This window comes from Kurthia massiliensis (assembly GCF_000285555.1).
GTDB lineage: Bacteria > Bacillota > Bacilli > Bacillales_A > Planococcaceae > Kurthia > Kurthia massiliensis.
The window spans coordinates 124,657-182,327 of the sequence record NZ_HE610998.1 but is presented as its reverse complement, the minus strand read 5'-3'; the positions used below and the strand labels follow the sequence as shown (position 1 = coordinate 182,327).

General features: G+C 38.9%; 59 protein-coding genes. 34 read left to right on the top strand and 25 right to left on the bottom strand.

Features of this window, described 5'->3' with window-relative positions:
- The first annotated feature begins 145 nt into the window (after positions 1-145).
- Positions 146-1,261, top strand: coding sequence for a YcjF family protein (locus tag KMHG_RS08525; protein ID WP_010288707.1), 1,116 nt, complete (start codon positions 146-148; stop codon positions 1,259-1,261).
- Positions 1,262-1,442: 181 nt separating this feature from the next.
- Here KMHG_RS08525 and KMHG_RS08520 read toward each other — a convergent pair whose 3' ends face one another.
- A complete protein-coding gene (locus tag KMHG_RS08520) occupies positions 1,443-1,982 on the bottom strand; it encodes a PadR family transcriptional regulator (RefSeq protein ID WP_010288706.1) in 540 nt (179 codons plus the stop codon).
- An 84-nt stretch (positions 1,983-2,066) separates the two neighbouring features.
- On the opposite strand from KMHG_RS08520, the gene KMHG_RS08515 reads away from it, so the two are divergent.
- Together KMHG_RS08515 and KMHG_RS08510 are read left to right on the top strand one after the other, a co-directional pair.
- Positions 2,067-3,011 (top strand): GNAT family N-acetyltransferase, encoded by a 945-nt coding sequence (locus KMHG_RS08515; protein ID WP_010288705.1) that lies wholly within the window; start codon positions 2,067-2,069, stop codon positions 3,009-3,011.
- A 144-nt stretch (positions 3,012-3,155) separates the two neighbouring features.
- Complete coding sequence (locus tag KMHG_RS08510) at positions 3,156-3,578, top strand: hypothetical protein (RefSeq protein ID WP_010288704.1); 423 nt, start codon at positions 3,156-3,158, stop codon at positions 3,576-3,578.
- Between the two features lie 35 nt (positions 3,579-3,613).
- Here the strand turns inward: KMHG_RS08510 and KMHG_RS08505 are convergent, their stop codons facing one another.
- The 6 genes from KMHG_RS08505 to KMHG_RS08480 all read right to left on the bottom strand — a co-directional run bounded on the left by KMHG_RS08505 (position 3,614) and on the right by KMHG_RS08480 (position 8,650).
- Positions 3,614-4,327: an SDR family NAD(P)-dependent oxidoreductase gene (locus tag KMHG_RS08505; RefSeq protein ID WP_010288698.1), complete on the bottom strand. Its 714-nt coding sequence runs from the start codon at positions 4,325-4,327 to the stop codon at positions 3,614-3,616.
- 80 nt (positions 4,328-4,407) lie between these two features.
- Entirely contained in the window at positions 4,408-5,637 is a 1,230-nt protein-coding gene (locus KMHG_RS08500) for an ABC transporter permease (RefSeq protein ID WP_010288697.1), read from the bottom strand.
- Complete coding sequence (locus KMHG_RS08495) at positions 5,612-6,529, bottom strand: ABC transporter ATP-binding protein (protein WP_010288695.1); 918 nt, start codon at positions 6,527-6,529, stop codon at positions 5,612-5,614. Before KMHG_RS08495 ends, KMHG_RS08500 begins: the two co-directional genes overlap by 26 nt.
- 91 nt (positions 6,530-6,620) lie before the next feature.
- Positions 6,621-7,235 (bottom strand): stage II sporulation protein M, encoded by a 615-nt coding sequence (locus KMHG_RS08490; RefSeq protein WP_010288693.1) that lies wholly within the window; start codon positions 7,233-7,235, stop codon positions 6,621-6,623.
- A gap of 37 nt (positions 7,236-7,272) precedes the next feature.
- Positions 7,273-7,914 carry an HAD family hydrolase gene (locus KMHG_RS08485; protein ID WP_010288691.1) on the bottom strand — a complete coding sequence of 214 codons (642 nt, stop codon included), beginning with the start codon at positions 7,912-7,914 and terminating at the stop codon, positions 7,273-7,275.
- A gap of 79 nt (positions 7,915-7,993) precedes the next feature.
- Positions 7,994-8,650 (bottom strand): acetate uptake transporter, encoded by a 657-nt coding sequence (locus tag KMHG_RS08480; RefSeq protein ID WP_010288689.1) that lies wholly within the window; start codon positions 8,648-8,650, stop codon positions 7,994-7,996.
- Positions 8,651-9,146: 496 nt separating this feature from the next.
- Here KMHG_RS08480 and KMHG_RS08475 point away from each other — a divergent pair, with 496 nt between their 5' ends.
- Positions 9,147-10,058 (top strand): ABC transporter ATP-binding protein, encoded by a 912-nt coding sequence (locus KMHG_RS08475; protein WP_010288688.1) that lies wholly within the window; start codon positions 9,147-9,149, stop codon positions 10,056-10,058.
- The gene (locus KMHG_RS08470) at positions 10,036-10,962 is read left to right on the top strand and encodes a DUF2705 family protein (RefSeq protein ID WP_010288687.1); all 927 of its coding nucleotides are present in this window, start codon (positions 10,036-10,038) and stop codon (positions 10,960-10,962) included. Before KMHG_RS08475 ends, KMHG_RS08470 begins: the two co-directional genes overlap by 23 nt.
- Positions 10,963-11,124: 162 nt before the next feature.
- On the opposite strand, the gene KMHG_RS08465 is transcribed toward KMHG_RS08470, so the two are convergent.
- Positions 11,125-12,969 carry a hypothetical protein gene (locus tag KMHG_RS08465; protein WP_010288686.1) on the bottom strand — a complete coding sequence of 615 codons (1,845 nt, stop codon included), beginning with the start codon at positions 12,967-12,969 and terminating at the stop codon, positions 11,125-11,127.
- Between the two features lie 763 nt (positions 12,970-13,732).
- Between KMHG_RS08465 and KMHG_RS17565 the strand changes: the two genes are divergently transcribed.
- From KMHG_RS17565 to KMHG_RS17555, 5 genes are all read left to right on the top strand, one after another.
- On the top strand, positions 13,733-13,915 hold the full coding sequence (locus KMHG_RS17565; protein WP_010288685.1) for a hypothetical protein: 183 nt from the start codon (positions 13,733-13,735) through the stop codon (positions 13,913-13,915).
- Between the two features lie 5 nt (positions 13,916-13,920).
- Positions 13,921-15,258, top strand: a complete 1,338-nt coding sequence (locus KMHG_RS17560) for a primase C-terminal domain-containing protein (protein ID WP_010288683.1) — start codon at positions 13,921-13,923, stop codon at positions 15,256-15,258.
- 188 nt (positions 15,259-15,446) lie between these two features.
- Complete coding sequence (locus tag KMHG_RS08455) at positions 15,447-16,637, top strand: ParA family protein (protein ID WP_010288682.1); 1,191 nt, start codon at positions 15,447-15,449, stop codon at positions 16,635-16,637.
- 15 nt (positions 16,638-16,652) lie between these two features.
- Positions 16,653-17,177 carry a hypothetical protein gene (locus KMHG_RS08450; RefSeq protein WP_010288680.1) on the top strand — a complete coding sequence of 175 codons (525 nt, stop codon included), beginning with the start codon at positions 16,653-16,655 and terminating at the stop codon, positions 17,175-17,177.
- A gap of 192 nt (positions 17,178-17,369) precedes the next feature.
- On the top strand, positions 17,370-17,915 hold the full coding sequence (locus KMHG_RS17555) for a GNAT family N-acetyltransferase (protein WP_010288679.1): 546 nt from the start codon (positions 17,370-17,372) through the stop codon (positions 17,913-17,915).
- Positions 17,916-18,107: 192 nt separating this feature from the next.
- Here KMHG_RS17555 and KMHG_RS08440 read toward each other — a convergent pair whose 3' ends face one another.
- The 6 genes from KMHG_RS08440 to KMHG_RS08415 form a co-directional block, all read right to left on the bottom strand.
- Entirely contained in the window at positions 18,108-18,896 is a 789-nt protein-coding gene (locus KMHG_RS08440; RefSeq protein WP_010288678.1) for a hypothetical protein, read from the bottom strand.
- Between the two features lie 88 nt (positions 18,897-18,984).
- Positions 18,985-19,725 carry a GNAT family N-acetyltransferase gene (locus KMHG_RS17550; RefSeq protein WP_010288676.1) on the bottom strand — a complete coding sequence of 247 codons (741 nt, stop codon included), beginning with the start codon at positions 19,723-19,725 and terminating at the stop codon, positions 18,985-18,987.
- 89 nt (positions 19,726-19,814) lie between these two features.
- Entirely contained in the window at positions 19,815-20,186 is a 372-nt protein-coding gene (locus KMHG_RS08430) for a GNAT family N-acetyltransferase (RefSeq protein ID WP_010288673.1), read from the bottom strand.
- A 227-nt stretch (positions 20,187-20,413) separates the two neighbouring features.
- A complete protein-coding gene (locus KMHG_RS08425; protein ID WP_010288671.1) occupies positions 20,414-21,292 on the bottom strand; it encodes a hypothetical protein in 879 nt (292 codons plus the stop codon).
- A 221-nt stretch (positions 21,293-21,513) separates the two neighbouring features.
- Positions 21,514-22,368 (bottom strand): hypothetical protein, encoded by an 855-nt coding sequence (locus KMHG_RS08420; RefSeq protein WP_010288664.1) that lies wholly within the window; start codon positions 22,366-22,368, stop codon positions 21,514-21,516.
- 83 nt (positions 22,369-22,451) lie between these two features.
- On the bottom strand, positions 22,452-23,219 hold the full coding sequence (locus KMHG_RS08415) for an SH3 domain-containing protein (protein ID WP_010288663.1): 768 nt from the start codon (positions 23,217-23,219) through the stop codon (positions 22,452-22,454).
- Between the two features lie 234 nt (positions 23,220-23,453).
- On the opposite strand from KMHG_RS08415, the gene KMHG_RS08410 reads away from it, so the two are divergent.
- The 3 genes from KMHG_RS08410 (at position 23,454) to KMHG_RS08400 (ending at position 24,400) form a co-directional block, all read left to right on the top strand.
- Positions 23,454-23,732, top strand: coding sequence for a GNAT family N-acetyltransferase (locus KMHG_RS08410; RefSeq protein WP_010288662.1), 279 nt, complete (start codon positions 23,454-23,456; stop codon positions 23,730-23,732).
- A gap of 49 nt (positions 23,733-23,781) precedes the next feature.
- The gene (locus KMHG_RS08405; protein ID WP_010288656.1) at positions 23,782-24,054 is read left to right on the top strand and encodes a GNAT family N-acetyltransferase; all 273 of its coding nucleotides are present in this window, start codon (positions 23,782-23,784) and stop codon (positions 24,052-24,054) included.
- Positions 24,055-24,166: 112 nt separating this feature from the next.
- Positions 24,167-24,400 (top strand): (4Fe-4S)-binding protein, encoded by a 234-nt coding sequence (locus KMHG_RS08400; RefSeq protein WP_010288655.1) that lies wholly within the window; start codon positions 24,167-24,169, stop codon positions 24,398-24,400.
- A gap of 91 nt (positions 24,401-24,491) precedes the next feature.
- On the opposite strand, the gene KMHG_RS08395 is transcribed toward KMHG_RS08400, so the two are convergent.
- The 3 genes from KMHG_RS08395 to KMHG_RS08385 all read right to left on the bottom strand — a co-directional run bounded on the left by KMHG_RS08395 (position 24,492) and on the right by KMHG_RS08385 (position 27,654).
- Complete coding sequence (locus KMHG_RS08395; protein ID WP_010288654.1) at positions 24,492-26,036, bottom strand: solute symporter family protein; 1,545 nt, start codon at positions 26,034-26,036, stop codon at positions 24,492-24,494.
- Positions 26,033-26,416, bottom strand: coding sequence for a DUF485 domain-containing protein (locus KMHG_RS08390; protein WP_010288653.1), 384 nt, complete (start codon positions 26,414-26,416; stop codon positions 26,033-26,035). The genes KMHG_RS08395 and KMHG_RS08390 overlap by 4 nt, the downstream gene beginning before the upstream one ends.
- A 422-nt stretch (positions 26,417-26,838) precedes the next feature.
- Positions 26,839-27,654, bottom strand: a complete 816-nt coding sequence (locus KMHG_RS08385) for a hypothetical protein (protein ID WP_010288652.1) — start codon at positions 27,652-27,654, stop codon at positions 26,839-26,841.
- A 196-nt stretch (positions 27,655-27,850) separates the two neighbouring features.
- Between KMHG_RS08385 and KMHG_RS08380 the strand changes: the two genes are divergently transcribed.
- On the top strand, positions 27,851-28,624 hold the full coding sequence (locus KMHG_RS08380) for a sporulation protein (protein WP_010288651.1): 774 nt from the start codon (positions 27,851-27,853) through the stop codon (positions 28,622-28,624).
- A gap of 66 nt (positions 28,625-28,690) precedes the next feature.
- Here KMHG_RS08380 and KMHG_RS08375 read toward each other — a convergent pair whose 3' ends face one another.
- Positions 28,691-28,873 carry a hypothetical protein gene (locus tag KMHG_RS08375; RefSeq protein WP_010288647.1) on the bottom strand — a complete coding sequence of 61 codons (183 nt, stop codon included), beginning with the start codon at positions 28,871-28,873 and terminating at the stop codon, positions 28,691-28,693.
- Positions 28,874-29,106: 233 nt separating this feature from the next.
- On the opposite strand from KMHG_RS08375, the gene KMHG_RS08370 reads away from it, so the two are divergent.
- Positions 29,107-29,826, top strand: a complete 720-nt coding sequence (locus KMHG_RS08370; RefSeq protein ID WP_010288646.1) for a Fe-S oxidoreductase — start codon at positions 29,107-29,109, stop codon at positions 29,824-29,826.
- A gap of 346 nt (positions 29,827-30,172) precedes the next feature.
- Here KMHG_RS08370 and KMHG_RS08360 read toward each other — a convergent pair whose 3' ends face one another.
- Positions 30,173-31,039 carry a LysR family transcriptional regulator gene (locus KMHG_RS08360; RefSeq protein ID WP_010288645.1) on the bottom strand — a complete coding sequence of 289 codons (867 nt, stop codon included), beginning with the start codon at positions 31,037-31,039 and terminating at the stop codon, positions 30,173-30,175.
- A 115-nt stretch (positions 31,040-31,154) separates the two neighbouring features.
- Here KMHG_RS08360 and KMHG_RS08355 point away from each other — a divergent pair, with 115 nt between their 5' ends.
- On the top strand, positions 31,155-32,036 hold the full coding sequence (locus KMHG_RS08355) for a DMT family transporter (RefSeq protein WP_010288644.1): 882 nt from the start codon (positions 31,155-31,157) through the stop codon (positions 32,034-32,036).
- Positions 32,037-32,126: 90 nt separating this feature from the next.
- On the top strand, positions 32,127-32,594 hold the full coding sequence (locus KMHG_RS08350; RefSeq protein ID WP_010288642.1) for a hypothetical protein: 468 nt from the start codon (positions 32,127-32,129) through the stop codon (positions 32,592-32,594).
- A gap of 139 nt (positions 32,595-32,733) precedes the next feature.
- Here KMHG_RS08350 and KMHG_RS08345 read toward each other — a convergent pair whose 3' ends face one another.
- The 3 genes from KMHG_RS08345 to KMHG_RS08335 are packed head-to-tail and all read right to left on the bottom strand — an operon-like array spanning position 32,734 to position 35,153.
- Positions 32,734-33,762: an LLM class flavin-dependent oxidoreductase gene (locus KMHG_RS08345; protein WP_390618959.1), complete on the bottom strand. Its 1,029-nt coding sequence runs from the start codon at positions 33,760-33,762 to the stop codon at positions 32,734-32,736.
- Positions 33,763-33,797: 35 nt separating this feature from the next.
- Entirely contained in the window at positions 33,798-34,706 is a 909-nt protein-coding gene (locus KMHG_RS08340; RefSeq protein WP_010288639.1) for a VOC family protein, read from the bottom strand.
- Between the two features lie 12 nt (positions 34,707-34,718).
- Positions 34,719-35,153 carry a MarR family winged helix-turn-helix transcriptional regulator gene (locus KMHG_RS08335; RefSeq protein WP_010288635.1) on the bottom strand — a complete coding sequence of 145 codons (435 nt, stop codon included), beginning with the start codon at positions 35,151-35,153 and terminating at the stop codon, positions 34,719-34,721.
- 132 nt (positions 35,154-35,285) lie between these two features.
- Between KMHG_RS08335 and KMHG_RS08330 the strand changes: the two genes are divergently transcribed.
- From KMHG_RS08330 to KMHG_RS08300, 7 genes are all read left to right on the top strand, one after another.
- On the top strand, positions 35,286-35,873 hold the full coding sequence (locus KMHG_RS08330) for an AbiV family abortive infection protein (protein WP_010288634.1): 588 nt from the start codon (positions 35,286-35,288) through the stop codon (positions 35,871-35,873).
- Positions 35,874-36,014: 141 nt separating this feature from the next.
- The gene (locus KMHG_RS08325; protein WP_010288633.1) at positions 36,015-37,160 is read left to right on the top strand and encodes an acyl-CoA dehydrogenase family protein; all 1,146 of its coding nucleotides are present in this window, start codon (positions 36,015-36,017) and stop codon (positions 37,158-37,160) included.
- Positions 37,157-38,149, top strand: a complete 993-nt coding sequence (locus tag KMHG_RS08320) for an acyl-CoA dehydrogenase family protein (RefSeq protein WP_010288632.1) — start codon at positions 37,157-37,159, stop codon at positions 38,147-38,149. Before KMHG_RS08325 ends, KMHG_RS08320 begins: the two co-directional genes overlap by 4 nt.
- An 11-nt stretch (positions 38,150-38,160) precedes the next feature.
- Positions 38,161-38,967 carry an enoyl-CoA hydratase/isomerase family protein gene (locus tag KMHG_RS08315; RefSeq protein WP_010288631.1) on the top strand — a complete coding sequence of 269 codons (807 nt, stop codon included), beginning with the start codon at positions 38,161-38,163 and terminating at the stop codon, positions 38,965-38,967.
- Positions 38,968-39,118: 151 nt separating this feature from the next.
- Positions 39,119-39,682 carry an NUDIX hydrolase gene (locus KMHG_RS08310; RefSeq protein ID WP_010288627.1) on the top strand — a complete coding sequence of 188 codons (564 nt, stop codon included), beginning with the start codon at positions 39,119-39,121 and terminating at the stop codon, positions 39,680-39,682.
- 130 nt (positions 39,683-39,812) lie between these two features.
- Positions 39,813-41,378, top strand: coding sequence for a methyl-accepting chemotaxis protein (locus KMHG_RS08305; RefSeq protein WP_010288626.1), 1,566 nt, complete (start codon positions 39,813-39,815; stop codon positions 41,376-41,378).
- Between the two features lie 227 nt (positions 41,379-41,605).
- Positions 41,606-42,691, top strand: coding sequence for an iron-containing alcohol dehydrogenase family protein (locus tag KMHG_RS08300; protein WP_010288622.1), 1,086 nt, complete (start codon positions 41,606-41,608; stop codon positions 42,689-42,691).
- A gap of 129 nt (positions 42,692-42,820) precedes the next feature.
- On the opposite strand, the gene KMHG_RS08295 is transcribed toward KMHG_RS08300, so the two are convergent.
- A complete protein-coding gene (locus KMHG_RS08295) occupies positions 42,821-43,753 on the bottom strand; it encodes a LysR family transcriptional regulator (protein ID WP_010288618.1) in 933 nt (310 codons plus the stop codon).
- Positions 43,754-43,931: 178 nt separating this feature from the next.
- Between KMHG_RS08295 and KMHG_RS08290 the strand changes: the two genes are divergently transcribed.
- The 4 genes from KMHG_RS08290 (at position 43,932) to KMHG_RS08275 (ending at position 47,993) form a co-directional block, all read left to right on the top strand.
- Positions 43,932-44,198 (top strand): YhdT family protein, encoded by a 267-nt coding sequence (locus tag KMHG_RS08290; RefSeq protein ID WP_010288617.1) that lies wholly within the window; start codon positions 43,932-43,934, stop codon positions 44,196-44,198.
- Entirely contained in the window at positions 44,198-45,655 is a 1,458-nt protein-coding gene (panF, locus tag KMHG_RS08285) for a sodium/pantothenate symporter (RefSeq protein ID WP_010288615.1), read from the top strand. Before KMHG_RS08290 ends, panF begins: the two co-directional genes overlap by 1 nt.
- Before the next feature lie 133 nt (positions 45,656-45,788).
- Positions 45,789-47,093 (top strand): SH3 domain-containing protein, encoded by a 1,305-nt coding sequence (locus KMHG_RS08280; protein WP_010288614.1) that lies wholly within the window; start codon positions 45,789-45,791, stop codon positions 47,091-47,093.
- A complete protein-coding gene (locus tag KMHG_RS08275) occupies positions 47,094-47,993 on the top strand; it encodes a hypothetical protein (protein ID WP_010288611.1) in 900 nt (299 codons plus the stop codon).
- A gap of 35 nt (positions 47,994-48,028) precedes the next feature.
- Here the strand turns inward: KMHG_RS08275 and KMHG_RS08270 are convergent, their stop codons facing one another.
- Positions 48,029-49,195, bottom strand: a complete 1,167-nt coding sequence (locus KMHG_RS08270; RefSeq protein WP_010288606.1) for an amidohydrolase — start codon at positions 49,193-49,195, stop codon at positions 48,029-48,031.
- A gap of 125 nt (positions 49,196-49,320) precedes the next feature.
- Here KMHG_RS08270 and KMHG_RS17545 point away from each other — a divergent pair, with 125 nt between their 5' ends.
- Together KMHG_RS17545 and KMHG_RS08260 are read left to right on the top strand one after the other, a co-directional pair.
- The gene (locus KMHG_RS17545; RefSeq protein WP_010288605.1) at positions 49,321-49,803 is read left to right on the top strand and encodes a GNAT family N-acetyltransferase; all 483 of its coding nucleotides are present in this window, start codon (positions 49,321-49,323) and stop codon (positions 49,801-49,803) included.
- A 20-nt stretch (positions 49,804-49,823) separates the two neighbouring features.
- Positions 49,824-50,654: a protein-ADP-ribose hydrolase gene (locus tag KMHG_RS08260; RefSeq protein ID WP_010288604.1), complete on the top strand. Its 831-nt coding sequence runs from the start codon at positions 49,824-49,826 to the stop codon at positions 50,652-50,654.
- Between the two features lie 42 nt (positions 50,655-50,696).
- Here KMHG_RS08260 and KMHG_RS08255 read toward each other — a convergent pair whose 3' ends face one another.
- Entirely contained in the window at positions 50,697-51,428 is a 732-nt protein-coding gene (locus KMHG_RS08255) for a hypothetical protein (protein WP_010288602.1), read from the bottom strand.
- A gap of 182 nt (positions 51,429-51,610) precedes the next feature.
- Between KMHG_RS08255 and KMHG_RS08250 the strand changes: the two genes are divergently transcribed.
- From KMHG_RS08250 to ahpF, 4 genes are all read left to right on the top strand, one after another.
- A complete protein-coding gene (locus KMHG_RS08250; RefSeq protein WP_010288600.1) occupies positions 51,611-52,012 on the top strand; it encodes a (deoxy)nucleoside triphosphate pyrophosphohydrolase in 402 nt (133 codons plus the stop codon).
- 1 nt (position 52,013) lies between these two features.
- Positions 52,014-54,872, top strand: coding sequence for a DEAD/DEAH box helicase (locus KMHG_RS08245; RefSeq protein ID WP_010288599.1), 2,859 nt, complete (start codon positions 52,014-52,016; stop codon positions 54,870-54,872).
- 365 nt (positions 54,873-55,237) lie between these two features.
- The gene (gene ahpC, locus KMHG_RS08240) at positions 55,238-55,801 is read left to right on the top strand and encodes an alkyl hydroperoxide reductase subunit C (protein ID WP_010288598.1); all 564 of its coding nucleotides are present in this window, start codon (positions 55,238-55,240) and stop codon (positions 55,799-55,801) included.
- A gap of 217 nt (positions 55,802-56,018) precedes the next feature.
- A complete protein-coding gene (ahpF, locus tag KMHG_RS08235) occupies positions 56,019-57,578 on the top strand; it encodes an alkyl hydroperoxide reductase subunit F (protein ID WP_010288596.1) in 1,560 nt (519 codons plus the stop codon).
- The last annotated feature ends 93 nt before the right edge of the window (positions 57,579-57,671 follow it).

The window sequence follows — 57,671 nt, the reverse complement described above, 5'->3', positions numbered from 1 at the left end:
TAGTACGGTGGGCTACATCGGAATTGAAGCCTGTGGAGAATGACACCAAACGTTAGTAGGGAGTACGTGCCGAGAACGCATTCTAAGAAGCAGGAAAAAGCTAGATGTATACTTTTGTATATGTTTTTAGTAGCAGGCACAATAAATGTCTAAAGAAGAAACACAAATGGTCGCTCAAATCGAAAAAGCGATGGAGACCTTTTTAAAAGAAGATGGCAATGCCAATATTTTAGTCGTCGGTGCAACAGGTGTCGGTAAATCGGCACTCGTAAATAAAGTATTCGGCGTCGACTTTTCAAAAGTCGGTACAGGAAAACCGGTTACCCAAGAAACGACACGTTATACGGTTAAAGATATGCCAATTACGTTATTTGATACGAAAGGGTATGAATTAGCGAGCGAAGAACATAGTCGTTTCCTGAAAGAAATGCAGTTGTATATGAACGACAGCGCTAAAAAAATAAATGACCAAGTACACATCGTCTGGTATTGCATCGCTGCGCCGAACAGTCGCGTAACGGATATGGATATCGCGATGATCGAACAGTTTATGAAAACTGGAAAACCCGTTGCAGTCATCTTTACGAAATCAGACATGTCGACGATGGAAGATATTGAAGCAATGGCTGCTACGTTAGCACCAACAGGCGTGCAAAGCTTTTATGTATCGACACAATTTGACCAAGGCGGTAACTTCCAACTTGGAGAATTGATGACATGGACATACGAACAAATGGAGCCTTCTGTGAAATATGCGTTTTTACGTGCGCAACGTGCAAATGTCGACTTAGTGAAAAAAGAAGTCAACAAAGCGATTCGTCAACACGCAGCGGCGTCATTCGCAGTTGGATTTACACCGATTCCATTCGCAGATGGACCATTGCTGTTAGCAAACCAAAGCGCGATGATTGGCCGTATTATGAAACAATATCGTTTAGATAGCGATTTTGAAAATATTTCGATGATTGTGAGCGCGCTAGGAGCAGGCACGATCGTCAGCAATCTCGGTCGTTACTTAGTTGCGCAACTGACAAAATTTATTCCAGGTGCTGGTTCTGTCATTAACGGTTCTGTGGCGACAGCTATTACTGTTTCACTCGGCTTTACGATTTCTGAAATTTGCTATCGTATTGCGAAGAAAAATTTAAGTGGCGAAGACGTGACAGCATTCGTTTCGGATTTATTGAAAAGCGATGAAGTGAAACAACTATTCGACGAATTTTTCAAAAAAGAAATGGACGACCAGAAAAAGAAAAAATAACACAAGAGGCTGAGACATAAGTGTAAAAACACCCTCTCAAATGAGCATAAGAAAAACCGGAATCGCGCTGTGGCGCGGTTCCGGTTTTTTGTTGCGAACACTAAAAAAAGAAGATGAAATGTTTCGTCCTAGCCTCTTTATAACAAAAGATTATACAATTATATTTTTATAAAATTATGCATTAACGGAGTTTATTAATCGTGTCGTCACACCATCCAACGACGGTATTCGCCATTCTCTTTCCAAAATCAATCGCTAGTAATCCACGATGTTGCTCTTCACTAGAAGCTTTTTTCAATAAATTATCTTCGATTAAATGATACATTTGGAGGCGATGAAGTTGCGCTTCTCGATATTTTTCGAGTTGCTGAATCGTTACATGATTATCTACATCTGCACTTAAAAATAAACGTAGCAATACTTCATTTTTTTCGCCAGGAAATTTTTCAACTGGTTGATATAGCCAATCATTTAGTAGTCGTTCCCCTTCAGCTGTTAAATAATATTCGACACGCTCTGGTTTCTTTGTTTCTAGCTTTTGCTTGCGAATAACAAGCTCATCTTCTACTAACTTTTTCAACGTTGGATAAATTTGACCGTAGCTAATTTTCCAAAAATGAGCTAAACTCGTATCAATCATTCGTTTCATGTCATAACCTGTTCGGCACCCGATCGTCAATAATCCGAGAATCGCATATGTTGTTGGATTGTAATGTGACAACGACATCCCTCCAATCTATTTCATACATATCTATCAAAATGATACCCGTTATCCATAAAAATATGCCAATAGGAGCTGATTTTCATGAAATTGATTCAATATGATGAGTCGTTCGTACAATTAATTGATAATGATATGTGCCGTGAGAAGTCTACCCCATTCCCAATGTTAGCGCATCATTCAGAAGATGTTGTTACCGTTTTAGGTATTGAAAATCAAACGTGCGTCGCTTATTTCATATTAGAAAAATTAACCGATTGTACAACTCGATTGCATGCGATTACAATTGTTCCTCAGTCCGACTATGACGCATACATGACCAAAACGCTGCAGCAATTGCCGGCATTTTTACGAACGCTTTGGCCTAAAACCCAACATATCGAAACGGCGATTGATAAAAAGCGACACGACACGATTCAACGTTATCGACAATACGGATTTATTGATACGTTTATAGACGTAATAGATGGAGAGACCGAACAAACAATTCTTCACTACGATTTACGCGAATTGACGATTCAATATTTTACGACATCAGATTTCTCAACTATAACGCAATGGCTCACAAATGAAACAGACATTACGTTATGGGGAGGCGATTCATTCACATACCCACTCACGACTGAACAACTAACAAAATACATTCGAAATGCGAATCATTATCTTGCAGAGCGATACATTTTTAAAGTACTTTATCAAGGAGACGTCATTGGGCATATTTCAATTACTCAAATTGATCGTAAAAATGACAGTGCACGAATCGAGCATGTATTAATTGGTGACCCAGCACTTCGAGGGCAACGTCTCGGTGAACGCATGATGCGACAAACGCTGAACTTTTGTTTTAAGCAGTTGAAGCTACATCGTGTAACACTCGGCGTCTACGATTTTAATGAAGCGGCGATTCAATGTTATGAAAAAGTAGGTTTCCGAAAAGAAGGCCACTTGCGCGATACATTGAAAGTAAACGGTACATTTTGGAGTATGTATGAAATGAGTATGATCGATCATGAATGGATAATTGTATAATTCTATAAAAATATAAATGACTTATTTCACAATGAAATTTGAATAACCTTTTTCTTTAGCATTGTTAGTTTGTAAACATATAGAAGCAAATTGTGAAAATATGGTATGCTATAGTCATCTTATCAAAGAAAGAGTGAACGCAATATGCCACAAATTACAGCCTTTGATTTTATTTTAAAAACGAATGAACGTCTTCATTTCGATGCAGATGATTTTCGTATGATTCATTTCGGAACGATTACAGATGCTGAAGATGAACAAATCGCAGAAGATATTAGCGTCTTTTTATATCGTAATGCCAATCAACTATCTTCTTACGTCACACGTTTAGATGCGAGTGAACCTATTTTGCCATTCGAACGCATTCAACAAACGGCCGATATCGCACATATTCAACTAACATATGATGACGATACAAATGCACAATATCGTATTGGTTGGCACGCTGATGCACAGTCTAATCAATATCAAACGAGTATCGTTCATCCACGCAGCGGTGATTTATTATTAACGATTAGTGCAAAACAAACCGTTACACAACAATTTAGAGAAGTATTAATGCCTTAAATCAACAAAGGACTTGCCGCAGCAAGTCCTTTTTATTACGGCTCGTAAATCATTTTCTTCGTCATACCGCCATCTATCGTCATATTTTCACCGGTAATGAAATTGTTAGCAAGGTCAGTTAAAAATAAACAAGCGCGTGCAATATCAGCAGGCTTCCCAACACGGTTTGATAAATGTTGTGCATGGTCAATATCACGCAAACCTTCGTAATCCATCGTTTCAATCCAACCAGGTGAAATACTATTGACCGTAATATTGTACGGCGCAAGTGAACGAGCAAATGCATGCGTTAATGCAATAATACCACCTTTTGATGCCGCATATGATTCCGTATGTGGCTCTGACATGAACGCACGTGTCGATGCTAAATTGACAACGCTCCCACCAGTTGCTTTCATGTAATGCACTGCTTCTTTCGTGCATAAAAAGACGCTACGTAAATTCGTATCCAACACGTCATCAAACTGTTCAATCGTTAACTCAAGTGGATCGATAAAAACGACTTTCCCTGCATTGTTAATTAAAATATCAATCGCACCGAATTGTTCATACGTTTTTTGCATACATGCGCGTACATCTGCTTCGATTCGAACATCGGTTTTGATAAACGTTGCACCGATCGTCGTCGCAATGTCCTGTCCATTTTGCGCAATATCAGCAATGACAACTTGATTACCTGCTTCGATAAAATGTTCAGCGATGGCACGACCAATGCCTTGCGCGCCGCCTGTAACAATGACTGTTTTCATTTACAACACTCCTTTTTATACTATTATCAAATTATACATTTATAAAAATAGCCTCTATAATGTATATAGAGGCTGATATTTTACGTTGTAAACTTCCAAACGTTTTTTAATTTTTGCCACAAGCTTCCTGTGCTATACGTTAAAACACTGCGACGATATAGCGAAACCGTAAATACGAAAATAACTGCGAGCGTCACTGCTAATATCGCCAATGCGATAATTGCCGACGTCGTACTTAAATCAGTTGCACTATAGCGAAGTGGCATCAGCATACCAGACGTAAATGGCACGAACGATAAAATACGTACGAGCGCAATGTCTGGATTTGACATGCCATATACTAAACTAAAGAACCCAGCCATCATTAACATCATAACAGGCATATTCGCTTGTCCTGCTTCTTCGACTTTTGATACGAGTGAGCCCATTAAAGCACCTAATGTTAAATATAGTAGCAACGTCAAAATGAAAAATAGCGCGACAATCCAAATGTAAGCACTGCTTAAATCAGATGTCATATCGGTAATCGTTTTCCATAAGTCTCGATTCGTCACGTTAAATGCGATCAGCGCCGTCGCGATTAAAATCACAATTTGCGTAAACCCAACAGCAAACACCGAAACGATTTTTGCCATTAAATGTTGGTTTGGACGAACGGACGCCATCAATACTTCTAACACACGCGAGCCTTTTTCAGAAGCGATATCTGTCGTAATCATCGATGAATACGTAAGGACAAATAAATAAATTAAAAATCCAATGACGTACGATACACCGATACCGACCATTTTCGCTTGTGAACTTTTTCCACTATCTGCTTCTTTTAATGACACTTCTTTTATATTCGCTTGTGCGTTTAATAGCGTTTCAGCTTCTTTCGCTGATAAATTTAATTGTTGAATACCATAAATTTTGCTCGCACTATCGACATGCGTTTCAACAGATTGTTGTAATGTGAGCGTCGGTGACTCATATGTAACGAATGTCGTTTGAAGTTGTCCCTTTTGATCTTGTAAATAAAGCGCCCCGTCATAATCACCATCTTTTACTTGCTGGTCTAACGTTTTTCGTGATGCGTCTACTTTTTTATATGCGATTTCCCCAGAAGCCGGGAAATTTGCAGCTAATTGTTTCGTCTCATCTACGAGCGCAACCGTTACTTGATCATCACCTGAGAAAATATCTTTAATCGAAGACCAATTGACCGCAATTAAAATGACAGCCATATATAAGAGCGTGATCAATAAAAATGATTTTGCTTTAATTTTTTGTAAGTAATTTTGTTTAATGAGTAGGAGCGTTTTGTTCATCAGAAGCACCTACTTTCAATTTGAAAATTTCATCGAGGGATAAATAATCCATACTAAATTTCTCGATATATCGACCTTGACTGATTTTTTCAAACAACATTGGCCCATACGTTTCATCTTTCAATCGCAACGTATAACCGTCATTTGTTTCTTTTACACTTATCACACCATCTAAAGCACTTAAATCTGCTTTTGTCATCGGCGTGCGCACACGCAAATTCACTTTACCGTACTGTGCTTTTAATGCTTGTAAGTCACCTGAAAATAAAGATTTGCCACGTTTTAAAATACATAAACGGTCACAAAGTTCTTCAACGTTATCCATTTGATGACTTGAAAATAAAATCGTTGTACCTGCTTCTTTTAATGATAAAATAGCAGCCATTAATAAATCACGGTTCACCGGATCTAATCCACTAAATGGCTCGTCTAAAATAAGAAACTGTGGTTCATGAATAAAGCTCGCAATTAATTGCACTTTTTGTTGATTCCCTTTTGATAATGTCTCCGCTTTATCTTTTCGTTTTTCGACTAATTCAAAACGTTCTAGCCAATAATCAATTTTCGGCTTTAATTGTTTTTTCGTTTTACCGCGCAATTCACCGAAAAAATATAACTGCTCTTCAACGCGCATTTGCGGATAAATCCCACGTTCCTCTGGTAAATAACCGAGTAAATCACGATTTAATTTATTCACCGATTCTCCGTCCCATAAAATATCGCCCGACGTCGTTTCTTGTAAATTTAAAATCATGCGAAATGTCGTCGTCTTTCCCGCACCATTTTGTCCAATTAAACCGAAAATTTCTCCACGATCAATCGTAAAATCAATTTGGTCAACTGCTACAAAATCACGATACTTTTTCGTGACATTTGATAATGTAAGTGTCATGTCATTCCTCCAATCTCCTGTCTTATATCCACTATACACTGAATTCAATAACAAAAAAAGGAAACCTCTTTTAAAAAGTTTCCTCGTCTCGTTAGCGATATCCCCACTGTAAAAGAATGGGGGTAATATAACTTTCAATCACACCCGCCAATAACATTCCTGGCGTGAGCACGCAAATAAGTTGTAACAACGCTTTTTTCGCTTCTATCGTAATTTGGTGATTTTTCCCGCCTGAGAAAATCCATTTGTAAACCGCATTATTCACTTTCATCGCAATCGCAATCGCTAAAAAAATCATCGGCAATTCAATGATGCCATGTGGCAAAATACCAAGTACGAAGCTTTTGAAAATGCCTTGCCCGGTCTCTCCCATAATGTAAGCGACCATTCCTAACACAGCACTATTCATCGCAAAGGTTGCTAAATAAAGTGGTAGTGGTAAAAAAGCAAACACAATTACTTGTGCACAGACAAGCCAGTTATTAGAGAAAATATCAATGAATGTTTGGTGTTCGGATTGTGTTGCCATTTCATTCACTTTCTCTTTACCGCCTAGCATATCTAATAATCTTTCCATAATGCCCGACACATCAACTTTACCGACTTTTAATCCGACATACGTAGCGATACCGATAATAATACCGATGATAAGAAATTGAAGCCAAGCGTGACCGTAATGACGTTTCGTCTCTTTGAAAACATCCATAAATATTTGTTTAAACACCTTTTATACAATTATAGTTTTATAAAATTATATCTTTTAACGCCGCTAATGTATGCACAATATGGTTAGCTTGCGCCGATGCTAATTCTTCATGCGAACCATAACCAAACGTTACGCCGATACTTTCAACGTGATTTTCTGCTGCACCTAGCATATCATGTTTTCGGTCCCCAACCATGTAGCAGTCTTCTGGTGAAACGTCTAACAATCGAAGCGCTTCAGCGATGACTTCCGATTTTGCAGAACGCGTGCCATCTAATTCACTACCTACGATATATTCAAAGTAATGGGCAAATTGGAAGTGGTTCGCAATTTCAATCGCAAAGACAGTCGGTTTAGACGTCGCAATCGCTAAGCGTACCCCTTTTCGTTGCAGCGCCTCTAACATATCAATAACACCATCAAACAAATGATTTTCGTAAAGGCCAACTGTTTGAAAACGTTCGCGGTAATAAAAAATAGCACGCTCTGCTTGTGCTTCACTAAAATGATAATCTTCCATAAATGATGTTTTTAATGGTGGTCCGATAAATGGTATGAGTACATCTAAATCTGGAATATGTATATCAAATTTTGAAAGTGCATATTGTACACTTTTCGTAATCCCTTCCTTTGGGTCTGTAAGCGTTCCGTCTAAATCAAATAACACAACATGTTTCATGTTCATTCCCCCTTACAATAATTATACACAAAATGATATAAAAAAAGACTGCAACGTCATCGTTACAGTCTTTCTGTTATTAGTGTGAAGACATTTCTTCTTGTTCACCATGTTTGGCAACATAGCGCTCACGTGTAATGATGCCAAATGGTTTGCCTAGCGGCACAAAGTTGAAACCGAAGTGACGGTTTAAAACGTTACCACCTGCACCGTATAAGCTGAATAAAGCAACTAGAAGCTCTGACCAAGCAGCTACTTCATGCATGAAGTGTTCTGCAACACCGAATGAACTTAATGATAAACCTAAGAATAGGAAGTTGATTAAGAAGAAAATAAAGAATAATACTTTATTCGTTTCTAACGCACCAATTGTCATAAAGATCGTGAATACTAAAAATCCTAAGTAAGCCATGCCAAGTTGTGCTGGATCCACTGCTGCGAACGATTCACCTAGTAAACCTGCTTGCGCCATCCAACAACCACCTACTGCTAACCAGAAAAATCCGTATGCACCGAACGCTGTTGCCCCGAATGTATTGTTTAATTTAGCATCTAAAATTGATGCATATAATTGCATAAAGCCTCCTAAGAAAATGGCCCATGGAAGCACGTAACCTAAACCTTCAGTCCACCCTAGTTTTTGCGATGATGCGACAATTGTGACAATCGCAAGACCAAATAAACCGATACCTGATGGATCCGCCACTGATTGGCGAACTGTTGTTACATTTTTCATTTAAATCCCCCTTACTGCTATTTCGTGTTGTGTTTTTTCTTTCTTAAACAAATATTAACCGTTTACAGTAACGAATAGATCATTTTGGCAGAAATAAGAGATTTTTCGTCATTTTTAAGGGATTACATTACCTTAAAAAGAATATTTTGTTTTTAAACAGAAAAAAATAATTTATTCGAGCATAAATGTGTACTAGAACAGATGGTCATAAAATTATTATTTTTTAATAGAATTGACGTTTTTCACGATATTATACTAATACAGTTTACATATATCACTCATACAACATTTTTACTTATATATTTTATTCTTCTTATTATAAGGAACATTTTTACATTTATAATAGTCTACATGAACAACACGAAAATCGTACACCTCTTGTCATACACAAAATATCGTATTAAAGATTCCATATTTTGTGTATGATGGAATAAAGAGTTGCTATTTCTTCGTGAAAAAGGCATCTTCCTATACGAAAGATGAAAGGGTGAAGCAAATGGAACCTATTGTACGCGTGAAAAATTTGTCAAAAACGATTCGTTCAAAACAAATCATTCGCAACATTGATTTCGAACTATTCCCAGGGCAAATCACAGGCTTTATCGGTCCAAATGGTGCGGGTAAAACGACAACGATTCGTATGATGACCGGCTTGATGGAACCGACAAACGGTATCGTAGAAATTAACGGTATTTCAATGCAACAACATTTTAGTGAGGCGATTCGACCTGTCGGCGTGATCGTAGAAAATCCTGAACTGTACGGCTATATGTCCGGGTATAAAAACTTATTGCACTTTGCACGCATGCACGGTCCTGTTGATGAAACGTTATTAAAAGACGTTATTTTACAAGTTGGTTTAGCAGAGCGCATTAATGAAAAAGTATCGACGTATTCATTAGGAATGCGTCAACGTCTCGGTTTAGCTCAAGCGCTATTACACAAGCCGAAGTTTTTAATTTTAGATGAACCTACAAATGGCTTAGACCCAGCAGGGATTAAAGAGTTACGTCAGTTATTACGGAAATTAGCAGATGAAGAAGGCGTTGCTGTCCTCGTTTCTAGTCATTTACTCGCTGAAATTGAATTAATGTGCGACCGCATTATTATTATTCAACGCGGCGAAATTATTGAAACACGTGATATTCACCAAACAGAAGCAGCTCGTTACGTATTAGAATCCGATTCAAAAGCGATAGAAATATTGAATTTATACAATTATCGTTTTACACAATTAGAAAATACTACAATTATAAATATTGAACGCCAAGATGTACCGTTGTTAATTCAGCGTCTGGCAGAAGCAAAAGTGCTAGTTTACAGTATTTATCCATACAATGAAACGTTAGAAGAGCAATTTTTAGAAGTGACGGGAGGTAGTAATCATGTTCCGACTCATACAAAATGAACGCATGAAACTATGGTCTAAAAAAGGTACCTGGATCATGATGATTCTTCTCATCCTCGCGACCGTTTGTTACGCACTTCTGACAAAATCTATAGCGTACGATGACGTAAGCTGGCAAACTGCTGAAAAAGAAAATATTACGTATTCAAAATCGTATTTAGAAGATACGACGATGACCGCTACTGAAAGACAGCAGACGGAAGATTCAATTGCGATTTCACAATATCGTCTCGCTGAAAATATACCACCTATTGATGGTGTGAGCACAGAAGGCTATTTATTAGGCACACCATCGTTCATGTTGTTAATTATGCTCGTCGGCGTGATCGTTGCCAGCACGATTGTTTCAAGTGAATATCAAAAAGGGACGATTAAAATGTTATTAACGCGCCCGGTATCTCGCGCAAAAATTTTGACGTCAAAATTGCTTACAACTTTTGAATATGCATTATTAATGGCTTTACTCACCTTCGTATTAAATGTCATTTTCGCTTATGTACTGTTTGATCAATTAGGTGGCGTCAATCTCACAATGGAAAATGGTCAAATCGTCCATGAAAATTTATGGACAGCCATTAGCCGTAGTTTTGCTTTTGAACTCGTTATGGTCATCATGAGCATTTTATTCTCATTCATGATTAGCACCGTAACACGTTCAAGCAGTTTAGCAATTGGCTTAACGATTTTCCTTTCAATGGCTTCTTCAATTATTACCGTATTCTTTTATAAATTTGCTTTCATTAAATACATCTGGTTATCAGTAATGGACCTTGAAAGCATTTACGAACACAATCATATGCTCAATGTAACAGTCGGATTTGCTTGTGCCGTCCATGCAGTTTACGCAATTATTTTCTTAACGATTGCGTATTGGCGTTTCACAAAATCAGACGTTACCGCTTAAATAGAGAAAAGCTGCCTCATAAATAGGCAGCTTTTTCTTTAAAAATATAGAATTATACAATTATAAATTTTGAGTTTCTTCCTATTATATAAACTTTATTTAATGTCGTTCTATTTGGATAATTGTATAATTCTATAATAGTAGAAAATCGTTTAACAAACGTTAAACGATTTCTCCCTCTAGCGCTGGTTCATTTTCTTGTGATAACACATACCATTCATTAATCCACTGTTCTAAGTTTTGAATTGTTTCGACTTTCTTCGGCATCTTACCTGTTTTCAAATAACGCTGTACGGCACTATAAGAGACATTCGCTTCTTCAGCGATAACCGATAATGGAATATTACGTGATGTTTTAATTTCTTTTAAAATATCTGGCGATAATTCAATTCTTGTTTTTTCTTGTTTCGTTTCGACATACACTTCATTCGAAATCGTTTGCGGACTGAGCAATTTACGATTTTCTTCAACTACGACATCTGGTGGTAAAATGACGACCTTCACTTGTGACCATTCATTTTTATACCAATAACGTTGCTCAGCGATTTCTTCATCAGTGAAAGGCGTTTCATAATACCAAGATTTGAGAACGGAATCGTGCATTAATTCATCTAGCACCGTTTCCATTTTCTCGCGATGTTTTGATCCTGTATAACGTGGATTTAAATCCATCGCCTTCGTTAATTCTTGAACCGTAAACGGACGTAGTAAATCTTCGTTTCGCACTTTCCATTCATAATTCAAATAACGGACGAGTCGCTTATGTGGGCGTTTTTGATAATAGTTGTATTGAAATACTTTGTAATCTAAATAACCAAATGATTGGGTACTATCCGTTAAATAATAAGCGAGTAATGATGATGGTTTAATCGTTAATGAATAAATCCCTTTCGCTTGCCCTGTTTTTTTATCGTACGCCATTTCAAGCGAACCAATTTGGAACATCGGTTGGAAGTTCGTTAAGTCATACTCTGTACGGTCTTCTAAGTTCGCTTCATTGACGATAATAAAATCATCATTTTCCACCGCAATCCATACACTTGATAAGGCAGCGACACGTTGCATAATCGCAAAGCGTTCACGTTCACGTGTTTTAAAGTTTTGTCGATATGGATCGGCATATTTTAATTTCAATGCTTCATCACTCTCAAAATGAATATAGCCTTCTGAATTTTTCGAGCTTACCATCCATAAGTATGAAATCAAATCGAATAAATCCGCTGATAATTCATCTAACGACGTAATTGCTGATTCCATTAATGAAAACCATACTTTTTTCTTCTCCACTGTATCAGCTGGTAAACGTTGAATTTCTTCATTCGTTCGAATTTCCGCCTGCCCTTGCAAGCTGCCGTCCATGCCAATAATGTCTTTTGAATACGTCCCATTTTCATTTTTCGTAAAATCAGGTTTCGTCACTAAATCACGTAAAATTTGAAAAGTTGAACTAGAATTTGCATATAAGTGTTCTTTTTCAATAATGCGATCAATCGGTTGCTCTAATTCAATATGCACGAGATCCGCAGATATGTCCTCTTTTTGAATCATTTCTTTTACGAGTGGCTCTGCCAATTCTTTTAATTCTTTCATTTTTGATTCAACGAGCGACTTTTGTGGTGGCTTTTTGATTTTTTGAGGGATTTCTGACTTTTTCGGTGCTGGTTCAACCGTTTTGAATGACTTTTGTGGTTCAACATTCGGTTGTTTTAGCAACGGTTCAATTTTCATGCGCACATATTCAATATTTTTTTCAACACGTTCAATTAATGTCGCCTTATTGTAAGGCTGCAATTCAAAAAAGTCCTCATTAATGACTTTTAATAGTTTAATAAAGCTCGCTGACGATTCATAATTTTCATCAACACTGAGCATAAAAGCATCTTCTGACCATTGAATGACTTGATCGGGATATTCAGCAACAAAATATGGCTGCACAATCTCACAAATCGCCAATGGTTTCCATTCTTTTTTGATTAATAACGTTGGAGGTAACTGTTCATAGTTCATGATGTACCGCCTTTCTAGATCATTGATTAGTAGTAGTATAGCAAAATTATTCATATTCATGTAATTATTCATAAATGCGCCATGAATGTCGCTCGCATCTCACAAAATTTGGCAATTCAGTTATTCAAATAAGTGCCACAAGTGTCGGTCGTAAAATAAGTGTCATTCGAATGCCAGCCACAAATGTCCCTCATATATTAAGAATTATTCATTTTTGGACCACAAGTGTCGCTCGATTCACCTTCCTATCACTAATTATTCATTTTTGGACCACAAGTGTCGCTCGAACACATTCAATTATTCAAATTATGACCACAAGTGTCGCTCGATTAGCGCGAGCGTCATTCATTTTTGGACCACAAGTGTCGCTCAAAATTTTTTTTTGGACCACAAGTGTCGCTCGATTGAATTGTTCAAAATCAAGAATCGCGTCAAATCAATTATTCAAAAGCTTTTCTATTATTCATTTTTGGACCACAAGTGTCGCTCGCCACAAGTGTCGCTCGCCACAAGTGTCGCTCGATTTTCTGTGGATAACTTCAAAACCCTTTCGTATCAGTGGTTCAAGCACTATGAGTTATCCACAGAAATTATTCAATTCACTCAAAAAGTGGACCACAAGTGTCGGATAACGCCGTTTTTGACACTAAAAAAAACCCCTTCAAACCGTTGGGGCTGTAAGGCTCAAGCCATTATTCAAAAAACCATTATTCATAATTCACGCCGATTTTTTTTACTATACTAAAAATCGGAGGTGAAAACTATGAACATGTCAGCAGTTTACGAACAATTATTTAAATCATCCATTCATCGTTATAAACAAAAATATTCATCTGCTTCGAAGGAGGCGCAAACGAAAGCACAAGCAACGGAAGCGCAACATATTCAAGGCGGTATTTTTGTTGTGCGTCAAAAAGTAAGATTTTTGCTTCAACACTTGGCGTAAAGGGTATGATTGTAACATCGATCGAAGCGCTGCTTGCTCATCGTCATTCACTTTCACACTTTACACCGAATCCTTATGTGTCTTATACATATAGTGACATTGCGCGAAAACACATTACAGGATTCAGCGAAGAAAACTTATTGCAACTGAATACATTTGTCGTAGATATTGATACGAAGCGTTATTCAGTGCAAGAGCTCGTCTTAACAGCGATGGATGAGAGTATCGGTGTTCCAACGTTAGTCGTTGAATCAACACGTGGCTATCAAATGTATTTTATGCTAGAAACACCGTTTTACTTATCCACAGATCGTAAATCTCATAGTTTGCACATTGCAAAACGCATTGCGCAAAATTTAAAACATAGCTTATCAAGTGTAGAAACCGACATTTATTGCAATGACTTCGGATTTTTCCGCTTGCCTACAGAAGCAAATATTCGTTTTTGCCAATTAGAACAGCAATACGACGTTGCTTCACTTATTGATTGGTCAATGCGTATCGATGGCGACGAAAATCGTTTACTGTACGCACCAAAAAAGGCGGCAAAATCATTAAAAGCGACGGAGCAGCCTTGGTTCCAAGCAATCATTAAAGCAAAACATTTACGCGGTCAAAAAGGGCAAATTGGGCGTAATAATGCGATTTTTACGTTGGCTCTCGCATGCTATCAAGATCAATTGCCTTTTGAACAGACGTATAACTTAATGGATGAATGGAATTCTATGTTGACATATCCACTAAAAGATAACGAAGTGCGTACAATTTGTCGTTCTGCTTATTCTGGAAAATATCATGGCCCACAAAAAGCGTACATCGAGCAATTACTCGTACAATATGTCGATGAATCTATTGCATTGCCACAGTTATCGACAGGTGGCTGGTATAAACATAAAAAAGAACGCAAAGATCGTGTGCGCTCTCATCTTTCAGAGTGGGAACAAGATCTTGTCACGTTCATTGAAAATCGTGTTACACCAGCGTCACCTTACGTACAAATGTCTCAAAGCACATTATGCAAATCATTAGGCATTCCGAAAAGTACGTTAAATAAATTGCTGAACGCAACAACGAAAATTGTGCGCAAAACGACTGGTGCAGGTCGTAATGCCGTCACAACATTTTCTACAACTGCTGTTTTAACAAAACATTTTATTCAAACATTTTTACAAGCAAAACAAACAGAACCATCGTTTATTGCATTTATGCTTCCGCAAATTGAATGCATTACGACGGTCGCTTCAAGACGCACATTAATCGCATCTTGCTATGATATCGCCTACACAATAGACAATTACAGGCGAAGGCGTCCTTCAATCCCTTTATTGGTCCACAGTGCCTAAACATATTTATATACCTGTGTTCCACGTGAAACAATTTATAAATTAAACCTGACCCCACATTGAATTTATAAAACATGATATACTAGATAAGACATTCAACTAAGCTGATATACTCGTATTTATTGGTATTTATACAGTTTAGTGTAGTAAATAAAAAATTATACAAATGTACATAGGAAGGTGCAAATATGGCGATTAAACTCTTTTTTGGTAATGTGAAAGGTGGCGTTGGTAAAACAACGATCACAGATATGACTGCTTACATTTTAGCAACGCAGTATGAACAGCGTGTACTCGTTATAGATTGTGACCATCAAGGAGACTCAACTGATTTCTTCTGTGACTATTTCAATATTGATTTAGGTATGGAGCAAGGTCAGCATGGTTCTATGTTTACCATTTATGATGCTATTCAAGACTATGCGAAAAATAATCATGCAGATGCGATTAAACGTGCCATCGTTCCTGTAACAGATTCGTTAAGTTTCATTCCAGCAAATTCATTGTTAGAAGAATTCTCAACATTTTTATCACGTATGAAAACGACAGAATCTATTCAAGGTACAACATACATTCGCAATGTATTAGCTGCAATTGAAGATGATTATGATTTCATTTTATTTGATATTCCACCGAGTGCAGGTCATTTAGTAACGAACGTAATTATTGCGTCTGACTTCTACGTAGGTATTATGTCTACAGAGAAAAAAGCATTCCGTAAATTACAACCGTTCTTCGATATGTGTAATGAGCATAGCCTACGTGCACAAAATTTTTTACCAGACTATGACCTGGCTAAAAATTTGGGTGTTGTCATGTATTTTGTCACTCAAAACTTACAAGAAGAAAAATATGTCGCTGATGCAGCACAAGATTTCTTCGGTGAATTGATTTTTGACTCTAAGATTCGACGTGCAGATGTTGTTCGTGAACATGAACGTATGCCAGCGCTATTCTTTGAAGATACAACGGAAAATCGTGAATTTATGCAAATGTTTGAAGAAGTCACACAGGAATTATTGATTCGTATGAATGCATTACCAACAGATACAATTCGTGTGGCAACACAAGAAATTTTACTGCCGTTACAAGAGTACTTCACAGATGAACAATTGTTCCGTTTGAAAGAAGCAATCGAAACATATCGCTTACAAAATATTGAATCACTACGTTTACGTGGATATAAATCAACAAATCCACGTAAAACATTACAAACACATTTAATTCGTCTTTTCATCGCTTGTAAGGATAATGATGCATTATTTGAACAACAGTTTAAACAACTGGTAAAATGGCTTAAAAAAGACCCTACACCTTACAGCATTAGCGCGATGCAACGTCTCATTCGTAAGCATCGTAAAGCATTAGAAATCGTCTAGGAGGTTGATTGTTGTATGTCTGACTGGCTAAAGCCTAAAACATCGTTAACGATTAACAAGGTAAAACCACCGAAAGAAGAAAAAAAAGTGGCACCTGTTCAAAATGCGCTCACGAAAAAAATGACAAAGCGCGAAATTCCAAATTTAAATTATCATGCAGAACGTCCACGCTATACATCTGATGTGCGTCGTCCGATCGGTGTGTCACCTGATACGAAAGATGATATTGCGGAAATTGCCGAAGAACATGACGTGAAATTCAATATGATGATCGCAGTGATGACTTTATTTTTCGAAGATCAAAAGTCAGAAGCATTAGTAGAACAATATCGTCCGCGTGCTTCTGAAGTTGCAAAAGCAACGACAGTCTCACGTGCGATTCATATTTATCCAAATATTTATCGCATGATTCGTCACAACGCGCGTGTACACAAACTAACAATTCGTGAGTTAGCGCAAATGATGGTAGACGTTTATCGCGACCGTAATGGGCAAGAACAATTTATGGAATATGTAGATCGTTTTATGATGATGGATTAATGATATAAAGTAAGGAATGCGCACAAATTGTTCGCATTCCTTACTTTTTTATTAATGAATACCTATCAATAGTGAGTACAAAGTAGAGAAAAGACCCATATGTCAGGTAGTATATTTATACCAATTGGTTTATACTGTAAGTAGTTAGCTTAACAATTTATATATGTGTAAAAAAGGGGGCATTGCACAAGAATGACGATTACGTCTATGCAAATACCTAATCTCAAAACCGAACGTTTAACATTAAGACCGATCACATTGGATGATCAACATGATATTTTCGAATATGCTTCTAATCCAAAATTTTCTCAACGCGTTCAATGGCAAACACATGAGACATTACAAGATACAGAAAACTATATTCAACATACATTAACGCAGCAACAACAAAATAAAGATTTTGTATGGGGTATTACGTTAGTTGATACCGACCGCGTCATCGGAACGATTCATTTAACGAACTACACAACGATACATAAAAGAGCACAGTTGAGTTTTTTATTGTCTGAAGATTATTGGGCACGTGGCATTATGCCAGAAGCTGGGCGTGCTATCGTAGAATATGCGTTCGAAGTATTAGACATTCAAAAGATTATTGCTGAATGTTTTATTGAGAATCATCGTACACATCGCGTGCTACAAAAAATTGGTATGGGTTTAGAAGGCATCGCGAAAAAACATATTTGTTTAAATGGCAGTTTTCATGATGTAATCTTATATGCGTTATTTCGCGAATAAGGCTATTTAAATGCAATATAAGGCTTTTTTTGTGAAAAATGATATAAAATATTAAAACACCATTTAAAACGTCTCTTAGGCGCTTTAAATGGTGTTTTAATAAATTTTAACGTTATTTGGCTAATCAGTTTAATATTAACACGGAAATGTTAATATTATGATTTTATCAAATTATACAATTATCAATTTATACTATAAATATTGTGCAAATACGTTTGAAAGTTCATTTAAAATTCGACGGCTTACATTTGTTGAGACGAGTGTCATTGCTTCTTCGTAAAGTGCATTCGACATCTGATAGTCATTGCGAAGTGCGTACAAAATTGAATTTAAAATTAAAAAGGTGCCTTTATATTTATCGTTATCTTCAATTTCTGGAAGCGACAAGCAATCTTCGACAATCATTTCTGCCGTAATCAGTTGATTTTGTTCTATATAATGTTGGGCCAAAATGCTATGAATTGAGAAATAAATCGTTGCGTCGAGATGAAGAAGCTTGTGCACATAAATGCGATCAATTCGATTATAGTGTGCAACAATTTCATCGCCTTCTTCTAAATGTATGAAGCATTCCATTAAATTCGCATAAATTGAAATATAAATGTTCGGATAATCCATAACGAATTGTTGGTCTTCCATATTTTTTAACAACTGAAATAATATTTGTTTCGCTTCGTCGTATTGATGATGTTGTATCAACTGCACAACAGCAAGCATATGTTTAAATTTTAATTGCTCTAATGGCGATATACTATGATGAATCAATTTTTCGTAATGTTCAAACAATTTTTGAACTTCCATTTCATTTGCCATATTCACATGAATTTGTGTTGCAATGTAATATAAGTAGCACTGCGCATCAATTTGTTTTTCCTCAGATGCAATCTCAAAGTAGCGTCTAATTAAGACGAGTGTTTCCTCATAACGAACAGCTCGAAATTTTTGCGAGACTTCCTTTAACATTTCCTCAGTTAATTTCATTATTAACACCTTCAAACGTAATTTGTCAAAAAACTTTGAATTCGTTTCCATTATACGGATAGTGAAAAGAAAAGCAAAGGCATATTACTTATTTTGTCAAAACAATTTCATAACGAGCGCTACAAAATTGATAACCTTGTCGTTGATACATTTCTTTCGGTGTGTCTTCGCCTTCTGCTACGAGTAGGATTGTGTGCGCTGTAAACTGTTGCATAATAAACAGCTGCATCGTACTACCGATACCTTGTCGTTGATATTTATCAGCAACGACAAAACTATCTAATTCAATCGTTTCAGGTGTCATAAAAATCGTCAGCGTGCCGACGATTTGATGATCCAATAAAGCTGCTACAAAACGAATTGTTTGGTCATCAAATTGCTGTTTTAGCAAATGTTGTTTTTCGCGTGCAAAATCTTCTCCGTACGCGATGTCAACGTTGTACTGAAATGATAAATAATTTTTTAATAAGGACGTATCGACGAATTGAACCGTCACAGTTTCATTCGTACGACTATGAAAATCAATTGGTAACATTGCATATAACTCTAAAGTGCCGATGTCATACTGTCGATTTTCTATATAAGTTTGTAATTCTGGTGAAAATGTTTCGCCTTGCGGAAATAAAAAACGTAAATGTGTCATATGCCGATGCTCATGAAAATCATGTTGTCGTGCTTCGTATTGACGAAACGTTGAAAGCGACGGCATTTGTTTAAAACTCATGAAGTTGCTGCCATATCGCGACGGTAATTGAGGATCATAATAATGCCACACGACATCATCTTCATCATATAATGGGGCATCAACATACGTATTTGAAAAATCCATATTCCACTCACTCCTTTAAAATCGATACAGTTTAACTGAAGTATAACAAAAAAACCGAAGCCGCAACTAATTGGCTTCGATTTTTATCGTTATAATGCGTCAGCGAGTTGAATTGGATCGTTGACGATTGGATAAATGTCTTTCATTAATGAATCGTATAGCATCTCGCGGTCGTGTGGTTTCGTATACTCAGGTAATACGACAGCGTCAGCAACAAGCCATTGCTCACTGTCAGCTGGCTGATGCGCTAAAATAAAACCAATAATAATACGGTCTTCTAATACGAGGACGCGATAATTATCGTCTTGTAAATAAATTTTCCATAATGCAATATCATATTCAAAACGGATCGGACTATTTTGACTCGTAATCGGCTTATTCAATTCGGCTTTGCAAACCGTATGAATTGCTGCGATTTGATCTGCGTCTTGAAGGGTTGCATGTCGAATAATACGTTTCAAAAAAATCGCCTCTTTCTACAATATATATATTTTACCATTTCACAAAAAAATTAAACATCGAAATCAAAAAGTTCCATAATTTAGATTCATTATGGTCTAACGTATTTGAGAAAAAATACCTTTAAAACAAATGATAGAGTATAACATTACAAAAGTATATTTTTATAAGTGTATAATTTAATAAAAATATAAAAAGCACCTTATTTTATAAAGGTGCTTCGTTTTGATTAATAATGTTGATTTAGTTTTGTCAGAATGGCATTGCGTAAATGAACCATACCATCATAGTTATAGAAAAAATCAATTTTTTGTTGGGCTCTCGTTTGAACGGTCGTTGGTCGTTCACTGAAGACGAAGTACATAAAGCTTTCTGCAAAGTCTTCTTCCGGTGAAGCTGCCGCATATTGATCCACAAACGATGAAGGATACTTCATATACAATGAGTTCGCTTGTTTACCATATTTTAACCAATCTTGATGAATCGGTCCTTGCCAAAATTTTTGGTAGAAGCGATTTAAGTGAGAATTTTTGTTCATGCATGTGCCATTTGAAACATAGTTCGTACAGCTTTGTGTTTTTGTCCATTGTGTCGTTTTAAAAGATACTAAATGGGCTGTTTCATGAACGAGTGTTGCATAAAAATTATTTGGTTGATCAAGCGCGTCTTTGTAGTCAATCGCAAGTGTCCAAGTTTTCCACGATGAATCATTCGGTTGTACATATGCTTGATCGTTGTTATGACCATCTGTGAAAATTGTAAAGTTTGTTACTTGCTGACGTTTACTCGCTGGAATGGCCAATACAAAATCATTCCATAGTTGTTTATGCAATGCTGCATTTTGTGCAACTGCTTTATGATTTGTCGTATTGCCCGCATGTGGCGTATGAATCACACCGTTTTTTACTCGATATTTAATAATAGTTGTCTGTGCTTCATCATCGACGATATGTGTCGGAACAATATTGACAAACTGACCGTGACGTTGTGTTAATTGAGAAAGTGCGTTGTCCCCTTTAGATGAACTGACAGCTGCGTCTGCATGTGAAATAGGAAGTACGAATAAGAATAAAATAAAAACCGTAAACAGGTAACGCCATTTTTTCATGATTTTTCAGCTCCTTCGCTCGTTAGTATAAGCATTTTCATTTGAAAATGCTTGAGGATATAGATAGAAATATAGAAGGGACATCTTACTCATTCCCGGTCATGAGCCAATAAAACGGCACATATAAAAAACAGTAGATTGTCCGTATAAATCATCTACTTTTATAGTGCTTTTTTATTTATTTAGTATAAAATGATAAAAAAATAATTGTATAAAAAGCTTTAATATAAAAGATATCTCGTTAAAACGAGTGGTTCTTGTTGGTCGATCTGTACGGAGATTTTTTCGTGATGGACGTTAAATCCTTCTCCTTCGATATTTGGTGCTTTTAATGCCAGTGTACCTAGAGGTGAGAAAATGAGAAGGTCATTGAATGTACTTTTAGAGATAGATGCATAAGCGAGTGATAAATCCACATCATACCAAGTAGCATCTGTAATATAAAATTGCTTCCCGTGTAGGTCTACTCTGATGACAGTACTCGTCGTCATTGTCAGTTCGTCATGATGTGCCGTTAGTTTTTTACATATCGTGTGACGGAAAGTAGCCTCTTGAATCGTGGCGTGGACATGTTGCCACATCGTTTCATCTGCAAGTTGCAATGTTTTACCACGCCACTCAGACGTAATCATTTGAAACGTACCATGAATAGCCACATTGCCATGAAAGGCACAATCCATCATTTTGCCTTCTCCATGTATGAAAAATTCGGTGCTCATCGCGCGTAAAGCGGTTAAAGTCATTGTACCAATGATATCGAAAGTATCGCTCTTTAATTGGCTGTAAAAAATATGTGCATCTTTTAAGTGCCCATTAAAGCATTCAATTGTAGAATCAATTATCTGAGATTTTTCGATATAAAGTTCGCCTGTTAAGTGACTATTGATCATGTAACTATTTTCATCGCACCAAGCATTTGTCGGAAATGTCGTTGTATCACAAATCCAACCACCACGCGTTTGTGCAACAATTTCCCGACCTACTACGGTAAAAGTTTTTGTCGCTACTAATTGGGTCAATGTATATTGTTTACCTTCTATAACGACTTGTTTTGTCGTCTCCGTTCGTTGCCACATAAAATCCACTCCTTATGACCTAATCATAGCATATAAAAAGTACGCATTTCTAAGAAATACGTACTTTTTGACTGATGAATGATTTAAGGCGCAGGAATTAAAAAATCGATATATTGTTTTGAAACGTAAGCAGTACCTTTTTTATATTTAATTTTTAGCCATTGATCTTTAGATGCTGTCGTATATTTTTCAGTAAACGTCACAACAATACCAGGTTTTAATTTCCCGAGGACTTTAGACGTATCTGATGGCTTCGCGCGCACATTTAATGTGACGTTACGTACCGTCCCGTTTTTCACGACAGTTGGTGCTGGCGTTGGAGCCTTTTTAAAACCAACGTATTGGCTCACTACATAACCAACTTGATTGTTATGGACGACTTCATACCATTCTACATTTTTCTTTGTTGAATATTTTTTCGTTAAATGTACGGTTGCACCTAGTTTAATCGTGCCGATAATTGCACTTTTTGTAGAAGCTTTTGCACGGACGTTTAGTGGAATACCATTCGTATTTTGTACATATCCTTTTTCAACAACTTTCGGTAATGTGACGACACGCTTTTTACTTACGTAATCCGCACTTACGTAAGCTTTTTGATCGTTATATAAAATCTCATACCAAATTTTGTTAATTTTTTTGACAACTTTAATTTTCTCGTTTTTCGGCAAGACGCCTAATACATCAGACGTCACTGATGGAGCTTTTCGCACGTTTACTCCATGATTCGTATACATTGTAGTCGTTTTTACTTTTTTAACCGTTTCAGCATGAGATGTAATCGGCAATGTAACAGTAGCAAGTGTCGAAGTAGCAATCGCAACAGCAAGTGTTGCCTTTAATAACTTCATTGTAATATTCCTCCTTAGAGTGATTGAATAACCCAAGAACGGCCTAACACATTTGCAATATCTACGCGTATAATACCACAAAATATATCTGAATATTCCACTTTTTAAGTTTTGTATAATTGTATAATCATATATTTTTATAAATATATACTATACAACTACTTCATTTTGTCTATGTATATTTTTAAAGAACTTCGGGAATACATAACTATACAATTGAAAAGGGGGAAGATGATGGATTTTCATGAACAAGGTCGCTTTTATTTAGAGCAACAAAAGCAGCGGATTGCTGAAATCGATTTTATGCACCCGAGTGGAAAAGCATATTATGTCATTACACATACTGGTGTCGATGAATCATTGAAAGGACAAGGTGTCGGAAAAGAGCTTGTAAAACGTGTCGTCGACAAAGCGCGTGCTGATGGCTTAAAAATTTTACCGCTATGTCCGTATGCTAAAAGTCAATTTGAAAAAACGCCAGCGTATGCGGATGTATGGTATCAAAAAGGATAATTGTGTATTTTGATAAAAATATAATTGTATAATCCAAGGAGTGTGAAACATGGAATTTTCACAAGAAGAAGGTCGCTTTTTTATTGAGGATAATGGCAATACGTTAGCAGAAATTACATTTACACAACCGAACGATGAGTTCTTCATTATCGATCACACATTTGTTGATGATCAACTACGTGGCCAAGGAATTGCGAATCAACTCGTGAAAAAAGTTGTCGACAAAGCGCGTGCTGACGATAAAACGATTATTCCGTTATGCCCATTTGCAAAAGGGCAGTTCGAGCGTATTCCTGAATATGAGGACGTATGGCGAAAATAAGGGAAGTTGTGAACAGTCTCTGAAAAGCATAGAATAAATAGGAAAGCTGAAAGAGAGGTGAAAGCTGCTATCGTATGTCATCGACTTATAGTTGATATAGATAGCAGTCGATATGAATGAACAGCAATTATTAGACAATGGGTATCGTAAGTATTCTGGAGAAGCAGTGGATATTTTTTTTAATTTAGATATTTGTCAGCACTCGGGTAATTGTGTGAATGGGAATAGGGACGTATTTGATACAAAACGTAAACCATGGATTATCGCAGACAATGCTTCCGCAGATGAAGTAGCGCGTGTTATCGAGACGTGTCCATCAGGCGCACTCCACTATATTCGTAAATAACATAGGAGAAACCGATTTTTGTCGGTTTCTTTTTTTACGCGTAAAAAAAACTCGCAGCCATTGCTACGAGTTTCTTCTATTGGTGTTTATATTAGTGGTCTACTGAATCACTAACATTTAAGCCTGTTGTGGCATTTACTTTTACTTCAGCATATTTTCGTGCATTTGCTCTTTCACCAACAATTGAGCCAATCCAACCAGCTAAGAAACCGAGTGGAACAGAAATGATGGCTGGGTTTGTTAATGGGAATAAAGCTTCACCTATTAAAATTGCTGATCCATCAGGTGACCAGATGTTTGGACTCATTGCCACTAAAATTAGTGCTGAACCAAGACCTGCAAGCATTGCAGCCATCGCACCTGTTGTATTGAACTTTTTGTAGTAGATCGTGTAAATGATTACTGGTAAGTTTGCAGATGCAGCGATACAGAATGCAAGTGATACTAAGAAGGCAACGTTTAACGTTTGTGCGAATAATGCAAGTACGATTGAGAATACAGCTACGCCAACTGATGCCCAACGTGCAGCAACCATTTGCTGTTTCTCAGTGATGTTACCTTTTTTAATTACTTGCCCATAAATATCATGTGCAAATGCAGATGCGCCTGATAATACAAGACCTGCAACTACTGCTAAAATTGTTGCGAAGGCAACCGCACAGATGAATGACATTAAAATGTCGCCACCAAGGTATTGCGCAAGTAGCGGTGCGGCCATGTTACCAGCTGCATTCGCTGCAACGATTTTTTCAGAACCTACGAATGCCGCAGCACCGAAGCCTAAGAAGATTGTTAAAATATAGAAAATACCAACGATCCATGTTGCCCAGTTAATAGAAGAACGGGCTGTTTTTGCATCTTTTACTGTGAAGAAACGCATTAAGATGTGCGGTAAACCGGCTGTACCTAATACAAGCGCGATCATCATTGACATCGTATCAATACCGTTCGTATATTTCAGACCGGCATTTAAGAATGCTTCACCGTTACCATTCGTTTGAGATACTGTTGAGAACATTTCTAAAATGTTGAAGTTAAACTTCGCAAGTACTAATACTGAGATAATAACTGTACCGATCATTAGTAGAACGGCTTTAATAATTTGCACCCAGCTCGTAGCACCCATACCGCCCCATAAAACGTAAATTGTCATCATGACACCTACGATTAATACGGCTACTTTATAATCGATGCCTAATAATAATTGAATGAGCGCTCCAGCACCAACAAGTTGTGCAATCATATAGAATAATACGATAACGATTGAACTTACCGCTGCAGTTGCGCGAATTTTCTTTTGATTAAAACGTGCTGTAATCATATCTGCTAATGTGTATTTACCTAAGTTACGTAATGGCTCAGCGACAATATAAAGTACGACTAAGTAAGCAACTAAATAACCTAAGCTATAGAAGAAACCATCGAAACCGAATAATGCGATCGCGCCGGCAATCCCCAAGAATGATGCAGCAGATAAATAGTCACCAGCGATTGCGATACCGTTTTGCCAACCTGTTAAACCGCCCCCTGCTGTATAGAAATCAGCAGCAGAATTGTTTCGTTTAGAAGCTAAGTATGTTACGAATAACGTTAAACCTACGATTGCAACGAAGAAGAAAATCCCAATTCCACTCATTTATACTCACCAGCCTTTGCCTTCTCGTTAATAGCGTCTGCATCTTTATCAAATGTAGCAGCTTTCTTTACATAAATAACTGTTAACACCCAAACCATAATGAACAAACCTAATGAATAAACCCAAATCCAAGTAATATCCCCTACTGCTTTACCATCGAGTACAGATGTAAAAGAAGATAATAGCGGTAATAAGAAGTACAATACGAGGAAAGTGATAGACATAGGGACGATAAATTTCGCCTTACGATTTGAAAGCGCTTTGAATTCAGAACTTTCAGAAATATTTACGTATTCTTGTTCCGTAATAACACCATTTTGCGGAATATTTTTCGCATCGACTTCATCTTTTAAAATTTGACGATCAACATTTTGTTCCATGCGGTTTCCCTCCTTTATGAACTTAATTGTTGGTGAAGGATTCATTAATCCTCTTGATGTAATAATATTTGAAAGTTTTACAAAAAGCAACATTTTTTATCGAAAAAAATAAAATTTTCTGCTTTATGATAATTAAAATCTTTAAAAAACGATATTTTCGTTATGTTAAACCCGCTATGATAACAGTGTTTAATGTAAAAATATTATCATTTTCTTTAAAAACAAATTGATGAAAAAGTAAAAAAATTATGTCATAATGTAGATTTTTATCTACACATGTCATAAAAAAGAGGCTGGGACATAAGTGTAAAAGCACCATCTCAAATGAGCATAAAAAAACCGGGATCGCGCTGTGGCGCGGTTCCGGTTTTTTGTTGCGAATGCTAAAAAAGGAAAATGAAATGTTTTGTCCCAGCCTCTTGTCAGGCAGTCGTACGATTTTTCATAATGCCCCAAATGATGCTAATCATATAAAACAATAAAGAAATGACTGTAATAACGATCATAATAGAAATGTAAAATGCGTTAAAATAGGCAACGCCATGCATGACGAAGCGAGATAATGGTAAATGTAAAAATTGCGAAATACAGTTGAAGAAAAATAATAAAATGGTAATCGCTACAATGCCGCTTGAAGCACTTTCTAAATCTGGTTTACTTAATCGAATATGAACGGCGATCGAGCACGATAACACTAAAAAGATATAAAATTGAATGCTTAACGCATGTTCTACGTTAAAAAGGGCAACGACGAATGTCCAACTTAAATGTAAAATTTGTTGCATAGTTTCAATACGCCAAACAGGTGCGGTGGCGCCTATTTGATCATCGATGGCATGATAAGCATCTGGTAATAATAAATATAGTAATACAAAAATAACGAAAGGTCCTGAAAATAGTGGACCAATTCCGACGAAAAATTTGCCAACTCGTTGATAAATACTCGTTGGATTATATGAAAAGTTCACATATCCGAGTGTCCCATCAATGTTCGGCTTCTGATACCAAACGACATGGTCGACTTCGTAACGAAACACTTTACACATAAAAAAATGACCGAATTCATGTACGGGGGTGCCAATCATCGACATAAAGTTAAAAAGCTTGCTACCATATTTATAATGAGAAAGCGATTGCTCACCGATCCATTTCAATAAAAAGCCGAAGAAAAAAATCACGCCTAATAGTTGAAACAATTGTGTAATCGTAATAAGAAAAACGTGGATAATTCCTTCCATGATACACCCCTTCTAGATGCATAAGTATAAATCTATTTTACGCTGAATAAGTCCTATTGTTAAGAGATGTGAAAGGTTTCATGAAAATAACTGTCATATCAATGGGCTTCTATTAGAAAAGTCCTGTTTTTGCTACAGAAGTGAAACAGATTTTATCTTTATTCGTATATATAGAAACGAACAGGGGAGGATACACATGTCGATTTTTCAGAAGGCACTCGCAAGTTTTGGTATCGGTGCAGCAACTGTTGATACAGTACTCGATCACGATACGTATACAGCAGGAGATTTAATTCAAGGAGATGTGCACATTAAAGGTGGAAATGTCGCTCAGAAGATTGATGCTATTTATTTATCTTTAGATATTAATTTTACGAATAAAAGCGGTGATAAATCGTATGAAGATACGGCTTCTATTTTAACGAAAAAAATTACAGACCCGTTTATGATTGAAGCTGGCATAGAAAAAACGATACCATTTTCATTCAATTTGCCGTACGATGCACCGGCGACATTTGGGCGTACGAAAGCATGGTTGCACACAGGCGTAGATATAAAAATGGCGGTAGACCCAAATGATAAAGACGCAGTGACAATTCGTCCGGCGCCACTTGTAAGTCATTTATTAACGACTATTAAAGAGCTAGGCTTTCAATTACGTGAAGTAGAATGTGAAAAGGCAGGGTTGCGCATGTCTACGCGTCATCCGTTTGTACAAGAATATGAGTTCGTCCCGACAGCCGGTTCATTTAAAGGTTATTTAGATGAATTAGAAGTAGTATTTGTGAAGCAGAGCGCCAAACAAATCGAAGTATTATTTCAAATTGATCGTAAGGCACGTGGATTTACGAGTTTTTTATCAGAAGCATTCGATATGGACGAATCGTATGTGAACTATACATTTACGATGAATGATGTAGAGTCGATGCCTCAAATTGTCGAAACAATTATTCGAAAACATATGAAATAAAGATTTTTATAAAATTATCTAATTATACAATTATAAAAAGGCGACCCCTTCATGGAGTCACCTTTTTTAGTTTACTTTGCTGTCATGTGCGCCTAACGTATCTTTAATAACAATTACACCAACGACTAACATAATGATGCTAATCGGTAAAATGGCGAGGATAAATATCATACTGCTAATAATATGTGTGACGAACAAAATTGAAATTATTGCCGCAATGGCAACGAGCATATGAAAATACTTTTCCATTTCAACACGACCTTTATATAAAAGTTTTCTGAGTCCTCTTTACATCATTAAAATTATCGTAACATATGCAACGGGCATTTGTGAAAGACAACGACTTCATCTTTTTTAAGAATGATAAAATGTTTATCATAATGGATTTTATCAATTTATAAAATTATACAAATATCCAAAATTACCGCTTTTTCATATTTTGTATTATGATAGAAGAGACTATTTAGAATTCAGGTGATACAATGCCAGCATTAACAATGGATCAAGTATTAATGCTTGATTCGTACAACATTTATACGACAGCGCCCGCGCGTTCTTTGTTTACGCTTGACCGTGTGCACAAAGAGTTTTTCCAAGAAGATGAATTTGGTGATTTAATGAAAGGTATTACGAATGCCGATTCGGTTGTTGCTGCGATGTCTCATTTTTCAAAACGTTACGGTCAGTTTGTTGCGATGCAATTTTATATGCTGACAGCGTATGATGAAATTTGGGATGGCAACGAGGAAGATCTTCGTTTTGATGCGACAAATGAAAATGGTGTGTATACCGTTTGTATGTTCGCAAATCCAAACGATTGGCGTTACGTTGAAGATGATGAGCGTGAATACGTCATATCAATGATTTTGTACAAACAGTGTAAGCAAATTGTCGACGACTTACGCCATGTAACCGCCATTTCGCCACGCGTCATCTGGGATAATTTCTTCGTACATATTACAAATGTGTACGCAAAATTATTAGATGATCCATTATTAGCTGATCGTGCGATGGATGATTTAGAAATGCTTGAGTCTGACAAAGTATGGGCACGTTTTAGTCAACATTCTTTATATTATGACTATACCCAAGGAAAGGCACCATCTACACTTGTAAATCAACCAATTCGCAAATCTTGTTGTTTATCAAAAGATATTCCGGGATTAGGGGCATGTGGATATTGTCCGTTAGAGCAAGATTAAAAAAATGACGCTTCGGCGTCTTTTTTGATGTTCATTCATTTTGCTGCGATTGCAGCGTATTATGTGATCTGGAATGTATTGTCGATGGTTTATTTTTACATCAATTTGAAACGATATGGTGTAAAAGTTACCTTTTCATATGTATTTTACCCAATGATGGGATTTGTCAGGAGTTGATAAAGTGACATATATTGCTGGATTTAATTGGACATTGCTTGGCATTTTAATTGGTGCAATTGCGTCGAAAGGGTATCGCATTACACCAAAAATCAATGATTTATAAGTATAAATGTATAATTTTATAAAAATATAAAATTGAGCTAACGAAAAGGTTAGCTCAATTTTTTTATGCTAGAGAAATGTTTTTTAAAATATGATCGATAAATGTACGACTCGCAATCGGTAAAATTTTGACGTCTTTATATGCTAAATACAATGTGCGTTTTGCCGGAGGGTCCAGTGGGCGCGTCGTAATGCGATACGGGCAGCGGTCGAGCATTAACTTCGGCATAATGGCAATCCCGAGTTGCTGTTCGATTAATGCCATTGCTGCGTAATCTTCTTCAACGATGTAATGAATATGCGCTTCAAGTTGTGATGCTTCAAATAAAGCGAGCGCATCATTAGATTCACCTTCATCAATTAAAATAAATGGTTCATCAGCTAATGAAGTTAAAGGTAACGTCTCGAAATGTGCGAGCGCATCATTCGGTGACAGAACCGCTAAAAGTGGATCTTCTAATAGAAGATGCGTCGTTAATTGTTCGCTCGAAGCATCGTTAATAAAACCGAAATCGACACTTCCTTCGATAATCCAGTTCGTAATATCAGTATATTCTCCTTGGCGAATTTCAAATTGCACAGCAGGGAAATGTTGCTTAAATGATTTGATTAATTTCGGTAACACATTGCACGCAATACTTGACAAGGCACCAATCGTCACAATGCCTTTTTCAAGGCCTTTCATTTCGCGTTGCTTTTTATGCAGTTCTTGCTCTGCGTAACAAATATTTTTAATATACGGTAAAAATTGTTCGCCATCTGGTGTAAGGGTAATTCCTTTGCGTGAACGTACGACGAGCTGTGTATCTAGTTCATATTCTAGTGCTTGGACAATTTGACTGACCGCTGATTGGGTGTAGCCGAGTTGTTTGGCAGCCGCTGTAAAACTGCCTGTTTCAATGATTTTTAAAAATGCATCATACGAATTCATGTTCTCAACCTTTACATTAGTATTTCTAATAGTTCCATTATAAACATTCGTTTTATTAATATAAAGTGCGGTGCTAAAATATCTAAGGATTGAACGGAAGGGAACATTATTCAACATGAGTCACACACGCGCTAACTTATTATTAGTCTCCATCGCTATCGCTTGGGGCAGCTCTTATATCTTTATGAAAATTGGCTTGAATTCGATGAATGCCTCATCGATTATCGTCAGTCGATTTGCCATCGCATTTATTGCCATGTATGCGATCTTTTTGAAAAAAATGCTTAACGTTACGAAGGAAACACTAATAGCTAGTGCGATACTCGCGTTACCAATGTACGGCGTCTTTATTTTCTTACTGCACGGAATGAAGACTACAAGCGTCTCGACAGCGAGCTTTTTAACGAGCACGACGGTCGTATTCGTACCGCTCATTCATGCGCTGATTACAAAACGCGCACCATCTCGCAAAACGATGTTAAGTTTAGTCATCGTCGTCACAGGTCTTGCATTACTTACAATTGGCGATGACTTTGGCTTGTCGGGTGGAGCCATCTTGTGCTTACTTTGCGCATTATGTAATGCCCTTTACTTAGTTTGGACGAATCACTTTGCGAAAAAAGTACAGCCACTACAACTCGGGGTGTATCAACTTGGGTTTACAGCTTTATATGGTACGTTTGGTTTCTTATTTGAAACGCCAACGTTGCCACAAACGTCATCTGAATGGACAGCCATTCTTGGCATGGCACTCCTCTGCTCTGCCTATGGCTACGTACTTCAACCGATTGCACAAAAATGCACGTCAGCAGAAGAAGCAGGTTTTATTTTCTCGCTTGAACCGGTCTTCGCCGTTGCCTTTGCTTTTATTTGTTTCGGAGAAGTTATGACAGGCGCCAGTTTAACAGGTGCTTTGTTAATCTTAACGGGTGTATTGATTGCCAACTATGTACCGAAAGCAATGAAAAAAACAACATTCAAAATATCTCCTAAATAAAAACGACTCGCTATTCTGCACAAATAGCGGGTTGTTTTTCTATATATAGAACGGATTTCAGCGTACAATGAACAGCATAGGGGGAGTTGCATGAAAATACGTTTATTACTCGGTGTCGTCGCAGTTGGCTATATCTACTATAAAGTAAGATCTTATTTACATAAGAAGAAACTGCTAACGACATTTTATATAGTGAAAGATGCGCCGTACTATGATGCAGTTGGTGGGAGGAAATGTGGCCAGCTCAAAGCGTTCGTCGTAGGGCAGCAACAGCAAGTTCAGATTAAACATATATTTGATAAAAAGTGGGCCCAACTCGCATCTGGCGCTTGGATCAAATTATCGTATTTACAATTAAATATGAACGGTGTCGATCGCTTAATGGCGAATGATGATGTTGTCGTTTATGCATCTCCTTCGAAAGAAAGTAAACAAATCGCGGTACTGAAACGTGGGTCGGTCGTATCGGTCGAAACGTTCACATCGGATCGTCATTTTGCATACATTCAAACCGCTTCATTTAAAGGCTACGTGCCATTTGCTTATATGAAATATTAAAAAGAGGATGAGACAAAACATCTCATTTTCCTTGTTTAGCGTTCGCAACAAAAAATCGGAACCACGCCACAGCGCGATTCCGGTTTTTATTATGCTCATTTGAGATGGTGCTTTTACACTTATATCCTAGCCTATTTTGTTATGCTTTCGTATATTTTTTAATCGCTGGTAAAATGTCGCGACCGATGATTTCAATATTTTTCTTTAGTTTTTCTATCGGCACACCACCGAAGTCGATTTGCGCCATAAAGCGATGCATGCCGAATAGTTCATGTTGATATAGTAATTTTTCGATAATCATGCTACTATCGCCGACCATTAATGCATCTTGTGCACTTTTTGTTGCGTTTGCGACTTGTTCGTACGGATAGCCACTGCCGCGAATTGCTTGGAAACCACCAGATAGATGAGGGTGCATTCCTTCTGCTGCGCTTTGTGCATCATCGCCAACGTAAAACAGACTTGCTGTAGCGAGTGGGAAATCATCGCGATTGAAACCGCTACGTTCTAATGCTTCATAGTATGCATCGACAGATACGGCAAAGTTTTGAGCAGGGCCACCGAGTGTCGTTAACATCATCGGTACGCCTAAGTAACCCGCTTTAATCGCTGATCCAGGAGGGCCACCGACTGCGCGCCATAATGGTAATGAACCTTCTGCCGGTTGTGGTAAAATGTGTGCGCGTTCAAGTGGTGGTCGGAATTCGCCTTGCCAGTTAATCGCACCTGTTGTGTCATTAATTTGTTTTAGCAATTGTAATTTTTCTTCAAAAATGGCTTCGTAATCTTTCAAATCAACGCCGAATAAATCATATGCACCGACGCGTGATCCACGTCCAGCGACGATTTCTGCACGACCGTTTGAAATAAGGTCAAGCGTCGCAAATTCTTCATAGACGCGTACCGGGTCAGCAACACTAATGACCGATGCAGAGCTTGATAGTTTAATGTTTTTTGTCGCTTGCGCAATGGCACCGAGTACGACGGTATGTGCTTGTGTCGTAAAGTAACTTTGGTGACTTTCACCGACTGCAAAGACGTCAATGCCGACGTCTTCTGCCAATTGTGCGAGTTCGATAATTTGACGGAGACGTTCACCAGCGGATAAACGTTCACCTGTTAATGGATTTGCGATATGGTCACCTAAAGAATATAGGCCGAATTCCATACCGTTTGCTGGATTGATACGATTTTTCAATATAATCACTCCTCGATAGGTGTTAATTTACGCACGATTTCGTCGCGGCGGTCTTCCAAAAATGGTGGTAATTCTAATTCATTGCCCATCGTTTCAACGTCTTCATCGACTGTGAATCCTGGGCCATCTGTTGCGACTTCAATAACTAAGCCATTTGACTCGCGGAAATAAATGCTTTTAAAGAAGTAACGGTCGATGATGCCTTGTGATTGGAAGCCATGTGCACGTACTTGCTCAAGCACTTGCTCAAGTGCTGCTTCATCTTTGACGCGAAGTGCTAAATGGTGAATGCTACCGCGACCGGCTTTTTCGCGTTCGCCTTGTTTTTCAATGACGTAAATTTCACCGATGGCACTACCGGCTTGTTGTTGATACACGTCGCCATTTTTCGTGTAGCCGAAAATTTCTGTTAATGTGCGGGCTAATTTTTCAGGATGGCTAACGGTCATTTCGACAGTGCCCATACCTTGAATCAAATGTTCCTCTGGAATGTCTTGATGTGGATATGCTTGCCAAAATGCTTCGCGGTCGTCTGTCGCAATTAAATGCATACGTAAGCCATCTTCATCTTCGAATGGTAATGCAGGGCGACCGGCATACGTTGTGATGTCGCCATGTTTGACGCCAAGTGCATCGAAGCGATTTGCCCAAAATGTTAAGCTATCTTCTGACGGTACGATCATTGAAAATCCTGTAATGGCGTTTGTACCACGATGTGTCGCACCGACCATCGGAATTTCAAAAAATGTAATGCCTGTACCTGGTGTGCCTTCTGTATCACCGAAAAATAAATGGTACATCGTTGGTGAATCTTGGTTAACTGTTAATTTCACGCGGTGTAAACCTAAAATGTGACGATAAAAGTGATTGTTTGTGTTGCCGTTTTTCGTAATCATTGAAATATGATGATGCATATAAATGCCCCCTTAAAGTTTTTGTGCGGTATGTTTTTGTAGTTTTGTCATTAAGTCATAAAGTGTTTTTTGCTCGTCATCGGATAAACTATCTTCAAATAAAGCTGATTGAAAGGCGAGCTGTGCCTCATAGACGTCTTTTAATAAGTTTCGTCCTTCATTAGTGAGTGAAATCCAGTTCGTTTTCCATTCTTTTCGTCGGACAATCCAGCCGAGTTCTTCAATTCGTTTTAACATGCGGGACGTGCCGCCTTCGGATACGAGCAATTGACTAGCGAGTCGTTGCTGCGTTAAAGGTTCTCCAGCTGCGACTTGTACGAGAACGTCAAATTGCGCTGCCGTTAAACCGTATTGTTTTAAAAATTCGTTGGACAATGCATTGCTCTGTTGTGTAAAGCGAGCGATGCGCAGCCAAGTTAGTGAAGCTAATGTATTTTTCAATGCCATCACTCCTCTTCTTGGTTATCACTTTACATGTTAACTGATAAAAAAGCAACCTTTTTATCTTGAATTTAAGGTAAATATGAAAAATCAGGCAAAATAGGGACGTGTCTTATATAATGAAAGGGGGGGATGAATATGCAACAACAGACAGAACAACTACTAACCGCACTACGCAATAATAGTAATCAATTAATCGAAGATGGCTTATTGTTAGCATCGCGTCATCGCTATAGTCGTGCTTATATGTGTTTTCAAGCGGCAATTGATGAGATGAATAAATATTTTAGTATCGAGCGTGCTGAAAAAGAAGCACCGATTAATTGGCCAGCAATCGACGTTGATTTATTGAACGATAATACGGTGATGGAAAAAGATACGATTATTGAACAAGCGCTCGTGAAATTGTTGAAGGAGCGTGCTTTTGGGAACGAAGTCCAAACGTTAGATATGTTTATTCAAGCGATTGATGCATTTAAACGCTCGCTCGCTGGGAATGAAGCATTGCTCGTTGAAATGCTTGATGAACCGTTACAATATATGATGTTTGAAGGAGAAAGTTATATTCGTGAAGTGATGCAACGTCGCAATGATTTACGAAAAAGCGTGTTGCAAGTCAATATTACGAATGAAGGATATGTCGCGCCTGAAGCGGTCATTCAATATGAGGATATGGCAGAAATCGGCATGGCGGCGTTAGCGAATCAATTAATGCTCGACTATTAATACATAAAGCACAATGCAATCGCATTGTGCTTTTTTGATGTTTTCGGTTTAAAATCGTGAAGATGTTGTGTAAAATAGAAAAAAATGACATTTTCAATATAGTGTTTGGTTGACGAATCACATAAAAGGTGGGGAATATTCATGCATTTACCGACTGTACAATTTACGACAGCACAACATGAATTTCGACAACAAGTACGTTCATTTTTACAGCAACATGTAGCAGATGGCACATTTCGAACAAAATGCGATGCTTGGCTAAGTGGGAGTGATCCGCATTTTTCTAAAATCATTGGCGAAGCGGGACTCATCGGACTGACATGGCCGACGCAATATGGTGGGCAAGGTCGTAGCTCGCTTGATCGTTATATTTTAACGGAAGAATTACTCGCAATTGGTGCACCGGTTGCGGCACATTGGATTGCAGATCGTCAAACGGGGCCGCTATTGTTACGCTTTGGCACGGAAGCGCAGAAGCAATATTATTTGCCGCGTATTGCTGAGGGGATATGTTATTTCGCGATTGGTTTAAGCGAGCCGAATAGTGGTTCGGATTTGGCATCGGTACGGACGCGCGCGGAAAAAGTAGATGGCGGTTGGCTTGTGAACGGGGCGAAAACGTGGACGAGTAATGCACATGATGCGCACTATATGATTACGCTCGTACGTACAGGACCATATGACCCGCAAAAGAAACATGAAAACCTTAGTCAATTAATTGTAGATTTACATGCGCCGGGTGTGACGATTACGCCGATTCGCTATTTAACAGGCGAACATCACTTTAATGACATCTTTTTTGATAACGTTTTCATTCCAGATGACCAAGTTGTCGGTGAACTTGGGAATGGCTGGCGACAAGGGTTGGCGGAGTTAGCATTTGAACGGAGTGGTCCTGAACGGATTTTATCGACATTTCCACTATTACAACAAGCGATTGATGAATTGAAAAAACGAGGAGACGTCGCTCGATTAGCGGAAGCGGTGACGTTAGTAGCAGATGTATGGAGTTTACGTAATTTATCGATTGGCGTTTCTAAAGTGCTAGAAGAAGGGGGCGACGTCGATGTAACGGCGGCGCTCGTCAAAAGTGTCGGTACGAAATTTGAACAAAAAGTGCCTGAAATCGTTCGTTTATTGCTCGACGTTTATCCCCGTCTTGATGCGGATACGCCGCTAGATCGCTTACTTGCACAAGCGATGTTACATGCACCAGGCTTTACGATTCGCGGCGGTACATCGGAAATTTTAGCAGGTATTATTGCGAAAGGAGTCGTGGCGCAATGAGTGAAATGCGACAAATGGTGATAGAAGTCGTTGAAAAAATGTTAAAAGATCATGTGACGAAAGAGCACGTTGACGCACTAGCAGCGGGAAAGTGGGATCAGCAGTTATGGCAATTGTTCGAGGAAAACGGGATGCTCGCGCTCGCAACTGCGGACATGGCAGAAAGTGATATGACTGATTTATTTGCGCTTTATCCGTTAATGGGGAAATATGCGGCGCCAATACCGTTCGTGGAACATACGCTTGCAAATGTGTTGCTAAAAACGGTAGGTGCTGAAACGTACGATACGCTGACGACTTTTGTGCTCGTAGACGAATGGCATGACACCTTGCCACTCGTTCCGTGGGCGCGCGATGCATCGCAAGTTGTCGTCATTGGACGAGAAAAATTGGCGGTCTTTGCACTCGACAAAGCAACGATTCAAAAGTCGACGAACTTAGCATCTGAACCACGCGATACAGTGACTTTTTCTACGTTAGAAGCACATATCGAAGTACAACTAACCGCTGCGCAATATGATCAATTGCGCACGTATATTACGATGGCTACCGTATTGAAATCGGCCGGTGCGATTGAGACAGCAGTTGCATTGACGGTTCAATTTAGTAAGGAGCGCGAGCAATTTGGTCGACCGATTCACCGTTTTCAAATGGTGCAACGTCATTTAGCGGATATCGCTGGTGAACGTGCGATTATGCAAGCGGCGGCGGGAAATCTGCTTGAAAATATCGTTCCGCATGAAGTCGGTTATGCGCGTATACGATTGGAACAAGCCATTCGTATCGTTACAGCTTCAGCCCATCAAGTGCATGCAGCAATCGGTGTAACAGATGAACACCCGTTAAATCATTATACGCGTAGACTGTGGGCATGGCGTGATGAGCTCGTAAAGGCGAATGAATGGCAGCATATGTTGGCACAACATTTGTTAGAACAAGACGTCGATATTTGGGCAGCATTAACGGCACAATCAAATTATAATAGATAGGAAGATGACAAATGGCAGATTTATTGTTTGAGGTGCAAAATCGCATTGCGACGATTACGCTAAATCGTCCGGATAGCTTTAATGCGTTCAGTGAAGAGATGATTTTACGTTGGATTGATGCGCTTGAAGAAATTCGTGACGATGATGAGATTCGTGTCGTCGTCTTAAAAGGACATGGCAAAGCGTTTTGTGCAGGTGGGGATGTGAAAGCGATGACTGCAGGTAAAGGATTTTATGAAAGTGAGACCGATTTTACGTCAACAGCGTTGGCGCGAAAAAATTCGTTGTGGAAACGTATTCAACGCATTCCACTGTTACTTGAAGAAATCGATAAACCAGTTATTGCACAAGTGCACGGTTATGCACTCGGGGCGGGTCTCGATATGGCATTGATGTGCGATATTCGTATCGCCGCTGAAACAGCAAAACTATCGGAAAGTTATATTAATGTTGGCATCGTTCCCGGCGATGGGGCGGCGTATTATTTACCACGCCTCGTTGGGACAGATCATGCGCTTGATTTATTGTGGAATGCGCGCATGTTACATGCGAAAGAAGCGAAGGAGCTGGGACTCGTTACGTATGTGGTGCCAGATGATGAACTTGACGATTTTGTAGCGCAGTATGTCGAGCGTCTCACACAGCAACCAACTGAAGTCGTACGCATGATGAAGCGTGCCGTTTACCAATCTCAAACGATGTCATTGCGCTCATCACTCGACTATATTTCATCACAAATGGGCATCGTCACTGAATTGCCGGACCATAAAGAAGGCGTGCGTGCCGTATTAGAAAAGCGGAAACCACGTTTTCAATGATGCACCGACAAACACGGAAAACAGCTGAATAGACTGTGTTTACGCATCTAAACGCAAATATGAATGATTAATACGATAAATTGCTAGAGATACTTCTAATCGAGTATCTCTTTTTGTATGATAGTAGTGTAAAAACGAAGGAGCGATATTTGTGGAGTGGCAACAACAATTATTACGTTATCAACCGAAAAATGAACAAGAAGTACGCGATTTAGCAGCGTTTGCATATGCATTTAACCATTTTGATGATGTGTTAACACGTGACAATCCAATCGCCCATATGACTGTGTCGGCATTTGTCGTGAACAAAGCGCGCACACATGTTCTAATGGCGTATCATAATATTTACGATTCCTGGGCTTGGACAGGTGGCCATGCAGATGGCGACAGTGATTTTTTAGCCGTTGCTTTACGTGAAGTACAAGAGGAAACGGGTGTTGAAGCTGTTCCTATAAGCACGGAGCCAATTTCAATTGAACAACTTTCTGTGTTAGGACATGTAAAACGTGGTCAGTACGTTTCGGAACATTTACATATGAATGTCACGTATTTAGTAGAAGCAGATGACCAAGCGGCGCTTGTTGTGAACGAAGAAGAAAATAGTGATGTCGCTTGGATTCCATTATCAGACATCGCGATTTATTGTAAAGAAGCACATATGATACCGATTTATCAAAAAATAATCGATAAAATTGTAAAAAAACACAAAGAGTAGTAAATACTACTCTTTTTATTTTTCTGTTTAAATTATTTGTATGGAAAATGTAGTTCATTAATATTACAATTGTCACTATTGAATCAAATAAAAAATAGAATAATAAGAAAAAAGAAACAAGGAGTTTGTAATGGAGGAACAAGAAAAAAAGCTAGTTTCCAAAAATGGGGTCGTTGGTCTACTATCTATCGTCTTGATGGGGTTGACGTTCGTCGTTTATTTTATCAATGTGTTTTTCGGTCATATGATGGGGCACGGTATGCATCATGGAATAAGCATGAACCACACTTTTTCCATCTTAAACTGGTCTAGCCTAGCGGATGTATATGCGAATCTTATTTTTATGACAGCCATCATATTAGAAGCGATTTTTATCACCATTTATATGAAAAATCATGCGAGTAAAGTACTCGTTAAGCTTGCGCCGATTGTGTATGGTTTTATGATTTGCGCGATGATTGCAGCAGGACAAGGCGACTTAGCATACCACTTCGCGATCTTTGTTGGTATTGCCATTATTACTTTTTACAATGAATACCGTAGTATTTTAGTATTAGCAGGTATTTTTGCGGTGCAACATATTGTCGGTTACATAAACGAAGATTTATCGATGGTCGTATATGGTGGTTCCATTTCGATTGGCATGCTCCTTTTACACATCATTTTCGTTGTATTAATGACGACTTCTTCTGCCGTTCAAATTGTAGCGAATCGTCGTTTACAAGACAATTTAACGAAAGAAAAAGAAGAACATGAAGTGCTGTTAAATCAGGCGTTCGAACAATTAATCGATAAATCATCCGTATTATCATCTGCGTCCGTCGACTTGCGTCAAACAGTAGGCAGTACGAAAGCAAAAACATCTGATGTTCAACAAGAAATGAATAAGCTCGTACAAGTGACGAATACACAGCAAGAAGACATTACGTATGCAATTCAAACGACAAATGAAATGAATAATGAAATCAAATCTGCTGTGTCGATGGCGACAGAAATGCAGCAATTATCATCTGATACGAATGACAAAGCATTTGAAGGTCAAAAAATGATCAATGCGACGAATGCGCAAATGACGAAAATTGAACAGTCGGTGCAAGACATTACGAACAGTTCGCAACAACTTGGTCAGTTAGCTGCACAAGTAGAAGGCATTATCGGCGTCATTAATAGTATTGCGACACAAACGAATTTATTGGCGTTAAATGCGTCGATTGAAGCAGCGCGTGCCGGTGAAGCCGGAAAAGGTTTTGCAGTTGTTGCTGATGAAGTGCGGAAATTAGCTGAGCAAACGTCACAGTCTAGTCAACAAGTAAATGATTTAATTACTCAAATTACGACGGCGACGACGCAAAACATTGCACAAGCTAAAGTAGGACTAGAAGAAGTGCAAAAAGGAACAAACATTTCAAAACGTGCAGGTGAATCATTCGAAGTAATCCGTCAATCAGCAAATAGTAGTCAACAAGAAGCAATGCGTATTACAGACGTGATGGATACGCTAAACATTAAGGCGAAAGATGTTTGGGCGACGTTTGAGCAAGTGAAACATGTTATGTCAGATTTAGAAACGAGCGTTCAAAGAGTAAACGGATTAAATAATGAGCAAAATATCGTCATTGATCACGCGAAACAATTGAGCGAAAGTTTAAATCACATTTCGACTGAAATGGAAGAAATGACGAAAAAATTAAAGTAATAACGATGAGGCTGGGACATAAGTGTAAAAACACTATCTCAAATGAGCATAAAAAAACCCGGAATCGCGCTCTGGCGCGGTTCCGGGTTTTTGTTGCGAACTTTAAAAAAGCAAATGTTTTGTCCCAGCCTTATTTTTTATATAAAAAAGTCTGAAAATTCGAAAATAAATATACAAATTTACGTCTTAAAGCGTTATACTAATATAACAGAAAGAGGGGGTTTAGTATGAAAACAATTCATGTCCATGCAGCACCGAGTGAATATATTTTAGAGGAAGGTGCATTGCAATCATTAGAACATCATTTAATGGTCCGTGGCATCGCCCGCGCACTCATTGTCACAGGTGAAAAATCGTGGGCCGCCGCAGCCCCGTTTTGGCCGACTATGAATTGCGTGAGAACGACAGTTTATACATATCACGGGGAATGTTCGCTGCAAGAAATTGAGACGGTGTCATCTATCATGTCACAATATGATGCGATTATCGGTGTCGGTGGCGGGAAAGTGATTGATTTGGCAAAGGCAGTTGCCAATGAAGTACATAAACAAGTGATTATTATTCCAACGCTAGCATCTAACTGTGCACCGTGGACACCACTGAGCGTATTGTATGATGAAACAGGGGCATTTATTCGTTATGACGTGTATCCAGTGGCGTCTAGTTTATTGCTCGTTGAACCGGCACTTTTACTAACCGCGCCGCGCGATTTATTCGTCGCAGGCATCGGTGATACGCTTGCAAAATGGTATGAAGCGGATGTACAACTTGGAAAAATAGCGCATAAAACTGTGCCGATGATGATTTCGTATGAAGCAGCACGTCAATGTAAGCAAATTTTATTAGCAGAATCAGCACGTGCACTTGAGGCAGTCGATAGCGGCACGTTGAATGATAGCTTTATTAAAGTCGTTGAAACGATGTTGATGTATGCGGGTATGGTTGGCGGTTACGGCGATCATTTCGGTCGCACAGCGGGTGCCCATTCAATTCATAACGGTTTAACAGCGCTTGAAGCGTCGCATCATTTATTACACGGTGTAAAAGTAGCATACGGCATTTGCGTGCAACTAATGCTCGAAAATCGACCAGATGAAGTGAAGCGTTTGGCGCCATTTTATGAGGCGCTCGGATTGCCACAATCACTACAAGCAATGCAGTTAACAGTCAATGATAAAGCGTGCTATGCGGTAGCTGAAAAAGCGACCATTCCTACTGAATCCATTCATTTAATGCCAATTGGTGAGGTGACGGCACAACGCGTTTTCGAAGCGATGCAACAGCTTGAAAAGATGTGCGCACCCACAGCTTAATGAATAGTTAAGAAATGCTTAATTAAACTTTAATTTAAGTAAATATAAAATTAAAGTAGCTGAATATTGTTTGAAACAGCAAATAAAAAATACTCAGTGGAACGTAAATGTTTCCGACTGAGTATTTTTTTAAGGCTCAATTGTGGCGATTTCTTTCGTATAATCTTGGAATTCTTTTTTTAATTTATACGCAAATTCTTTCATTAATTGTGTTTCATGACGACTCGCTTTTGTGACGATGCCAAAAGTATGCTCGACAGGAATCGTCGTTAAGAAATCGATTTTTGCAAAATTCATGTTTTGCATAAAGCTTTTTGAATGCGTAAAAGTTAAATCTAGTCCAACCGTATATGCTTGGTTTTCTTCCACATATTGTTGAACGATATGCGGGTTGTTAACGGAAATGACGATATCATTTCGTCCGAAAGCATATTTAATTTCGTTCATCGTCGCGATGACCATTTTATCATCGAAAATGATGACCGGTTGTTTTTTCAGTTCCGCAGTAACGGCTTGACCATTTTGAATGACGGGTGACTCGTGATGTGCGACGATTAACATGTTGCAACTCGTAATTTTCGTAAACGTCAATTCTGGATTGCGTTGGATATCTTCTTCATTATAAACGGCAAGCGCTACATCGACTTTTTCGCTATTTAATTCTTCGAGCATCGTTTGCGAATTTTGTTCGCGAATTTGAATATTGATTTCTGGATAAATCGATTTCATTTGTTGGACGATCGTAAATAATTTGAAAAATGGACCTGGAATCGAGGCGACTTTTAACGTACCTGTTAAACGATTTTGCATCACTTGCGCAACTTCTATTAAATCGTCTAACGTATCGAGTACTTTTTTGGCGTGACCAACGATAACTTTTCCTTCCTTTGTAATGCTTGAGCCTGTACGATTACGGGTAAAGAGCGTCAAACCAAGTTCTTTCTCTAAACGGTTAAGGCCTTGGCTTAGCGCCGATAGTGTGACATGTAGTTCTTCTGATGCGTCTTTTAACGTGCCATACTTTGCAATGGCGACAATATACTTCAGTTGTTCAATCGTCAAAACGATTCACCCCTTGAATGTTAGTTTAGTTTACATTAACTAAAGTTTATTATAATGAAATTTACTTAAACTATAAAGTCCAATAAACTTATACTATGAAATTTGCTCATGAATAAGCAATGAAAACATAAATAGGGATGATTATTCGTGCGTTTACTATAAGAAAGAGGTGTTTTTCATGAAAGATAAGCGTTATCGCATTGCCAATCGTGAAGCATGGATCGGTGTAGGGCTGGTCATTTTAAACTTTACACTTTGGTATGGCTTCGCTTATGGTATGGGTGGCGGGGACCCACAAGACTATACATATATATTAGGTTTTCCGGCATGGTTCTTTTATAGCTGTATCGTGACGACCATTACAATGCTCGTCCTGCTCGGTATCTTACTAAAAGTAGTGTTTAAAGAAGTACCGTTAGATGATGAAGAGGAGGATGAAAAATAATGCATTGGTCTGTTATTATTCCACTTGCCGTTTTCGTCGTCATCATTTTCGGCATCGGTTTTTGGTCAAATAAATTCGTGCGTTCATCAGATTCATTTTTATCTGAATATTTCCTCGGTGGACGTGAAATGGGCGGCTTCCTACTGGCGATGACAATGATGGCTACATACGGTAGTGCATCGAGTTTCATCTCAGGGCCCGGGGTGGCGTATAACACAGGATTAGGTTGGGTATTACTTGCCCTTGCGCAACTACCTGCAGGCTATTTTGTGTTAATGGTGCTTGGGAAAAAATTTGCGATTGTGACACGTAAATTTAAAGCGATTACGTTAATCGACTTTTTACGTGCACGCTACAAAAGCAATACGGTCGTGATCGTATCAGCGATTAGTATTATTATTTTCTTATTTGCTTCAATGGTGGCGCAATGGATTGGCGGCGCGCGACTCATTGAATCACTAACAGGAATGCAATATACGACAGCGCTATTCGTCTTTGCGGTCGTCGTATTAATTTACGTTGTGATCGGTGGCTTCCGTGCCGTTGCCTTAACAGATGCACTGCAAGGGTCGATTATGGTCATCGGTACAGTTATTTTATTAATTGGTACAGTCATTGCAGGTGGCGGTATTACAAACATTATGAAAGACCTTGTGGACATTAACCCGAATCTTGTATCGCCATTTGGGGATCAACGTCAATATACGTCAGCGTACGTATCATCATTTTGGATTTTAGTCGGTATCGGTGTTGTCGGTTTACCGCAAATCGCCGTTCGTGCGATGAGTTATAAATCTTCTCGCGGCATGCACCGTGCGATTATGATTGGCACAATCGGAATTGCGACAATTATGTTCGGTATGCATTTAATCGGTGCATTCGGTCGTGCGGTTATTCCGGGAATTGAAATTGGCGATAAAGTAATGCCAACGTTAACCGTGGAAGTATTACCACCTGTATTAGCGGGGATTGTCCTTGCTGCTCCGATGGCGGCTATTATGTCGACTGTTAACGCATTACTCATGATGGTAAGTTCAACGATTGTGAAAGATATTTACTTACATTACATTAAGCCAGATGCAAGTGAAGCGAATATTAAAAAAGCGAGTTTTAGCGTGACGACAATCGTCGGTGTACTCGTTGTGCTAATGTCATTTAATCCACCTGATTTAATCGTTTGGTTAAATCTATTCGCATTCGGTGGTTTAGAAGCCGTCTTCGTATGGCCGATCGTTTTCGGACTATATTGGAAAAAAGCAAACAAATATGGCGCTATTTCAGCAATGATTATCGGCCTCGTATCATATATTACGATTGACCGCGTGGCGAATCATATCGGTACGAATATTTTAGGTGTGCATACTGTGACATTCCCAATTTTATTATCATGTGTTGTGTTTGTCATTGTGAGCTTATTGACACATAAAAAAATTAAAGAATTACCAACTTATATTTAATGAAGAAGCGTTGCTCATTGGAGTGACGCTTTTTTGTGTAAGACATAAACAATCAACGGAAAAGCCTATTTTTTCTTTGTGGAATGTGTGAGAAAATAAGTTTACGAATAAATGATATGAGGAGGAGTTGCCGATGGGAAATTTTGCATTCTTTACAGGGGCATGGGCACCTTATGGAGAAATTGCTGAAGCTGCAGAAAAGATGGTCTACACCGATCCGAATGCTTCGATGACGAAAATGCGTGCATTCGGGGAAATGATGGCGGCAGAATTGTGGGTGCGCAATAAGTTTCCAGCCGTTGAGCAAATTACGCAATATGATCGAATTAAACAATTAGAAGGCAATGATATGATTGACCGTCAAATCGCCTTTTATTTTCATGAACTGCGTGTTAAAGGAAATAAAGCGGCGCACAATGCGATGTACGGTACATCAGATGAAGCGATTGCGCTATTGAGCGTTGCATATCAATTGTCGATGTGGTTTATGCGTATTGAATTAGACAACCCGACATTCCATGCGCCGCCTTTTAAAAAGCCGTTAGAAACGCCGCCCCCTCGTACAGAAACACCTTTTGTAACACCGAAAGAACCACCAAAACGACGTGTGGCAAAACGAGAACCAGCGCTAAAAAAGAAGCCGGTCGTGCAACAAAAGCCCGTTCAAGTAGACACGCCAAAACAAGTGGAAAAAGAACGTACAACGCCACCACCGCAACAAGCGACACGTATCGTTCGCAAACGTGTCGAACAACAACCTACCTCATCACAACCGAAAGCTACGCCGAAACAAGATGTAAAATGGATGCCTATAAAATGGTTAGCGGTATTAATGTTTGTCGTCGGTGGCATGACCGCAGCCGCCCTTGGCAATGATCGTGCGCTCGGTGATCAACTGTTGAATGAACAACCAGTAGAACAAAAAGCCCCACCGAAGAAAAAAACAATCGAGCTCATTCGAGGTGACGAAACGTTTGAAACAGATGCGTTACGTTTACTACGTGGTGATGGGAAAAGTAAAGAAAAAATTGATACATATGCAGATGCGGGACTTACTGAAAAAGCAGGAAAAATTTTAGTGAAAGACTCCTATGCGATTTATGAAGTGAAAGGCGAGGCATATGCGCTGAACAATGGACAGTTCGTGTCGAAGGAAGCGATTGCGCAAACGAAGATGGAAGATCTCGCTGTGTATCAAGCAACGTTTAATCCGGAAGCATCATACGGTACGATTACCGTTATTTTAGATGAGCTGTTAAATGTGCGAAGCGGCCCATCAACGAATGATGAAATCGTCGGGGTGACGTATCGCGGCATGACATACAGCGTATACGGTCAATCAGGATCATGGTATCGAATTGATCAAAATGTATGGATTTCCGCGAACCCACAATACGTCACGTTTGAAAAAACGCCGGTACAAGGAAGTGAAACATAAATGACAACGACAACGATGACACAATCGACAAATATGCGACATTATAGTTTACTCGGTGGCATGATGCTCTGTTACATCGCACTCGCGCTCGTCGCTTTTTTCAATCATGAAGCAACGACTGCAGGAATCATTTTACTCGTCATTGGCGCGATACTTTGTATGAGTTGGACCGTCTGGCAACGTGTGAACCCGTTAGAAATGACCGATGATTGTTTGCGTAACATACGTCTCGCACAAGCGGTCGTCATGTTAGTGAGCGCTGCAATGTTTGCGCTGTTTAGCTTTTCACATATGCGTACGTTTACATCCCTTTCGGTGTTTATGATGCTGACGACGTTATATAGCATGTTGCAACTACATACATTTCGTGCGAGAACACGCGCGAGCGTACAATTAGAATGGCTCGTCGTTGTAAGTGTGAGTGCCTTCATGGTCGGTTTCGCTGTTGTGCGTCATATTCATTATTGGAGTTTGAAAACGCTCGGCTTTACCGTATTAATGATGATCGTCATCGTGATGATTTTCGTGCTCCAACAAATTTTAAACATTCGCTTATCTGGGAAAGTATATCCATTTGCGACGACATTACTCGCAGCTTTCTTTATGATGTGTCACGTGGCGATGACGATTTGTTTAGCACTGACATATTTTAGTGATATTGATTTACTATGGCTCGTGACGAGTTTGTTTATTCTGTCGCTTATCGGGCTCATCTCACTTGCAACGTGGCAAGTAACATTGCCGTATGCAGGACGTGCGTATTTAGAATTACTATATGCCGTCGCATTGTTTATGCTCGGTTTTAATATACTGATGATTTATGCACATTTTTCGATTTGGACAGTCACATGTACGATCATGAGCGTCGTGTATGCGCGCTTTTTATTAGATGAATGGTAATGAAAAAGGCGAGTCGCTTTGCGGCTCGCCTTTTGTTATGGCAATAAATAATGTTTCGTTAGTTTTAAAAACATTTCGCCCATATAAAGAATGGCACGTTCATCAAAGTCGAAGCGCGGATGATGATGCGGGAATTGTGTTGTAGGGTCATCGGTGCGACTGCCAACGAAAAAGTAAGCACCCGGTCGTTCTTCTAAAAAGTAAGCAAAGTCGTCAGCGCCAAGTGAAATATCTTTAACGATAAAATCATGTTCATCGACGAGCGATTGCACGACCGCCGCTTCTTTTGCGTGATTGACGAGTACTGGATAGCCGTTATCATAATCGAGCGTATAGTCGATATGGTCACTCACTTTTAAACTGTCTAAAATGGCACGGAATTCGTGCTCAATTTGTTCGCGGACCGTACTGCTCATCGTGCGCACCGTTCCTTCAATGTACGCGGTATCGGCGATAATATTAAACGCATTCCCCGCATGGAAACTACCGACTGTGACGACAGCGGGGTCAATCGGATTGACGCGTCTACTAACAATTTGCTGAATGTGCGTCACAAATTGACTGCCAATCGTAATGCAGTCGACCGTTTGATGAGGACGGCCGCCATGACCACCACGTCCTTGTAATTCAACGATGAATTTGTCGACAGAAGCCATCGTCGCACCCGCGCGCGTCGCAATTTTCCCGAGTGGAATGTCGGAGGCGACATGTGCACCGAATACGTAATCGACGCCATCGAGTGCGCCATCTGCGACCATCGTTTGCGCGCCCCCTGGTGGTTTTTCTTCGCCATGTTGAAAAATCAACACGATATTGCCGTGTAAGACGTCGCGTGCTTGCTGTAAAATTTTCGCAATCGCTAATAAATTCGCGGTATGTCCATCATGCCCACATGCGTGCATCACACCATCTATTTGTGATTTGTAGCTTGCATCTTTCGCGTCTCGAATCGGCAATGCATCAAAATCGGCTCGGAAGGCGAGGGTGACACCTGGATGTTTGCCATAAATTTTGGCGACGATGCCATTTCCTCCAACGTTCGTACGAATATGCTCAATCCCAAATTCATGTAACTTATCGATAATAAACTGTGCGGTTTTCGTTTCTTGGAATGATAGCTCTGGATGTTGATGTAGATGACGTCGCCAACGAACAGTTTCATCATAGCCGGATGAAAATAAATCAAAAAACGGTGTCTGCATGCTCATCGCCTCCTTTTTCACATATATTACCCATATTCGAAAATAATCAGCCTCGTTTTTAGTAATATTAAAAATAATTGAAAACGGGTAAAGTACTGTACAAATTTTGATGAGGGGGCGTTTTCATGCAATTACGTGCTTTTACGATGGATGACTTAGATGCAGTGACTAAATGGTTTGAAGATGAGACATTTCGCGAAGAAAATCGTTGGATGGAACAGGTGGATTTTAAGGAAATCAAACAATGGCTTGAGACGTTTGTTGAGCAAAAACAGCCTGACTTCGAACGGTTTGGCATTGAACAAGATGAACAACTGATCGGTTATGCAGATATGAAAATAACACGCCAACAAAAAGCACAGCTCGGTGTTGCGATTGGCGACAGTTCATTATGGGGCCACGGATTAGGTGGAGAAGCGATTTCGTTATTGGAGGAACATGCGCAGACGCACCATCACATAAATACTTTCACTGCGCAAATTCCTGAAACACATCAACGTGCGCGTCGCATGGTCGAACGCCTCGGCTATCGAGAGATGAAAGAAGTTGGCTATGAAGATTATTTAGGGGAAGAAACGCGTATGATGGAATACGAAAAGCAAGCATAACATCCTGAGGGGGTGGCTGTATGGAGCTAGCGCAATACGCAACACACATTTTATTGCATGAGCCATTTGAGCCGATGCATGCGGATTTTTCTTATGAAGAAGTCGTCGAACATTTATTTGATTTATTACGGACAGAGCCGAATGTGCCGCATGTTGCAGAAACGAAAACAATCGAACAAAAAAGACGTGCCATTCGCGCCTATTTAAACGTCCGGTTTCCCGGGGATCTTTATCCGCGGTTGTTATTATTGTCGGATACGTTATTACAATTAGAACGCGCGCAAAAAAACATCGTGCCTGAAACGGCATTACCGGATTTCGGCGTCGTTGAAGCAGATATTACGACATTAGCAGTCGATGCGATTGTGAATGCGGCGAATGATCAACTGCGTGGTTGCTTTCAACCGATGCACGATTGTTTAGACAATATTATTCACTCAACGGCAGGCCCGCAACTTCGGGCAGACTGCGATATGATTATGAAACTACAAGGGCATCAAGAATTAGTTGGTCATGCGAAAATTACACGTGGCTACAATTTACCGTCGCGCTACGTCATTCATACAGTAGGGCCGAATGTCGCGGGTGCACCATTGACACCGATTTTAGAAGTACAACTAGCCAATTGCTATCGTGCGATTTTAGACATCGCCAGTGAAGTGAGCGATATCCGGTCAATTGCTTTTTGCAGTATTTCAACCGGCGTGTTTGCTTTTCCGAAAGTCCGTGCCGCAGAAATTGCGATTACGACGGTAAAAGATTGGTTAGCACAGCGCGCACATCGTTTTGAAAAAATTGTGTTTACGACATTTTCATCAGAAGATACAGCCATTTATGAACGGCTATTATAAGCGCGGAAAAAGCGGAGCGACTAGCGAGGTCACTCCGCTTTTTTACGTTGCCCAAACATAGTAGCCATCTGGTACGATGCTGCCATCGCGAATTTCGACGAACCATGTGTCTGCTGCTTCGAGTGCAGCGACGTCCGCTTCTGTTTTGACGAGCACAGGCTTTACAGCGAGTAATGTTTGTGCCATTAACACTTCGTACGTAACGACCATTTCTGCTGGACTCGATACGATGAAATGTTTACGGGGAGACATTAAATATGGGCAATCGATTTTCCATGCACGTCCGCCGAGTGATTGAATCGCGCAGCCGCGTGTTTTCAATAAATGAACAGCTTGCTGGGCAAATTGTTGTAAGCGATGCTCTGCAATAACAACGCTCGGTGCGGCGTATAAATTGTAGTTCGGCAAATACCATTCTTCGTGCGATAAAATGATACCCATTTGTTCGTAATGATCTTGGATGGAGAGTACTTCTTGTTTTGGCATACATGTGAGACGTTGAATTTCTTCAAACTGTTTATAGTAATAGGCAAGTTCGACGAGTGAACGACTAAAGTGCAAGCGATGCCAACAAAGCAATGACACTTCACTTGAAAGCCCTGGAATATCGCCAAATGTCGGCATGACGATGCCTTCGAAGTAAGGTTCACTTTTTGCGAGTCCTTTCATCACTTGGTCAAGTGCGAGCCCTTCTGTTTCTGCGTAAGCGAGCCGCGAGACATTTTGCAACTGTGTACGCTGCGCAAACGCTTTGCCCTGAACGAGAAATAGCATGATCGCCACCACCTTTATTGATAGTATTTACGTAATCATACAATTTAAAACATATCACGTTTAAATATGTATTTTAAAAGAAAATATTGGGAATGAAATTCATCGATTCGGTCTACACGTTATAATAGAATAAAAGCTGGATTGAACATGCTACCAGTTTATGAACAAAAGGGGGAAATGTTATGAAAAAAACAGTACACGTCGTTGGTGCTGTCATTGAAAATGAACAACAACAAATTTTATGTGCGCAACGTAGCGCGACAATGTCATTAGCAAATTTATGGGAATTTCCAGGTGGGAAAATTGAACAGCAAGAAACGCCACAACAAGCGTTAAAACGTGAAATTATGGAAGAACTATCATGTACGATTGATGTATTCAATCAAGTAGCAGATGTGACACATGAGTATGAAAATGTCATCGTACGTTTAGAAACGTATATGGCTAAAGTCGTTGCAGATGAACCTATTGCGTCAGAGCATGCACAGATTCGATGGTTACGACGTGAAGAAATGCCTGCATTACAATGGGCGGAAGCGGATATTCCAACGCTGCACAAATTAATTCAAAAAGAAGGTGACTAGTTTGTCGAAAGAACAGGAGCTATCAAATGCATTGCATACCGGGTTTATCAATCATCAATACATTTCACCACATGAATTACAACCGAAGTTAATTAGTAATGACCAACAGCAACAAGTACTACCGACGATTTTACAAGAACTACGTCATTGTCACCATTTTAAAATTTCCGTCGCTTTTATTACAACAGGCGGCTTAACGATGTTAAAAGCAGTATTAGCAGATTTACATACAAAAGGCATTAGCGGTCAATTATTAACATCAACTTATTTAAGTTTTAATCACCCACGCGTATTCGAACAATTATTGAAAGTACCGAATTTAGACGTGCGTGTAACGAATGAAGCAGGTTTTCATGCAAAAGGTTATATTTTTGACCGTGGGAGTTATGAAACGTTAATCGTTGGCAGTTCTAATTTAACGGACGCCGCGTTAAAAACGAATTACGAATGGAACGTCAAATTAAGCTCATTAAGCAACGGTGCACTATTGCAACGTTTTAATGAACAGTTCGACCATGCGTTTCAAAAAGCGTCACCTTTAACAACTGCATGGATTGACGAGTATCAACAACATTATGCCCAAATACCGCAACAAAAAATTATACCGTTTACGCAATATCCGCCACAAGTCGCTGAACCTACGATGGCCTCAAGTTATATTACACCAAATGCCATGCAACGAAAAGCATTGACGCAAATTCAACAAGTACGTGAAAGTGGCGAAAAACGTGCGCTTGTCATTTCTGCAACGGGGACTGGTAAGACATATTTATCTGCTTTTGACGTATTGCAAATGAAGCCGAAAAAAATGCTCTTTATTGTACACCGCGAGCAAATTTTGAAAAAAGCGATGCAAGATTACCAACAAATATTAGGTGGCCCTGATGAAGATTACGGTTTATATGTCGGTCATACACGTCAGCAATCGGCGAAGTATGTATTTGCAACGATTCAGACGTTGGCAAAAGAACAACATTTAACGCAATTTGCCAAAGATGCATTCGATTACGTATTAATTGATGAAGTGCATCGTGCGGGCGCGACATCGTATCAACGTGTCATTGATTATTTTACGCCGACATTTATGTTAGGCATGACCGCAACACCAGAACGTACCGATGATTTTAATGTGTTTGAACTGTTCGATTACAATATCGCTTATGAAATTCGCTTGCAAGAAGCATTGGCAGAAGATATGCTATGTCCATTTCATTATTTTGGGGTGAGTGATTTCGAGACGATTCATGATCAGACGAGTGACGAACTATCGATTGATCAACTCGTCTTAGATGACCGTATTACACACATTTTAGAAAAAATTGATTATTACGGCCATTCAGGCAGTACAGTGAAAGGGTTAATGTTTTGCAGTAGAGCCGATGAAGCGTATGCACTATCTGACAAATTAAATGCACGTGGCTTAAGAACGGCTGCGCTTACAGGGAAAGATGATATGGCAGTGCGAGAACAAACCGTCGAGCAACTTGAACGCGGCGAACTAGATTATATCATCACAGTTGATGTCTTCAATGAAGGTATAGATATTCCGATGGTCAATCAAATTGTGATGCTCCGCCAGACACAATCGAGCATTATTTTTATCCAGCAATTAGGGCGCGGCTTACGGAAACATGCATCAAAAGAATATGTCGTTATTTTAGATTTCATCGGTAACTATAAAAATAACTATATGATTCCGATGGCGCTTTCAGGGGACAATTCGTACAACAAGGATAATCTACGACGAGACACACTAGAAACGGCATATATTCAAGGGGTTTCATCTGTTCATTTTGAAGAAATTGCCCAACAGCGCATTTTTGATGCGATTAATCAAAAAACGTTAATTACGCTAGCAACCATTAAATCACGTTATACGGCGTTAAAAAATCGTTTAAATCGCGTGCCACAGTTAATGGATTTCATTGAACATAATAGCATTGCACCGACGGTTATTTTAGAGAAGAAAGCAACGTATGATACGTTTTTAGAAGCGGTCGAAAAAAGCTATACCGCATTAACAGGCGATGCGCATCAAATTTTATTATTTGTCTCTCAAGAGCTGATGAACGGGAAACGACGTCATGAATTAATATTAATCGACTTATTACTCGCCGAACCGTGCGTGTTAAAATCACAATTTTTAGCGTTGCTACAGCAAGAAGGATTGCCAACAGACGCTCAAACGATTGCGTCAGTAGAAAATATGTTAACGTTACAATTTTTCGTCAGTCAACGTTTTGAAAAATATCGTGGTGGTGCAGTAATAGAAGTAGAAGAAGATGCGTACGTTCGTACAGTTGCTTTCGATGCGGCATTACAACAGCCACAGTTTGTAGCGCATTTACAAGACGTATTAGCATGTGCCAATCATTATGCGAAACGTTATGATGCCCCGCTTGTCATTGGAGAGAAGTATGGTCGTCGTGACTATTGTCGTTTAATGAATTGGTCTAAAGATATGACGTCGACGATTTACGGCTATAAAATTGATGAAGCAACGCACAGCTGTCCGTTATTTATTACGTATGAAAAAGATGAATCATTGGCTGCGGAAACGTTATATGAAGACGAATTGCTCGATCCGAAAACGTTGAAATGGTATACGCGTCCACGCAACACACTCACGTCATCAGATGTCCTGAAAATTTTACATGGCAATCTCCGCATTGATATATTTATTAAAAAAGAAGATGCGGAAGGAACAGATTTCTTCTATTTAGGAACCGCAACACCGATTGTAGAGAGTGCGGTTGAAGAACAACTACCTTACAAAGATGGAAAAGCTTCATTCGTTTCGTTACATTTTTCACTCGATACAGCAATTGATGAGGCTATTTATCGTTATTTAACAGAATGATGGAAAACAAGTAGGGCTCGTTTTCTCAATTACAGTCATAAAGATGTCATTTTTATCAAATGTGATTGAGAATTATATTGAAAACACATACAAAATGCTTTAAATAGAAAATAAACGAATTTTCGAGATAAATGTGAATTATTTCACAAAAAAACTTATTTTTAATATATAAGTATAACGAAAAAATGAAAGAACAGTAAATGTTGATGTATAGGTATTTGTGGACGTGCTGGAAGGAAATCTGATAAAGTAATGTAAAAAGGTTGACAGAAAAAGATTTTCGTATAATAATTTAGATATAAATAATAATCATTCTAATAAAAAAATGGTTATTATTAATAGCACGCTATTGGAGGATATTGATTATGTCATTAGTAAACAAACAAATCTTACCATTCACTGCAGAAGCATTCCAAAACGGTGAATTCAAAACTGTAACAGAAGAAACTTTAAAAGGTAAATGGGCTGTCGTAGCATTCTACCCAGCTGATTTCACTTTCGTATGCCCAACTGAACTTGAAGATTTACAAACAGAATACGAAACATTAAAATCTTTAGGCGCTGAAGTATACTCTGTATCAACTGATACTCACTTCACACATAAAGCTTGGCACGACCACTCAGAAGCTATCTCTAAAATTCAATACACTATGATCGGTGACCCAACTCACCAAATCTCTCGTAACTTCGACGTTTTAGATGAAGAAGCTGGTCTTGCACAACGCGCTACATTCTTAATCGATCCAGACGGCGTTGTACAAACTATGGAAATCAACAACGATGGTATCGGCCGTAACGCTTCTCAATTAATCGACAAAATTAAAGCAGCGACTTACGTACGTAACCACCCAGGTGAAGTTTGCCCAGCGAAATGGAAAGAAGGAGCAGAAACATTAACTCCTAGCCTAGATTTAGTAGGTAAAATCTAATTTCAAGTCGTTAGGACATTGAAAAACAAATGAAAGGAGCGCAGTTTTTGCGCTCTTTTCTGCTATTAAATAAAAAACAAGCTCTCTGTTTTCAACGATAGAGGTGTAAAATCATGCTTTCTGAGAGCAAATTGATCTATTTGTCACGTATGGAATGAACGTTTGGAATGACTATACGCTTCACAAATAAGAAAATTTGAAAGGATGATGAACAATTATGGCATTATTAGATGCAAACATTAAAGCGCAATTAAATCAATTATTAGCATTACTTGAAGGGGACTTAGTATTAAAAGTCAGCGCAAGTGATGATAAAACATCAACAGATATGTTAGAACTTGTGAACGAGTTAGCAAGCATGTCATCACGCATTACAGTAGAAGAAACAACACTAGCACGTACGCCAAGCTTCAGCATTAACAAAGCAGGCGAAGCGGATTCAGGTGTTGAGTTCGCAGGTCTTCCATTAGGCCACGAGTTCAACTCATTAGTATTAGCATTGTTACAAGTATCAGGTCGTGCGCCAAAAGTAGAAGAATCTACAATTAAACGTATCCAAGCAATCGATACACCTGTACACTTCGAAACATACGTAAGTCTTACTTGTCACAACTGCCCAGATGTTGTACAAGCGATGAACATTATGGCCGTACTAAATCCACTTGTTTCTCATACAATGGTTGAAGGTGGCGCATATCAAGACGAAGTAAAAGAAAAAGATATTTTAGCGGTGCCAGCTGTTTATAAAGACGGTGAATTTTTCGAAGGTGGCCGCATGTCACTAGAAGATATTTTAGATAAATTAGGTGCTGCACAAGATACAACAGGCTTTGACGATAAAGAAGCTTACGACGTATTAGTTGTCGGTGGTGGTCCAGCAGGTTCTGCAGCTGCCATTTACGCAGCACGTAAAGGTATCCGTACAGGTCTTGTAGCAGAACGCTTCGGTGGTCAAGTAAATGATACGTTATCAATTGAAAACATTATCGGTACGAAAGCAACAGAAGGTCCTGCCTTCGTCGCAAGCCTTGAAGGTCACGTAGCAGACTACCCAGTAGATGTCATGAAAAACCAACGTGCCGCATCCATTGCGAAAAATGATTTAGTAGAAGTAACGTTAGAAAACGGTGCAGTACTAAAATCAAAAACAGTCATTCTTTCTACAGGTGCACGCTACCGTCAATTAGGCGTACCAGGCGAAGAAAAATTCAAAAACAAAGGTGTCGCATATTGCCCACACTGTGATGGTCCTTTATTCAAAGGTAAAGATGTTGCAGTCATTGGTGGCGGTAACTCAGGTGTTGAAGCAGCAATCGATTTAGCAGGTATCGTGAATCACGTCACTGTCATTCAACGTAGCGCTGAATTAAAAGCAGACTCAGTACTACAAGCGCGTTTACGTAGCTTACCGAACGTAACGATTATCACAAATGCATTAACACAAGAAATTACAGGTGAAAACACTGTAAATGGTATTGTTTACAAAGATGCAGTGACAGAAGAGCTACACACAGTCGCATTAGATGGCGTATTCATTCAAATCGGTTTATTACCAAACACAGAATTTTTACAAGGTACAATTGAAATGAATGACCGTAATGAAATCATCGTTGATGGTCACGGTGCAACAAATATGCCAGGCGTATTTGCAGCAGGTGACTGCACGAACGCAGCTTACAAACAAATTGTTATTTCAATGGGTTCTGGTGCTACAGCAGCACTTGGCGCATTTGATTATATGATTCGTGCAGACGTTAAAGAATTAGTCGAAGCATAACAGTCATCATAAAAAGAGGCTGGGACATAAGTATAAAAACGCCATTTCAAATGAGCATAAAAAAACCGGAATCGCGCTGTGGCGCGGTTCCGG

What these genes read in the sequence shown, in the direction of transcription:
- KMHG_RS08475 (WP_010288688.1), top strand. Translation starts at nt 9,147, where the DNA reads ATGGAACCTATTGTACGCGTGAAAAATTTGTCAAAAACGATTCGTTCA.
- KMHG_RS08425 (WP_010288671.1), bottom strand. Translation starts at nt 21,292, where the DNA reads ATGAAAAAATGGCGTTACCTGTTTACGGTTTTTATTTTATTCTTATTC.
- KMHG_RS08340 (WP_010288639.1), bottom strand. Translation starts at nt 34,706, where the DNA reads ATGCATCATCATATTTCAATGATTACGAAAAACGGCAACACAAACAAT.
- ahpF (WP_010288596.1), top strand. Translation starts at nt 56,019, where the DNA reads ATGGCATTATTAGATGCAAACATTAAAGCGCAATTAAATCAATTATTA.
- KMHG_RS08505 (WP_010288698.1), bottom strand. Translation starts at nt 4,327, where the DNA reads ATGAAAACAGTCATTGTTACAGGCGGCGCGCAAGGCATTGGTCGTGCC.
- KMHG_RS08320 (WP_010288632.1), top strand. Translation starts at nt 37,157, where the DNA reads ATGAGTGAAATGCGACAAATGGTGATAGAAGTCGTTGAAAAAATGTTA.
- KMHG_RS08380 (WP_010288651.1), top strand. Translation starts at nt 27,851, where the DNA reads ATGTCGATTTTTCAGAAGGCACTCGCAAGTTTTGGTATCGGTGCAGCA.
- KMHG_RS08375 (WP_010288647.1), bottom strand. Translation starts at nt 28,873, where the DNA reads ATGGAAAAGTATTTTCATATGCTCGTTGCCATTGCGGCAATAATTTCA.
- KMHG_RS08355 (WP_010288644.1), top strand. Translation starts at nt 31,155, where the DNA reads ATGAGTCACACACGCGCTAACTTATTATTAGTCTCCATCGCTATCGCT.
- KMHG_RS08510 (WP_010288704.1), top strand. Translation starts at nt 3,156, where the DNA reads ATGCCACAAATTACAGCCTTTGATTTTATTTTAAAAACGAATGAACGT.
- KMHG_RS08525 (WP_010288707.1), top strand. Translation starts at nt 146, where the DNA reads ATGTCTAAAGAAGAAACACAAATGGTCGCTCAAATCGAAAAAGCGATG.
- KMHG_RS08300 (WP_010288622.1), top strand. Translation starts at nt 41,606, where the DNA reads ATGAAAACAATTCATGTCCATGCAGCACCGAGTGAATATATTTTAGAG.
- KMHG_RS08470 (WP_010288687.1), top strand. Translation starts at nt 10,036, where the DNA reads ATGTTCCGACTCATACAAAATGAACGCATGAAACTATGGTCTAAAAAA.
- KMHG_RS08350 (WP_010288642.1), top strand. Translation starts at nt 32,127, where the DNA reads ATGAAAATACGTTTATTACTCGGTGTCGTCGCAGTTGGCTATATCTAC.
- KMHG_RS17555 (WP_010288679.1), top strand. Translation starts at nt 17,370, where the DNA reads ATGACGATTACGTCTATGCAAATACCTAATCTCAAAACCGAACGTTTA.
- KMHG_RS08490 (WP_010288693.1), bottom strand. Translation starts at nt 7,235, where the DNA reads ATGGATGTTTTCAAAGAGACGAAACGTCATTACGGTCACGCTTGGCTT.
- KMHG_RS08395 (WP_010288654.1), bottom strand. Translation starts at nt 26,036, where the DNA reads ATGAGTGGAATTGGGATTTTCTTCTTCGTTGCAATCGTAGGTTTAACG.
- KMHG_RS08500 (WP_010288697.1), bottom strand. Translation starts at nt 5,637, where the DNA reads ATGAACAAAACGCTCCTACTCATTAAACAAAATTACTTACAAAAAATT.
- ahpC (WP_010288598.1), top strand. Translation starts at nt 55,238, where the DNA reads ATGTCATTAGTAAACAAACAAATCTTACCATTCACTGCAGAAGCATTC.
- KMHG_RS08390 (WP_010288653.1), bottom strand. Translation starts at nt 26,416, where the DNA reads ATGGAACAAAATGTTGATCGTCAAATTTTAAAAGATGAAGTCGATGCG.
- KMHG_RS08270 (WP_010288606.1), bottom strand. Translation starts at nt 49,195, where the DNA reads ATGCAGACACCGTTTTTTGATTTATTTTCATCCGGCTATGATGAAACT.
- KMHG_RS08415 (WP_010288663.1), bottom strand. Translation starts at nt 23,219, where the DNA reads ATGAAGTTATTAAAGGCAACACTTGCTGTTGCGATTGCTACTTCGACA.
- KMHG_RS08495 (WP_010288695.1), bottom strand. Translation starts at nt 6,529, where the DNA reads ATGACACTTACATTATCAAATGTCACGAAAAAGTATCGTGATTTTGTA.
- KMHG_RS08420 (WP_010288664.1), bottom strand. Translation starts at nt 22,368, where the DNA reads ATGTGGCAACGAACGGAGACGACAAAACAAGTCGTTATAGAAGGTAAA.
- KMHG_RS08260 (WP_010288604.1), top strand. Translation starts at nt 49,824, where the DNA reads ATGGAGCTAGCGCAATACGCAACACACATTTTATTGCATGAGCCATTT.
- KMHG_RS08255 (WP_010288602.1), bottom strand. Translation starts at nt 51,428, where the DNA reads ATGCTATTTCTCGTTCAGGGCAAAGCGTTTGCGCAGCGTACACAGTTG.
- KMHG_RS08405 (WP_010288656.1), top strand. Translation starts at nt 23,782, where the DNA reads ATGGAATTTTCACAAGAAGAAGGTCGCTTTTTTATTGAGGATAATGGC.
- KMHG_RS08465 (WP_010288686.1), bottom strand. Translation starts at nt 12,969, where the DNA reads ATGAACTATGAACAGTTACCTCCAACGTTATTAATCAAAAAAGAATGG.
- KMHG_RS08315 (WP_010288631.1), top strand. Translation starts at nt 38,161, where the DNA reads ATGGCAGATTTATTGTTTGAGGTGCAAAATCGCATTGCGACGATTACG.
- KMHG_RS08335 (WP_010288635.1), bottom strand. Translation starts at nt 35,153, where the DNA reads ATGGCATTGAAAAATACATTAGCTTCACTAACTTGGCTGCGCATCGCT.
- KMHG_RS08250 (WP_010288600.1), top strand. Translation starts at nt 51,611, where the DNA reads ATGAAAAAAACAGTACACGTCGTTGGTGCTGTCATTGAAAATGAACAA.
- KMHG_RS08455 (WP_010288682.1), top strand. Translation starts at nt 15,447, where the DNA reads ATGGCGATTAAACTCTTTTTTGGTAATGTGAAAGGTGGCGTTGGTAAA.
- KMHG_RS08410 (WP_010288662.1), top strand. Translation starts at nt 23,454, where the DNA reads ATGGATTTTCATGAACAAGGTCGCTTTTATTTAGAGCAACAAAAGCAG.
- KMHG_RS08450 (WP_010288680.1), top strand. Translation starts at nt 16,653, where the DNA reads ATGTCTGACTGGCTAAAGCCTAAAACATCGTTAACGATTAACAAGGTA.
- KMHG_RS08325 (WP_010288633.1), top strand. Translation starts at nt 36,015, where the DNA reads ATGCATTTACCGACTGTACAATTTACGACAGCACAACATGAATTTCGA.
- KMHG_RS08485 (WP_010288691.1), bottom strand. Translation starts at nt 7,914, where the DNA reads ATGAAACATGTTGTGTTATTTGATTTAGACGGAACGCTTACAGACCCA.
- KMHG_RS08280 (WP_010288614.1), top strand. Translation starts at nt 45,789, where the DNA reads ATGGGAAATTTTGCATTCTTTACAGGGGCATGGGCACCTTATGGAGAA.
- KMHG_RS08400 (WP_010288655.1), top strand. Translation starts at nt 24,167, where the DNA reads ATGAATGAACAGCAATTATTAGACAATGGGTATCGTAAGTATTCTGGA.
- KMHG_RS08290 (WP_010288617.1), top strand. Translation starts at nt 43,932, where the DNA reads ATGAAAGATAAGCGTTATCGCATTGCCAATCGTGAAGCATGGATCGGT.
- panF (WP_010288615.1), top strand. Translation starts at nt 44,198, where the DNA reads ATGCATTGGTCTGTTATTATTCCACTTGCCGTTTTCGTCGTCATCATT.
- KMHG_RS08480 (WP_010288689.1), bottom strand. Translation starts at nt 8,650, where the DNA reads ATGAAAAATGTAACAACAGTTCGCCAATCAGTGGCGGATCCATCAGGT.
- KMHG_RS17565 (WP_010288685.1), top strand. Translation starts at nt 13,733, where the DNA reads ATGAACATGTCAGCAGTTTACGAACAATTATTTAAATCATCCATTCAT.
- KMHG_RS08330 (WP_010288634.1), top strand. Translation starts at nt 35,286, where the DNA reads ATGCAACAACAGACAGAACAACTACTAACCGCACTACGCAATAATAGT.
- KMHG_RS08345 (WP_390618959.1), bottom strand. Translation starts at nt 33,762, where the DNA reads ATGGAATTCGGCCTATATTCTTTAGGTGACCATATCGCAAATCCATTA.
- KMHG_RS08275 (WP_010288611.1), top strand. Translation starts at nt 47,094, where the DNA reads ATGACAACGACAACGATGACACAATCGACAAATATGCGACATTATAGT.
- KMHG_RS08515 (WP_010288705.1), top strand. Translation starts at nt 2,067, where the DNA reads ATGAAATTGATTCAATATGATGAGTCGTTCGTACAATTAATTGATAAT.
- KMHG_RS08370 (WP_010288646.1), top strand. Translation starts at nt 29,107, where the DNA reads ATGCCAGCATTAACAATGGATCAAGTATTAATGCTTGATTCGTACAAC.
- KMHG_RS08305 (WP_010288626.1), top strand. Translation starts at nt 39,813, where the DNA reads ATGGAGGAACAAGAAAAAAAGCTAGTTTCCAAAAATGGGGTCGTTGGT.
- KMHG_RS08385 (WP_010288652.1), bottom strand. Translation starts at nt 27,654, where the DNA reads ATGGAAGGAATTATCCACGTTTTTCTTATTACGATTACACAATTGTTT.
- KMHG_RS17560 (WP_010288683.1), top strand. Translation starts at nt 13,921, where the DNA reads ATGATTGTAACATCGATCGAAGCGCTGCTTGCTCATCGTCATTCACTT.
- KMHG_RS08440 (WP_010288678.1), bottom strand. Translation starts at nt 18,896, where the DNA reads ATGAAATTAACTGAGGAAATGTTAAAGGAAGTCTCGCAAAAATTTCGA.
- KMHG_RS08360 (WP_010288645.1), bottom strand. Translation starts at nt 31,039, where the DNA reads ATGAATTCGTATGATGCATTTTTAAAAATCATTGAAACAGGCAGTTTT.
- KMHG_RS17545 (WP_010288605.1), top strand. Translation starts at nt 49,321, where the DNA reads ATGCAATTACGTGCTTTTACGATGGATGACTTAGATGCAGTGACTAAA.
- KMHG_RS17550 (WP_010288676.1), bottom strand. Translation starts at nt 19,725, where the DNA reads ATGGATTTTTCAAATACGTATGTTGATGCCCCATTATATGATGAAGAT.